59 protein-coding genes and 1 tRNA gene (2 of these 60 cut by a window edge) are annotated in these 56146 nt (G+C 69.2%); 31 read left to right on the forward strand and 29 right to left on the reverse strand.

Annotated features, from left to right (window positions below):
* Positions 1-176 carry the beginning of a GGDEF domain-containing protein gene (locus CLV40_RS21620; RefSeq protein ID WP_104480788.1) on the reverse strand. It extends 1156 nt beyond the left edge of the window, so 176 of the gene's 1332 nt are visible here — the first part of the coding sequence; its start codon is at positions 174-176; the stop codon falls past the left edge of the window.
* A 335-nt stretch (positions 177-511) separates the two neighbouring features.
* Here CLV40_RS21620 and acs point away from each other — a divergent pair, with 335 nt between their 5' ends.
* On the forward strand, positions 512-2491 hold the full coding sequence (gene acs, locus CLV40_RS21625; protein WP_104480789.1) for an acetate--CoA ligase: 1980 nt from the start codon (positions 512-514) through the stop codon (positions 2489-2491).
* 32 nt (positions 2492-2523) lie between these two features.
* Here acs and CLV40_RS21630 read toward each other — a convergent pair whose 3' ends face one another.
* The gene (locus CLV40_RS21630; protein ID WP_104480790.1) at positions 2524-3240 is read right to left on the reverse strand and encodes a lysophospholipid acyltransferase family protein; all 717 of its coding nucleotides are present in this window, start codon (positions 3238-3240) and stop codon (positions 2524-2526) included.
* Between the two features lie 98 nt (positions 3241-3338).
* Between CLV40_RS21630 and CLV40_RS21635 the strand changes: the two genes are divergently transcribed.
* From CLV40_RS21635 to CLV40_RS21650, 4 genes are all read left to right on the forward strand, one after another.
* The gene (locus CLV40_RS21635; protein ID WP_374065183.1) at positions 3339-4082 is read left to right on the forward strand and encodes a VIT1/CCC1 transporter family protein; all 744 of its coding nucleotides are present in this window, start codon (positions 3339-3341) and stop codon (positions 4080-4082) included.
* 79 nt (positions 4083-4161) lie between these two features.
* Positions 4162-5361: a Na+/H+ antiporter NhaA gene (gene nhaA / locus CLV40_RS21640; protein WP_104480791.1), complete on the forward strand. Its 1200-nt coding sequence runs from the start codon at positions 4162-4164 to the stop codon at positions 5359-5361.
* Positions 5362-5426: 65 nt separating this feature from the next.
* Positions 5427-5912, forward strand: coding sequence for a phage holin family protein (locus CLV40_RS21645; protein ID WP_104480792.1), 486 nt, complete (start codon positions 5427-5429; stop codon positions 5910-5912).
* An 8-nt stretch (positions 5913-5920) separates the two neighbouring features.
* Positions 5921-6859 (forward strand): alpha/beta fold hydrolase, encoded by a 939-nt coding sequence (locus CLV40_RS21650; protein ID WP_104480793.1) that lies wholly within the window; start codon positions 5921-5923, stop codon positions 6857-6859.
* A 783-nt stretch (positions 6860-7642) separates the two neighbouring features.
* Here CLV40_RS21650 and dnaN read toward each other — a convergent pair.
* The 4 genes from dnaN to CLV40_RS21670 form a co-directional block, all read right to left on the reverse strand.
* Positions 7643-8740 carry a DNA polymerase III subunit beta gene (gene dnaN / locus CLV40_RS21655; RefSeq protein ID WP_104480794.1) on the reverse strand — a complete coding sequence of 366 codons (1098 nt, stop codon included), beginning with the start codon at positions 8738-8740 and terminating at the stop codon, positions 7643-7645.
* 65 nt (positions 8741-8805) lie between these two features.
* Complete coding sequence (locus CLV40_RS21660; RefSeq protein WP_104480795.1) at positions 8806-10044, reverse strand: MFS transporter; 1239 nt, start codon at positions 10042-10044, stop codon at positions 8806-8808.
* A 400-nt stretch (positions 10045-10444) separates the two neighbouring features.
* Positions 10445-11119 (reverse strand): Crp/Fnr family transcriptional regulator, encoded by a 675-nt coding sequence (locus tag CLV40_RS21665; protein WP_018683904.1) that lies wholly within the window; start codon positions 11117-11119, stop codon positions 10445-10447.
* Between the two features lie 162 nt (positions 11120-11281).
* Positions 11282-11533 carry a hypothetical protein gene (locus CLV40_RS21670; RefSeq protein ID WP_104480796.1) on the reverse strand — a complete coding sequence of 84 codons (252 nt, stop codon included), beginning with the start codon at positions 11531-11533 and terminating at the stop codon, positions 11282-11284.
* 207 nt (positions 11534-11740) lie between these two features.
* Here CLV40_RS21670 and nth point away from each other — a divergent pair, with 207 nt between their 5' ends.
* Genes nth through CLV40_RS21690 form a run of 4 tightly spaced genes read left to right on the forward strand, consistent with a single transcriptional unit; the run spans position 11741 to position 14929 of the window.
* A complete protein-coding gene (gene nth, locus CLV40_RS21675) occupies positions 11741-12457 on the forward strand; it encodes an endonuclease III (RefSeq protein ID WP_104480797.1) in 717 nt (238 codons plus the stop codon).
* The gene (locus tag CLV40_RS21680; RefSeq protein WP_104480798.1) at positions 12454-13059 is read left to right on the forward strand and encodes a TlpA family protein disulfide reductase; all 606 of its coding nucleotides are present in this window, start codon (positions 12454-12456) and stop codon (positions 13057-13059) included. Before nth ends, CLV40_RS21680 begins: the two co-directional genes overlap by 4 nt.
* Positions 13056-13748: an NUDIX hydrolase gene (locus tag CLV40_RS21685; protein WP_104480799.1), complete on the forward strand. Its 693-nt coding sequence runs from the start codon at positions 13056-13058 to the stop codon at positions 13746-13748. Before CLV40_RS21680 ends, CLV40_RS21685 begins: the two co-directional genes overlap by 4 nt.
* Positions 13745-14929: a MarP family serine protease gene (locus CLV40_RS21690; protein ID WP_104480800.1), complete on the forward strand. Its 1185-nt coding sequence runs from the start codon at positions 13745-13747 to the stop codon at positions 14927-14929. The genes CLV40_RS21685 and CLV40_RS21690 overlap by 4 nt, the downstream gene beginning before the upstream one ends.
* Here the strand turns inward: CLV40_RS21690 and CLV40_RS21695 are convergent.
* Complete coding sequence (locus tag CLV40_RS21695; protein WP_245931474.1) at positions 14926-15786, reverse strand: NUDIX hydrolase; 861 nt, start codon at positions 15784-15786, stop codon at positions 14926-14928. The two genes, CLV40_RS21690 and CLV40_RS21695, sit on opposite strands and share 4 nt — an antisense overlap.
* Positions 15787-15839: 53 nt before the next feature.
* On the opposite strand from CLV40_RS21695, the gene CLV40_RS21700 reads away from it, so the two are divergent.
* Positions 15840-16637, forward strand: a complete 798-nt coding sequence (locus CLV40_RS21700) for an MBL fold metallo-hydrolase (protein WP_104480942.1) — start codon at positions 15840-15842, stop codon at positions 16635-16637.
* The gene (locus CLV40_RS21705; RefSeq protein WP_104480802.1) at positions 16634-17518 is read left to right on the forward strand and encodes a Gfo/Idh/MocA family protein; all 885 of its coding nucleotides are present in this window, start codon (positions 16634-16636) and stop codon (positions 17516-17518) included. Before CLV40_RS21700 ends, CLV40_RS21705 begins: the two co-directional genes overlap by 4 nt.
* A 725-nt stretch (positions 17519-18243) precedes the next feature.
* On the opposite strand, the gene CLV40_RS21710 is transcribed toward CLV40_RS21705, so the two are convergent.
* Genes CLV40_RS21710 through sp36 form a run of 4 tightly spaced genes read right to left on the reverse strand, consistent with a single transcriptional unit; the run spans position 18244 to position 20435 of the window.
* A complete protein-coding gene (locus CLV40_RS21710) occupies positions 18244-19194 on the reverse strand; it encodes a hypothetical protein (protein WP_104480803.1) in 951 nt (316 codons plus the stop codon).
* A 26-nt stretch (positions 19195-19220) separates the two neighbouring features.
* On the reverse strand, positions 19221-19814 hold the full coding sequence (locus CLV40_RS21715) for a hypothetical protein (protein WP_104480804.1): 594 nt from the start codon (positions 19812-19814) through the stop codon (positions 19221-19223).
* The gene (locus tag CLV40_RS21720; RefSeq protein WP_104480805.1) at positions 19811-20266 is read right to left on the reverse strand and encodes a RidA family protein; all 456 of its coding nucleotides are present in this window, start codon (positions 20264-20266) and stop codon (positions 19811-19813) included. The genes CLV40_RS21715 and CLV40_RS21720 overlap by 4 nt, the downstream gene beginning before the upstream one ends.
* A 1-nt stretch (position 20267) precedes the next feature.
* Complete coding sequence (gene sp36 / locus CLV40_RS21725; protein ID WP_104480806.1) at positions 20268-20435, reverse strand: Sp36 family protein; 168 nt, start codon at positions 20433-20435, stop codon at positions 20268-20270.
* 178 nt (positions 20436-20613) lie between these two features.
* Between sp36 and CLV40_RS21730 the strand changes: the two genes are divergently transcribed.
* The 3 genes from CLV40_RS21730 (at position 20614) to bagB (ending at position 23046) form a co-directional block, all read left to right on the forward strand.
* Positions 20614-20862 carry a hypothetical protein gene (locus CLV40_RS21730; RefSeq protein WP_104480807.1) on the forward strand — a complete coding sequence of 83 codons (249 nt, stop codon included), beginning with the start codon at positions 20614-20616 and terminating at the stop codon, positions 20860-20862.
* A 64-nt stretch (positions 20863-20926) separates the two neighbouring features.
* Entirely contained in the window at positions 20927-21928 is a 1002-nt protein-coding gene (gene bagA / locus CLV40_RS21735; protein ID WP_104480808.1) for an ATPase BagA, read from the forward strand.
* Positions 21925-23046 (forward strand): ATPase BagB, encoded by a 1122-nt coding sequence (bagB, locus tag CLV40_RS21740; protein ID WP_104480809.1) that lies wholly within the window; start codon positions 21925-21927, stop codon positions 23044-23046. The genes bagA and bagB overlap by 4 nt, the downstream gene beginning before the upstream one ends.
* 165 nt (positions 23047-23211) lie before the next feature.
* On the opposite strand, the gene CLV40_RS21745 is transcribed toward bagB, so the two are convergent.
* A complete protein-coding gene (locus CLV40_RS21745; protein WP_104480810.1) occupies positions 23212-23526 on the reverse strand; it encodes a WhiB family transcriptional regulator in 315 nt (104 codons plus the stop codon).
* 261 nt (positions 23527-23787) lie between these two features.
* Between CLV40_RS21745 and CLV40_RS21750 the strand changes: the two genes are divergently transcribed.
* Positions 23788-26298 (forward strand): penicillin-binding protein, encoded by a 2511-nt coding sequence (locus tag CLV40_RS21750; RefSeq protein WP_181043645.1) that lies wholly within the window; start codon positions 23788-23790, stop codon positions 26296-26298.
* A gap of 80 nt (positions 26299-26378) precedes the next feature.
* Positions 26379-26834: a hypothetical protein gene (locus CLV40_RS21755; RefSeq protein ID WP_146108165.1), complete on the forward strand. Its 456-nt coding sequence runs from the start codon at positions 26379-26381 to the stop codon at positions 26832-26834.
* Here the strand turns inward: CLV40_RS21755 and CLV40_RS21760 are convergent.
* The gene (locus CLV40_RS21760; RefSeq protein ID WP_104480813.1) at positions 26812-27282 is read right to left on the reverse strand and encodes a GatB/YqeY domain-containing protein; all 471 of its coding nucleotides are present in this window, start codon (positions 27280-27282) and stop codon (positions 26812-26814) included. The genes CLV40_RS21755 and CLV40_RS21760 overlap by 23 nt on opposite strands.
* A 115-nt stretch (positions 27283-27397) precedes the next feature.
* Between CLV40_RS21760 and CLV40_RS21765 the strand changes: the two genes are divergently transcribed.
* Both CLV40_RS21765 and CLV40_RS21770 read left to right on the forward strand, forming a co-directional pair.
* Positions 27398-28375: a metallophosphoesterase gene (locus tag CLV40_RS21765; protein WP_245931453.1), complete on the forward strand. Its 978-nt coding sequence runs from the start codon at positions 27398-27400 to the stop codon at positions 28373-28375.
* A 17-nt stretch (positions 28376-28392) separates the two neighbouring features.
* Positions 28393-28466, forward strand: a tRNA-Pro gene (locus CLV40_RS21770).
* Between the two features lie 975 nt (positions 28467-29441).
* Here CLV40_RS21770 and CLV40_RS37365 read toward each other — a convergent pair.
* The gene (locus CLV40_RS37365) at positions 29442-30062 is read right to left on the reverse strand and encodes a hypothetical protein (RefSeq protein ID WP_146108166.1); all 621 of its coding nucleotides are present in this window, start codon (positions 30060-30062) and stop codon (positions 29442-29444) included.
* A gap of 223 nt (positions 30063-30285) precedes the next feature.
* On the opposite strand from CLV40_RS37365, the gene CLV40_RS37370 reads away from it, so the two are divergent.
* Entirely contained in the window at positions 30286-30744 is a 459-nt protein-coding gene (locus tag CLV40_RS37370) for a hypothetical protein (protein WP_146108167.1), read from the forward strand.
* Between the two features lie 6 nt (positions 30745-30750).
* Positions 30751-30912 carry a hypothetical protein gene (locus CLV40_RS38185; RefSeq protein ID WP_181043646.1) on the forward strand — a complete coding sequence of 54 codons (162 nt, stop codon included), beginning with the start codon at positions 30751-30753 and terminating at the stop codon, positions 30910-30912.
* A gap of 153 nt (positions 30913-31065) precedes the next feature.
* On the opposite strand, the gene CLV40_RS21775 is transcribed toward CLV40_RS38185, so the two are convergent.
* The 9 genes from CLV40_RS21775 to CLV40_RS21820 all read right to left on the reverse strand — a co-directional run bounded on the left by CLV40_RS21775 (position 31066) and on the right by CLV40_RS21820 (position 38936).
* A complete protein-coding gene (locus CLV40_RS21775; RefSeq protein ID WP_104480814.1) occupies positions 31066-32244 on the reverse strand; it encodes a site-specific integrase in 1179 nt (392 codons plus the stop codon).
* Positions 32228-32458 carry a helix-turn-helix domain-containing protein gene (locus CLV40_RS21780; RefSeq protein ID WP_245931455.1) on the reverse strand — a complete coding sequence of 77 codons (231 nt, stop codon included), beginning with the start codon at positions 32456-32458 and terminating at the stop codon, positions 32228-32230. Before CLV40_RS21780 ends, CLV40_RS21775 begins: the two co-directional genes overlap by 17 nt.
* A 112-nt stretch (positions 32459-32570) precedes the next feature.
* On the reverse strand, positions 32571-33602 hold the full coding sequence (locus CLV40_RS21785; RefSeq protein WP_245931456.1) for an AAA family ATPase: 1032 nt from the start codon (positions 33600-33602) through the stop codon (positions 32571-32573).
* Positions 33599-34492 (reverse strand): bifunctional DNA primase/polymerase, encoded by an 894-nt coding sequence (locus tag CLV40_RS21790; protein WP_104480816.1) that lies wholly within the window; start codon positions 34490-34492, stop codon positions 33599-33601. Before CLV40_RS21790 ends, CLV40_RS21785 begins: the two co-directional genes overlap by 4 nt.
* Positions 34493-34933: 441 nt before the next feature.
* The gene (locus tag CLV40_RS21800) at positions 34934-37096 is read right to left on the reverse strand and encodes a P-loop NTPase family protein (protein ID WP_104480817.1); all 2163 of its coding nucleotides are present in this window, start codon (positions 37094-37096) and stop codon (positions 34934-34936) included.
* Positions 37093-37899 (reverse strand): ABC transporter permease, encoded by an 807-nt coding sequence (locus tag CLV40_RS21805; RefSeq protein WP_104480818.1) that lies wholly within the window; start codon positions 37897-37899, stop codon positions 37093-37095. Before CLV40_RS21805 ends, CLV40_RS21800 begins: the two co-directional genes overlap by 4 nt.
* A 160-nt stretch (positions 37900-38059) precedes the next feature.
* Positions 38060-38449, reverse strand: coding sequence for an RRQRL motif-containing zinc-binding protein (locus CLV40_RS21810; RefSeq protein WP_219824062.1), 390 nt, complete (start codon positions 38447-38449; stop codon positions 38060-38062).
* Positions 38446-38715 carry a hypothetical protein gene (locus CLV40_RS21815; protein ID WP_104480819.1) on the reverse strand — a complete coding sequence of 90 codons (270 nt, stop codon included), beginning with the start codon at positions 38713-38715 and terminating at the stop codon, positions 38446-38448. Before CLV40_RS21815 ends, CLV40_RS21810 begins: the two co-directional genes overlap by 4 nt.
* The gene (locus tag CLV40_RS21820; protein WP_104480820.1) at positions 38712-38936 is read right to left on the reverse strand and encodes a hypothetical protein; all 225 of its coding nucleotides are present in this window, start codon (positions 38934-38936) and stop codon (positions 38712-38714) included. Before CLV40_RS21820 ends, CLV40_RS21815 begins: the two co-directional genes overlap by 4 nt.
* Positions 38937-39123: 187 nt before the next feature.
* On the opposite strand from CLV40_RS21820, the gene CLV40_RS21825 reads away from it, so the two are divergent.
* Positions 39124-39975, forward strand: a complete 852-nt coding sequence (locus CLV40_RS21825) for a GntR family transcriptional regulator (RefSeq protein WP_104480821.1) — start codon at positions 39124-39126, stop codon at positions 39973-39975.
* A complete protein-coding gene (locus CLV40_RS21830; protein WP_245931457.1) occupies positions 39972-40883 on the forward strand; it encodes an NAD(P)-dependent oxidoreductase in 912 nt (303 codons plus the stop codon). Before CLV40_RS21825 ends, CLV40_RS21830 begins: the two co-directional genes overlap by 4 nt.
* Positions 40884-40894: 11 nt before the next feature.
* Here the strand turns inward: CLV40_RS21830 and CLV40_RS21835 are convergent, their stop codons facing one another.
* Complete coding sequence (locus tag CLV40_RS21835; RefSeq protein ID WP_104480822.1) at positions 40895-42100, reverse strand: helix-turn-helix transcriptional regulator; 1206 nt, start codon at positions 42098-42100, stop codon at positions 40895-40897.
* Between the two features lie 15 nt (positions 42101-42115).
* Entirely contained in the window at positions 42116-42607 is a 492-nt protein-coding gene (locus CLV40_RS21840) for an NUDIX domain-containing protein (RefSeq protein ID WP_245931475.1), read from the reverse strand.
* A gap of 448 nt (positions 42608-43055) precedes the next feature.
* Between CLV40_RS21840 and CLV40_RS37375 the strand changes: the two genes are divergently transcribed.
* The 7 genes from CLV40_RS37375 to CLV40_RS21870 all read left to right on the forward strand — a co-directional run bounded on the left by CLV40_RS37375 (position 43056) and on the right by CLV40_RS21870 (position 49382).
* Positions 43056-43421: a hypothetical protein gene (locus CLV40_RS37375; RefSeq protein ID WP_146108168.1), complete on the forward strand. Its 366-nt coding sequence runs from the start codon at positions 43056-43058 to the stop codon at positions 43419-43421.
* A gap of 447 nt (positions 43422-43868) precedes the next feature.
* Positions 43869-44282: a hypothetical protein gene (locus tag CLV40_RS21845; RefSeq protein WP_104480824.1), complete on the forward strand. Its 414-nt coding sequence runs from the start codon at positions 43869-43871 to the stop codon at positions 44280-44282.
* Positions 44272-44793, forward strand: coding sequence for a helix-turn-helix transcriptional regulator (locus tag CLV40_RS21850; protein ID WP_146108169.1), 522 nt, complete (start codon positions 44272-44274; stop codon positions 44791-44793). The genes CLV40_RS21845 and CLV40_RS21850 overlap by 11 nt, the downstream gene beginning before the upstream one ends.
* A 1059-nt stretch (positions 44794-45852) precedes the next feature.
* Positions 45853-46410, forward strand: coding sequence for an NADPH-dependent FMN reductase (locus CLV40_RS21855; RefSeq protein ID WP_104480826.1), 558 nt, complete (start codon positions 45853-45855; stop codon positions 46408-46410).
* 78 nt (positions 46411-46488) lie between these two features.
* A complete protein-coding gene (locus CLV40_RS21860) occupies positions 46489-48330 on the forward strand; it encodes a S9 family peptidase (protein ID WP_104480827.1) in 1842 nt (613 codons plus the stop codon).
* 63 nt (positions 48331-48393) lie between these two features.
* A complete protein-coding gene (locus CLV40_RS21865; RefSeq protein WP_104480828.1) occupies positions 48394-48609 on the forward strand; it encodes a hypervirulence associated TUDOR domain-containing protein in 216 nt (71 codons plus the stop codon).
* A gap of 125 nt (positions 48610-48734) precedes the next feature.
* Complete coding sequence (locus tag CLV40_RS21870; protein WP_104480829.1) at positions 48735-49382, forward strand: hypothetical protein; 648 nt, start codon at positions 48735-48737, stop codon at positions 49380-49382.
* A gap of 189 nt (positions 49383-49571) precedes the next feature.
* Here CLV40_RS21870 and CLV40_RS21875 read toward each other — a convergent pair whose 3' ends face one another.
* Positions 49572-50258 carry a hypothetical protein gene (locus CLV40_RS21875; protein WP_104480830.1) on the reverse strand — a complete coding sequence of 229 codons (687 nt, stop codon included), beginning with the start codon at positions 50256-50258 and terminating at the stop codon, positions 49572-49574.
* A gap of 420 nt (positions 50259-50678) precedes the next feature.
* Between CLV40_RS21875 and CLV40_RS21880 the strand changes: the two genes are divergently transcribed.
* Positions 50679-51950, forward strand: a complete 1272-nt coding sequence (locus CLV40_RS21880; RefSeq protein WP_245931458.1) for an MFS transporter — start codon at positions 50679-50681, stop codon at positions 51948-51950.
* Here CLV40_RS21880 and CLV40_RS21885 read toward each other — a convergent pair.
* From CLV40_RS21885 to CLV40_RS21895, 3 genes are all read right to left on the reverse strand, one after another.
* The gene (locus CLV40_RS21885) at positions 51867-52418 is read right to left on the reverse strand and encodes a hypothetical protein (RefSeq protein ID WP_146108170.1); all 552 of its coding nucleotides are present in this window, start codon (positions 52416-52418) and stop codon (positions 51867-51869) included. The two genes, CLV40_RS21880 and CLV40_RS21885, sit on opposite strands and share 84 nt — an antisense overlap.
* Before the next feature lie 62 nt (positions 52419-52480).
* Positions 52481-53545, reverse strand: coding sequence for an aspartate-semialdehyde dehydrogenase (locus CLV40_RS21890; RefSeq protein WP_104480832.1), 1065 nt, complete (start codon positions 53543-53545; stop codon positions 52481-52483).
* Complete coding sequence (locus CLV40_RS21895) at positions 53545-54810, reverse strand: aspartate kinase (RefSeq protein ID WP_104480833.1); 1266 nt, start codon at positions 54808-54810, stop codon at positions 53545-53547. The genes CLV40_RS21890 and CLV40_RS21895 overlap by 1 nt, the downstream gene beginning before the upstream one ends.
* A gap of 176 nt (positions 54811-54986) precedes the next feature.
* Between CLV40_RS21895 and CLV40_RS21900 the strand changes: the two genes are divergently transcribed.
* A protein-coding gene (locus CLV40_RS21900; RefSeq protein WP_104480834.1) for a hypothetical protein crosses the window boundary here: on the forward strand, positions 54987-56146 show its 5' portion. 52 nt of this gene lie beyond the right edge of the window; only the first 1160 of its 1212 coding nucleotides appear in the window; its start codon is at positions 54987-54989; its stop codon lies beyond the right edge, outside the window.

Consider the following 56146-nt stretch of genomic DNA (forward strand, 5'->3'; position numbering starts at 1 on the left):
AACAGCCCCAGGACCCACAACGAGTACCCGTCGACCGGCCCCGCGGCCAACGTGCTTACAACCACCCACGCGCAGACGGCGACCTCGGCGGCGATTATCCAGAGGAAGCCCGCCGCGGTGGTGTGACCACGCAGGTCGAGCGCCCTGATCCGACGAGCGACGGCTAGCCCGCGCACATCAACAGCACCTCCCCCGACTATGTCGGACAGCACAGTCCGACCCCGGATCGGTGCGGTGCGGCCAGTGGAGGAAGTACTCTGGCGCACCGGTTTTCACCTTGCCGGGCCCCGTAGACCACGGTACGTCTCCGCAAGACCACTTTCCGCGAAATCGGCCGGGGACAGCCGAACGGAGCAGACTCCGCCCGATCGGCGGAGCCCGAACCGGGGCGTTACTGGTCTATACCTATGCGGTGTCGGACTGTCATGCGCGACCCGCGCGCACTAGATTCCACTCGACACCCGGCCGCGCCCGCCGGAGAAGCCGGTATTCACCCGAGGAGGTCAGTTCCATGACCGAGCAGTCCGGTCAGAGTCCGACGCTGGACAACCTGTCGACGGAGAGCAGGGTGTTCGCCCCGTCCGACGAGTTCAGCGGCGCGGCGAACGTGGGGGCGGCGGCGTACGAGCAGGCTGCGCGGGACCGCGAGGGGTTCTGGGCCGAGCAGGCCGAGCGGCTCACCTGGGACACCAAGTGGTCGCAGGTGCTGGACTGGGACAACGCGCCCTTCGCCAAGTGGTTCGTCGGCGGCAAGCTGAACGTCGCGGTCAACTGCGTCGACCGGCACGTCGAGGCGGGCCTGGGCGACCGCGTGGCCATCCACTGGGTCGGCGAGCCGGGTGACGGCCGCACCATCACCTACGCCGACCTGCACCGCGAGGTGTCCAAGACCGCCAACGCGCTCACCGAGCTGGGGCTGAACGCGGGCGACCGCGTCGCCATCCAGATGCCGATGATCCCCGAGGCCATCTTCTCCATGCTGGCCTGCGCCCGCCTTGGCCTGGTGCACAGCGTCGTCTTCGGCGGCTTCTCCTCCACCGCGCTGCGCTCGCGCATCGACGACGCGCAGGCCCGGCTGCTGATCACCTCCGACGGGCAGTACCGGCGCGGCGCGCCCGCCCCGATGAAGGACAACACCGACGAGGCCACCGCGCACACCCCGTCCATCGAGCACGTGCTGGTGGTGCGCCGCACCGGCGGCGAGGTCGGCTGGACCGAGGGCCGCGACATCTGGTGGCACGACCTGGTGGACCGCCAGGCGGACACGCACGAGGCGCAGGCGTTCGACGCCGAGCACCCGCTGTTCATCCTGTACACCAGCGGCACCACGGGTAACCCGAAGGGCATCCTGCACACCTCCGGCGGGTACCTCACCCAGGCCTCTTACACCCACCACGCCGTCTTCGACCTCAAGCCGGAGACCGACGTCTACTGGTGCACCGCCGACATCGGCTGGATCACCGGCCACACCTACATCGTCTACGGCCCGCTGTCCAACGCCGCGACGCAGGTGGTCTACGAGGGCACCCCGAACACCCCGCACGAGGGCCGCCACTGGGAGATCATCCAGGAGCACGGGGTCTCGATCTACTACACCGCGCCCACGCTGATCCGCACGTTCATGAAGTGGGGCGCGGACATCCCGGCCCGCTACGACCTGTCGAGCCTGCGCGTGCTGGGCAGCGTCGGCGAGCCGATCAACCCCGAGGCGTGGATCTGGTACCGGGAGAACGTCGGCGCGAACCGCACGCCGATCGTGGACACCTGGTGGCAGACCGAGACCGGCGCCATCATGATCAGCCCGCTGCCCGGTGTGACGCACACCAAGCCGGGCTCGGCGCAGCGCCCGCTGCCGGGCATCTCGGCCAAGGTCGTCGACGACAAGGCCGTCGAGGTCCCGCACGGCGGTGGCGGCTACCTGGTGCTCGACGAGCCGTGGCCGTCGATGCTGCGCGGCATCTGGGGCGACGAGGAGCGCTACCGCGACACCTACTGGTCGCGCTTCGCCGAGGAGGGCTTCTACTTCGCCGGTGACGGCGCCAAGTACGACAACGACGGCGACATCTGGCTGCTGGGCCGGGTCGACGACGTGATGAACGTCTCCGGCCACCGGATCTCCACCACCGAGGTGGAGTCGGCGCTGGTGTCGCACCCGACGGTGGCCGAGGCCGCGGTCGTCGGCGCCACCGACGCGACCACCGGCCAGGGCATCGTGGCCTTCGTCATCCTGCGCGGCTCGGCGGCGCCGTCGCCGGACACCGTGAAGACGCTGCGCGACCACGTGGCCAGCGAGATCGGCCCGATCGCGAAGCCCCGGCAGATCCTGATCGTCAACGAGCTGCCCAAGACCCGCAGCGGCAAGATCATGCGGCGGCTGCTGCGCGACGTCGCCGAGAACCGCGACATCGGCGACACCACCACCCTCGCCGACTCCGCGGTCATGGAGCTGATCAGCAGCGGCCTCAAGAGCTCCACCAGTAGCGAGGATTAACGAAGTACCGGTCTTGTGAGGAGCCCCTCGTCCTAGCGGACGGGGGGCTCTTCGCCGCGCAGCTCCGCCAGCAGCTCGGTGATGGCGTGCATGATGCGCTTGGTCGCCTGGTCCATCGCCGCGCGGTCGGTGCCCTCGATGTCGGACAGGTCCACCGGGTCCCCCGCGATGATGTCGACCGTCTTGCGCGGGAACAGCTTCGGGAACTTCGCGGTCGCGGGCAACAACGCGTGCGTACCCCAGTTGACCACCGGGATCACCGGTGCGCCGGTTTCCAGCGCCACGCGCGCGACACCGTTCTTGACCCGCTGCGACGGCCAGTGGTCGACGTCGTCGGAGAAGCCCGCCTCCGGGAAGAACATCACGCACTCACCGCGCTGGACAGCCTCAACCGCGCCGGTGAACGCGTCCCGCGCGCGGGAGGTGTTGCGCTCCACCGGGATGTGACCGCCACCCGCGACCACCTTGCCGATGACCGGCACCTTCCACAGGCTCGCCTTGGCCAGGTACCGGGGGATCCGGCCCGCCGACAGGGCGAACGCGGTGACCGTGACCGGGTCGGCGAACGACAGGTGGTTCGACGCCAGCAGCAAGCCGCCGGTTTTGGGCAGCTTGTCCCGACCGCGGAAGCGCAGGCGGGTGGCCAGCGCCATGAGCGGCCAGATCAGATCGATGGCGAGGCTGAACCAGAAGCCGCGCCCGCGCCTCGGCACCCGGAACATCATCCCGATCGCCCGCAACGTGCCCATCGGCTTACCCGGTCCACTGGAGTCGTTCACGCCGCAATCCTGCTGCACAACTCCCGGTGGTGGTGGTCGGATCCCCGATCACGGCGGAGAATGCCCCGGTGAGCACCGAACGCGACGCCGCAGTGACACCGGAGGGCGCCACCCACGAGGGTGAGCCGCACCACAATGGATTGGCCAACCGGCTGAACTGGCTGCGCGCGGGCGTGCTCGGCGCGAACGACGGGATCATCTCCACCGCGGGCCTGGTGGTCGGTGTCGCGGGCGCGACGGCCGACCGCACGGCGATCCTGGCGGCCGGGGTGGCCGGTCTGGTCGCGGGCGCGCTGTCGATGGCGGGCGGTGAGTACGTGTCGGTCAGCACGCAACGCGACACCGAGCGGGCCGCGCTGCGGCTCGAGGAGCGCGAGCTGCGGGAGATGCCCGAGGCCGAGGAGCGCGAGCTGGCGGAGATCTACGAGGAGAAGGGCCTGTCCCCCGAGCTGGCCGCGCGGGTGGCCCGGGAGCTGACCGAGAAGGACGCCCTGCACGCGCACGCCGACGCGGAGCTGGGGATCGACCCGGACAACCTGACCAGCCCGTGGCAGGCGGCGTGGGCGTCGTTCGTGTCCTTCGCGGTCGGGGCGCTCATCCCGCTGGTCGCCATCGCGTTGCCGCCGGTGGACGTGCGGGTGTGGGCGTGCATCGTGGCCGTTGTGGTCGGTCTTGTGCTGACAGGGGCTATCAGCGCGCGGTTAGGGAACGCGTCCGCGCGGCGGGCCGTGGTCCGCAACGTCGTAGTGGGGACTTTGGCGATGGTGGTCACCTACTTCGTAGGAGTGCTCTTCGGCGTCACGGTGGGTTGAGCTTCCGTGCGTTAGAGTCGTGTAAAGGTGCGCCGGGAAGTCTGGTCGGCAATGGATCCGCCCTACCCTGGAGCAGCCCTTGTCACGCCGTCGCCGCCCGCACGCCCCCAAGACCCTCACGGAGTTCGCCCGCTTCCTGCGCACCGAGACAGTCGGCGGGATGGTCCTGCTGGGCGCCGCCGCCCTCGCCTTGTTGTTGGCGAACTCGCCTGTCTCGGGGGTTTACGAGTCCATCCGCGACACGGTCGTCGGTCCACACTTCCTGCACCTGGACCTCACCGTCGGCGACTGGGCCAAGGACGGTCTGCTGGCGCTCTTCTTCTTCGTCGCGGGACTGGAGCTCAAGCGCGAATTGGTGCTGGGTGAGCTGTCCGAGTTCAAGACGGCGTTGTTGCCCGTAGTGGCCGCGTTGGGCGGGATGGTCGTGCCCGCGGTGCTGGCGTTGGCCGTTGCCTGGGGTGATCCGCGCGCGGACGCCGCGTGGGCGATACCGGTGGCGACGGATATCGCGTTCGCCTTGGGGGTGCTGGCGCTGACCGGGTCGGGGATGCCCAGCGGCGCGCGGGTGTTCCTGTTGAGTTTGGCCGTAGTGGATGACTTGGGCGCGATAGTGCTAATCGCGATCCTCTTCACCGCTTCCATCAACTTCGTCTCCTTCGGCATCGCGATCGTCCTCTTGGGCCTGTACTGGTACCTCCAACGTCGAAGGATCACCACGGCGTGGGTGTACGTCCCGCTCGTAGTGGCCGTGTGGCTCGCAGTGCACTCATCCGGCGTGCACGCCACCCTCGCCGGGGTCGGGCTTGCCTTGCTGACGAGGGTCAAGAAGGACCCGTACGAGCGAGAAGCCCCCGCGCTGCGGCTCGAACACCGCCTCCAACCGTGGTCGGCAGGGGTCGCCGTGCCCGTCTTCGCGTTTTTCGCGGCGGGCGTGCCGGTCGGCGCGGAGGCCCTCAACCGGCTTGTGAGCGATCGAGTGGCCTGGGCTGTCGCCATCGGGCTCGTAGTGGGGAAGCTGGTCGGGATCGCGGGGTCGGCGCTGCTGGCCGTGCGGCTGCGGCTCGGCGCGCTGCCACCCGGGCTGGGCAAGCGGGACCTGGTCGCGGTGGCGCTGCTGGGCGGGGTCGGGTTCACCGTCAGCCTGTTGATCTCCGAGTTGGCGCTGCCCCCCGCCGACGCCGAGGTGGCCAAGGCCGCGGTGCTGCTGGCGTCGGCCGCGGCGGCGCTGCTCGCGGCAGCCGCGCTGATCAGGCGGAGCAAGGCACACCGCGCGGGGTGAGCGGGCGCGACGCGCGAAACGCGGGGTAGAAGCCCACACGGCCTCCGCTGATCGAGCATGGCACGATGACGCAGGTGACCAGCGCGCACGGAAAAGCAGACGGTTCGGGGCTGCCGCAAGTCCCCTCGATCCCCCTGGCTGACGACCGCGCCACCGCGGCGGGGGCCGACCAGTCCATCGGGGCCCTGGTCAAGGACGCCACGACCCACCTGTCCACCCTGGTCCGGGCCGAGGTCGAGCTGGCCAAGTCCGAGGTGGCCAAGGAGGTCAAGAAGGGGATCAAGGGCAGCATCTTCTTCTTCATCTCGCTGTCGGTCCTGCTCTACAGCTCGATCTTCTTCTTCTTCGCCTTGGCCGAGCTGCTCGCCGACGTCGGCTTCAAGCGCTCCGCCGCGTTCGGCATGGTGTTCGGCTTCATGCTGGTCATCGTCACGCTGTTCGCGTTCCTCGGCTGGCGCAAGGTCAAGGCCATCCGGGCACCGGAACGCACGATCACCACGGTCAAGGACACCGCCGCCGCGTTGACCCACCGCGGCGAACCCAAGCCCTGACCCGGGGCATGGCGACGCGGCTGGACCCGTCGAGCGTCCGCATCGACGGGCCGTGGGCGCACCGGGACGTCCACGCCAACGGCATCCGGCTGCACGTGGCCGAGACCGGCGAGGGCCCGCTGGTGCTGCTGCTGCACGGTTTCGCGGGTTTCTGGTGGTCGTGGCGCCACCAGCTCACCGCCCTGGGCGACGCGGGCTTCCGCGCGGTCGCGGTCGACCTGCGCGGCTACGGCGACTCCGACAAACCCCCGCGCGGCTACGACGCGTGGACCCTGTCCGGCGACGTCGCGGGGCTGGTCAAGTCCCTCGGGGAGACCAGCGCCCACCTGGTCGGCCACGACTGGGGCGGCCTCCTGGCCTGGAGCGTCGCGGCACTGCACGCCCGCGTGGTCACGTCGGTGACCGCGGTGTCCGCACCCCACCCCCTGGCCCTGCGCGCCCAGATCGGCCGCACCGCGCTGCGCCGCTCCCCCCGCAACCAGGCGCGCGCCCTGGGCCACCTGTTCCGCGCCCAACTCCCCCTCCTTCCCGAACGCCGCCTGACCCGCGACGACGCGGCGGCGGTGGAGCGGCAGCTGCGGTCGTGGTCGGGCCGGTACTGGCCGGAGCTGCCGGAGGCGGCCGAGCGGTACCGAGCGGCCATGCTGGTCCCCGGCGTCGCGCACAGCGCCCTCGAATACCACCGCTGGGCCCTGCGCTCGCAGGTCCGCAGCGAAGGCCGCCGGTACGCCGAGGCCATGGCCCGCAGGCTGACGACCCCGGTCCTGCAGCTCTACGGCGCGGACGACCCGCTGGTCCTCCCCCGCACCCGACCGTCGTCGACCCCGTGGATCGCAGGCCACACCGAGACCCACACGCTGCCCCAGGTCGGCCACTTCCCGCACGAGGAAGCACCGCAGGCGACGAACGCGCGGGTGACGAGCTTCATCAAGAACCTGCGACCCTGAGGAACTTGTCCACAGGCTGGGTGTGGGGCTTGAACTGGGTGTGACGTGGGTCTTTTGCCTTCCATATCGGGATTTGTCCCCAGGAAGGGATGACCGATCCACTGGCAGTCCCCAGTCTGGAGCGGGGTTGTCCACAAGTTATCCACAGACTGTCGATGCTGGGGACGACCAGCTCGCGGCACGGGTGGTGACGCTCCTGCGGATGCGGGCGGTGGCTGGGGCAGAGCGATGGCTGTGCGGCCGCGCGGCTTGCAGCACCGGTAGGCCGAGCCAGACGGCACTGCGGGTCGGCGTGCCGGCTGCCGAGCCTTGAGCGGGCCGGCCACGGTGCGGTGGAGGACGGTCAGCGGATTGCCGCATTGAGATGGCCTTGCGGCAAGAGATCGGTGGCGGGTGCCGCGACCTTGCCGCGCAATTCCCTGCCGAGGCGTACGCCGCTGGCTCGGGGGCAAGGCAGGGCTCGCGGCGGTTCGACGAATCCCCAGCGAAGCGGGTTCACCAGGTGGGCTGCGAGGTCAGCGGAGTGGGCCAGGCGGGCGAACGTTGTGGTGGATGGGCGGCGCGCTGCGGCAAGGCCGGAGGCTGGGTCGGTGGCAGTGGTTGGGCACGTGATGGGCGGTGGAGGCCAGGGACGTGGTGAGGATTGGGTGACCAAGTGGGCGGGCGAAGAGGCGAGGTTGCGGGCGGGTGAGGGTGCGGTCATGGCCAGGGACCCGGTGGGGACCGGGTGACCGGTGGGCGGGCGGAGAGGTGTGGGTGAGGGTGCGGTCTGGGTGAGATGGGTCAGTGGTTGGGCGGGAGCATGGGCATGACGATGTAGGTGAGGTCGATGTCCTGGGGTTCGACGTGGGTGAGGATGGTCGCGCGCATGCCCGGCTGGATGGCGAGGCGGACCTCCCTGCCGCCGAAGGGGCGTAGGGCGTCCTGCAGGTAGCGGGACAGGTAGGACGGGCTGGTGCGGCCCCCGGTGACGGTGGCCTTGATGGACTCCTCGGCCTCGCCCGTCTGCTGGGCGGTGGCCCGCAGGCGCAGCGTTGTGTCGCCGACCTCGACGCTGATGACGCCGCGGGTGTCCGAGTAGAGGGCGACGCGACGGGTGGCGTCGAGGAGGGTGTCGGCGTGGACCACGACGGTGGTGTCCACTCCGGACAGGTTCAGCTTGTTCTCGCTCAGGAAAGCGCCGTCGAGGATGGCGGTGGTGACGACGGTGTCCGACCAGCGGAGGGTCAGCTGGTTGGCGTCCATGGCCAGGGTGACCTCGCCCGCTCGGGACAGCTGCTTGCCCACCTCGGCCAGCAGGGCCGCCGGGACCATGACGTCCAACTCGGCCTCGGCCGCGCAGGGGACGGTGGCGATGGCCATGCGGTACCGGTCGGTGGCGCGCAGCACCAACCGCTCGTTCTCGGTGCGGATGCGGACGCCGGTGAAGATCGGGAGGGCCTCGTCGCGGGACGCGGTGGTCGCGACGGTGGACAGGGCCGACGACAGGTGTTCGCCGGAGACCTGGACGCCGGTGTGGGCGGGGGTGCCCAGGCCGGGGTGGAGGTCGACGTCGAGCAGCGGGAGCGCGAAGCGCGCGCCTTCGGCCCGGATGGCGAGCATGCTGCCCTCGACCACCAGCCGCACCTGGGGTTGGTCGAGCATCCGCAGTGTCTCGGCCAGGGGCTTGCCCGGCACCAGCACGCGGCCCTCGGTGTGCACGAGCGCGCCGCGGCGCACCCGGGCCGTGCGCTCCCGGTCGCTGGCGCCGACGACCACGCCCGTGGCGTCAGCGGTCAGCAGCACGCCGCTGAGCACCGGGTCGATGAGCCGCCCCGGGACGAGGCGGACGACGTCGGCGGCGGCTGCGGCCAGGTCTGCGGTGGTGACGGTCAGGTCCATGCCGGGAACCGTAGCCTCGGGGACCGACAGGGCGCGGAAAGTTGTCCACAGCCCTGATCGGGTGACTAGACAGCGAGCGCGGGCTCCCGTTCGGTCGCGTCCGAGTAGCGGGTCACCGTTTTTCTACGAGCGTAGACAACCGCCGCGAACGCCAGTCCCATCAGCGTCGCCGCCACGTACGAGGACCACAGCCCGACGTACTTGACCAGCTGCCCGCTGGTCAGCTGCCCCAGCGCGATGCCGACGGTCACCGAGGTGATCACCCAGCCGAACGCCTCCGTCGCGGTCTCCGGCGGCGCCACCACCTCCAGCACCGCCGAGTGCGTGGTCGCCTGCGGGGTGACCAGCAAACCGGCCACCAACGTCACCAGTGCCAGCCACAGCATCGACGTCGGGATCGCCAGCAACCCCACCATCACCGCGAAACCGCCGAGCAGGACCGGCATCCGCAGCTCGATCGGCCGCGGCCACGGGCGCAGCCCGTAGACCACGCCGAAGGCGACCGAGCTGATCGACAGCAGCCCAAGCAGCAGCCCGCCCGCCCCCGGGTCGCCCGCGCGGATCGCCGCGGCGGGGATGGCCACCTCGACGAACCCGATGACCGCGCCGAAGCCCATCGCCGCGATCGCGACCGTGCGCATACCGGGGTGCGCGAGCGGACCGAGCAGCGTGCTCTTGCGCCCTGTGCGCTCCGGCCGCGACTGCCTGATCGTCGCCGTCAGCGCGAACCACACGGCGCCGATGACCAGGCAGGCAGCGCCCACGACCACGCCCGCTCCCGGCCAGGGCAGCCGGATCAGCAGCCCGGACACCGCGGGTCCGGCGATGAAGAACACCTCCAGGCTGATCGCCTCGTAGACCAGCGCGGCGTCGCGCGTCGGCCCGGGCGGGACCAGCCGGGTCCACATGGCACGGGAGGCGGAGCCGACCATCGGCTCGGTGAGCCCGACCGCGAAGCCGAGTACCACCAGCGAGAACGTGGCCGCGTGCCGCTCGACGGCGACGATCGTGAGCGCGACGAAGACGGCGAACAGCGACGCGGTGACCAGCAGCGGCCGCGAGGGCCCGGCGCGGTCCATGATCCGGCTCTGCGCGGCCGACCCGATCGCGACCCCGATCAGCGACCCCGCCGACACCAGGCTCGCGGTGGCGATGGACCCGGTGCGGTTCTGCACGTACAGCAGCAGCGACAGACCCACCATGGCGATCGGCAACCGACCGAGCAGCGACGCCACCACCGGCCCACGGGCACCGGGGGTGGTGAGGGCAGCGCGGTAGTCGGCGGGACGGGTGGAGTGGGACATGCGTACCAGTATGCGGCTTTTCGGTACGGGCGTACCAGTAATTATTCGTGGTTTGCGCCACCAGAAAGTGGGGTATGTATCGATCGGATAACGGTAGTGGAGATTCTCCGTGGACCCGAGCAACGGATCCGGACCGCGGCGAGTCCTTGAGGGTGAAACCACTTGAGCTTGGGGTGGGGACCCGTGCGATGGTTCCCCCATCGCGCCACGAGTTCCCTCCGGCAACGGGTCGGGGCCTGGTCCGGAGGGCGGGGAGCGTGAGCCGTCGGGGGATGGTTCACGCGAAGGCGGGAGGTCGGTGCGCCGCGTCGGGGGCGGCGCCCGGCCTCTCCGCTGCCAAAGACGTGCAAGAGGGGCCCGGTCTACCCAGACCGGGCCCCTCTTGCGTTGTCTTGAGCCTCTAGCGCGCGCGGCGCGCGAGGCGCTCGGGGTCGAGGATCAGCACGCTCTTGCCCTCCAGCCGCAGCCAGCCGCGGTGGGCGAAGTCGGCGAGCGCCTTGTTGACGGTCTCCCGGGAGGCGCCGACGTACTGGGCGATCTCCTCCTGGGTGAGGTCGTGGGTGACCCGCAGCAGCCCGGCCTCCTGGCTGCCGAAGCGCTGCGCGAGCTGAAGCAGCGCCTTGGCGACGCGACCGGGCACGTCGGTGAAGATCAGGTCGGCGAGCATGCCGTTGGTGCGGCGGAGCCTGCGGGCGATGACCCGCAGCAGCTGCTCGGCGATCTCCGGACGGGTGGCGATCCACTGGCGCAGCGCGGGCCGGTCCATGGTGACCGCGCGCACCTCGGTGACCGTGGTCGCGGTCGACGTCCGCGGCCCCGGGTCGAAGATCGACAGCTCGCCGAACATGTCCGAGGGCCCGAAGATGCCCAGCAGGTTCTCCCGGCCGTCCGGTGACTTGCGGCCGAGCTTCACCTTGCCGGACTGGATGATGTACAGCCGGTCGCCGGGCTCGCCCTCGGCGAAGATCACGTGTCCGCGCGGGAACTCGACCGCTTCCAACGTCTGAGCGAGCGCTTCGGCCGCGGCCGGCTCGACCCCTTGGAAGATGCCCGCGCGGGCCAGGGTCTCATCCACCTCGGTCCTCCTGTTTCCACTCGGCGGCGGCGAAGGTCTGCCACCGCCGACAACTACATACAGTGTAGGGCGTGCGGCGATGATCCCTAACCGGCTCGCCGACCCTCCGGTGTGGATCGTCGCGCGGACCGGGCACGCCCCCCAGCCGCATGACCCTATCGCCTAGTCGCGACCCCGGCGACCGCGCAGCTTGGCGGCGCGGCCACCCAGCCTGCGCAGCCGGAACAGCTCCAGCGCGCGGCCGATGCCGTGGCCGTAGAGCGCGCGGACCTCTTCGGGTCGCGCCGACTCCAGGAACTCCTCGACCTCGGTCTCCTGCACCGCCACGTGCCGGAGCCGGGCCTCGACGCGCTCCATGAAGAGCGCGAAGAACATGATCACTAAAGGTACCGCGAACACGAACCAGACAGCCATGGTCGTCGATCCTCGCTTCGTGGCCTCGGCTGGGTCGGACCCGCCTCCGGTCCGGCCTCGCCCCTGTGGTTGATGTCAGCTTGGTTGACGTCTGGGGCACATTTCGGGTTGTCCGACGGCCCGTAGGCTATCGAGGTGCCTCCCACCACCCGACGCCCGCCCCAGGACAGCGGTACCGACCTCGCGTTGACCCGCAGGGTGCGCAGGATGACGCGCGCGCTCGCGGAGGGGTACCCGGACGCGCACTGCGAGCTGGACTTCACCACACCGCTCGAGCTGGCCGTGGCCACGATCCTGTCCGCGCAGTGCACGGACGTACGGGTCAACCTGACGACACCGGCCCTCTTCGCCAAGTACCGCTCGGCGGCCGACTACGCCGGTGCCGACCGCACCGAGCTGGAAGAGATGATCCGGCCGACCGGCTTTTACCGGAACAAGGCGAGTTCCCTCATCGGCCTGGGCGCGGCGCTGGTGGAGCGGCACGGCGGTGAGATCCCCGGCAAGCTGGACGCGCTGGTCAAGCTGCCCGGCATCGGCCGCAAGACCGCCAACGTGATCCTCGGCAACGCCTTCGGCGTGCCCGGCATCACCGTCGACACCCACTTCGGCAGGCTCGTCCGGCGGTGGGGGTGGACAGAAGAAGAAGACCCGGTCAAGGTCGAGCACGCGATCGGCGCCCTGGTCCCGCGCAAGGACTGGACGATGCTGTCGCACTGGGTGATCTTCCACGGTCGCCGGGTGTGCCACGCGCGCAAACCCGCGTGCGGCGCCTGCCTGCTCTACCGCGACTGCCCGTCCTTCGGCGACGGCCCGACCGACCCCGACCAGGCCGCCAAGCTGGTCAAGGGCGCCGAGGCGCCGCACCTGGTCGAGCTGGCGGAGCGGACCCGGGCGGGCTACCGGCCGGGGAAGTCGACCGGGTGAACAGCCGGACCAGGTGGGTGCTGGCCGCGGTCGTCCTGCTGGTCGCCGCGGTCGTCGCGGTGTGGCCACGCGGTGACGGTGACCCAGGCGCGGCGCCCGCACCACCCGAACCGGACCTGACCGGGGCCAGGGCAGCCGCCGCGCTGGCCCCGTGCCCGAGCGGCTCGGGAGGGCCGCAGGAGCTGCGGGACGCGCGTGCCGAGTGCATGGCCGACGGGTCGCAGGTGACCGCGGGCACCGTGTTCGCGGGCAGGCCCGTGCTCGTGAACGTGTGGGCGACCTGGTGCGCGCCGTGCCGCGACGAGCTGCCGCTGCTGGCGGAGTACGCGGCGGGCGCTGACGCGGTCGAGGTCGTGGGGGTCGCGGTGCAGAGCCCGGCCAAGGACAGCCTCGACCTGCTGCGCACCCTGGGCGTGCGCTACCCGAACCTGCTCGACCGCGACGGGCTGGTCCAGCGCGGCCTGCGCGTCCCGGACGCGCTGCCCGCCTCGTACCTGGTCGCCGCCGACGGGAAGGTCACGATGGTCGCCCAGCCGCGGCTGTTCCGGTCGGTCGACGACGTGCGGGCGGCGGTGGACCGCTACCTCGGAGGGGGCCGATGAGCACGCACGGACCGCTGGTTGACCCGGGCACCCTGCCGGACTGGTTGGGCCCGGTGGTCGCCGCGACGAGCGATCTGGACCTGTCCCTGTGGCGGCGGTTCGCCGCTCCCGGCCCCGGGTCGCGCAATGCGGCTGTCTTGATGCTCTTGGGCGAAACGGACGACAACGGCCCGGATCTCCTCTTCCAGTTGCGCGCCAACAACGGCGGTCGACACTCCGGTCAAGTCGCCTTCCCCGGGGGACGAACCGAGGAGTCCGACGACGGACCGGTCTCCACCGCACTACGGGAAGCGGTAGAGGAAACCGGGCTCGATCCGGCCGGGGTGCGCCCGGTAGCGCTCTTGCCCGAACTGCACGTACCCGTGTCCGGTTACAACGTCGTGCCTGTCTTGGCGCACTGGGAGAAGCCGAGCAAGGTGTGGGCGGTGGACGCCGCCGAGTCGCAGGCGGTCGCCCGGATCCCCGTGTCGCACCTGGCCGACCCGGCGAACCGGTTCCGCGTGCGGCACGCGGGCGGTTACGTCGGGCCCGCCTTCGCCGCCCCTGGCATGCTGATCTGGGGGTTCACCGCGGGCCTGTTGACCATGCTGCTCGCCCTGGGCGGCTGGGAGCGTCCTTGGGACGCCGACGACGTGCGCGACCTGGACCTGGCCTGGCGCTTGGTCGAGGATCGGAGGTCCCGGGCGTGAACTGGGTGGATGTGCTCGTCGTCGCGCTCGCCGTGCTGGCCGCGGTGTCCGGCGCGCGGCAGGGCGTGATCACCGCGTTGCCCGCGTTCATCGGGGTCCTGCTCGGCGCGGTCGCGGGCATCAAGATCGCGCCGCTGGTGGTCGAGCAGATCGACTCGACGCCGACCCGGGTCGCGTTCGCGGTGGCGATCTTCGTGCTGCTGGTGGCGCTGGGCGAGACGTTCGGCGTGTGGGTCGGCCGGACGCTGCGGCAGAAGATCTCCTCACCGAAGCTCGCGGGCGTGGACAGCGCGCTGGGCGCGGTCGTGCAGGGCGCGGTGGTGTTCGTGGTGGCCTGGCTGATCGCGCTGCCGCTGACCACCGTCGGCGGGCTGCCGGGGCTGGCCTCGGCGATCAACAACTCGGCGGTGCTCGGCGGGGTCAACGAGGTCATGCCGCAGGCCGCGCGCGGGCTGCCCAACGAACTGCGGCGCCTGTTGGACGTCTCCGGGTTCCCGGCCGCGGTCGACCCGTTCAACCGCACGCCGAACCGCGAGGTCGCCCCGCCCGACCCGGCGCTGCAGGCCAGCGCGGTGGTGCGGCGGGTCGAGCCGAGCGTGCTGAAGGTCAACGCCAAGGCGCCGTCGTGCGAGCGGGCGCTGGAGGGCAGCGGGTTCGTGATCTCCCCGGAGCGGGTGATGACGAACGCGCACGTAGTGGCGGGCACCGACGAGGTAGGCGTAGAGGTCCAGGGCGACTCGCTGCGCGCCCGGGTCGTGCACTACGACCCCGAGACGGACGTGGCGATCCTGGCGGTGCCGGGGCTGGAGGTGGACCCGCTGCCGTTCGCCCCCGGTGACGCGGCGAGCGGCCAGGACGGCATCGTCTTGGGCTACCCGCTCGACGGTCCGTACACCGCGTCCCCCGCGCGCGTGCGCGACCGGATCCCGTTGCGCGGACCGGACATCTACGACGCGTCGACGGTCAACCGGGACGTGTTCACGCTGCGCGCCAAAGTGCTCAGCGGCAACTCCGGCGGTCCACTGATCAACCCGGCGGGTGAGGTCATCGGCGTCGTCTTCGGCGCGGCGGTGGACAACTCGGAGACCGGATTCGCGCTGACGGCGGCGGAGGTCCGCGACGAGGTCGGCCGCGCGCCGTCGCTGTCCCAGCCGGTGTCGACCGGGCGGTGCGCGAGCTAGAGCAGGTCCAGGGCGTCGCCGGGGCGGGCGTCGAGGTGCGCGGCGGCCGTGGGGTAGCGGGGGTCGTCGGGGAGGATCACGCGCAGGGTGGTGCCGGTGCGGACCACCTTGGGGATGATCTTGTCGACGGTCCGCGGCGCGGCCATGGCGGCGGCCACGGAGTCGCGTTCGGACAGTTCGGCCAGGGCCATCCAGGTGGGCGGGAGCAGACCGCGGGCACCGGAACGCCAGTCGTCCAAGGCGTCCGCCGGTCGGCGCCAGGCAACGTCCTCGGCCTCCGTAGTGGCGCCGTCGGCGTGCTGGCCCTCGGGCATGGCGGCGAGGAAGAAGCGGGTGTCGTAGCGGCGCGGCTCCTCGGCGGGGGTGACCCAGTTGGCCCACGGGCGCAGCAGGTCGGCGCGCAGGACCAGGCCGTGGTCGGCGAGGAACCCGGCGAACGAGTACTTCCGCTCGACCAGTTCCTGCCGCGCGTCGTGGAACGGCCGCGTGTCCGCCACGACGCTGTCCCCGTCCGGCCCGGCCAGCAGGACCCCGGACTCCTCGAACGTCTCCCGCACGGCCGCGCACACCAGCGCCCGCGCCAGCGCCTCGTCGCAGCCGAACCGCGCCGCCCACCAGGCCGGGTCCGGACCGTGCCAGGCCACGGAGGCGTCGGCGTCGCGGCGGTCCACGCCGCCGCCGGGGAAGACCGTCATGCCGCCCGCGAACGCCATGCCGACGACCCGGCGCAGCAGGAACACCTCCAGGCCGTCCTGGTCGCGGACCAGCATGACCGTCGCGGCGTCCTTCGGCGTGACCGGCGGGTTCGGGGGCTCGGCGGGCACCAGGTCGGCGGGCAGGACCAGTTCCTCGGGCAGTTCGGGCACGGGATCGACCCTAACCGCCACCGGGGGCCGATAGTGTGCGGGACGTGACGCACCCGGCCTACGCCGTCGTCCGCCAGGTCACCCCGTACGCCGGGGTGTTGTTGGAGGACAACCCCAGCGTGATGACCCTCGACGGCACGAACACCTGGATCCTGCGCGCTCCGGGGTCCGCCGATGCCGTAGTGGTCGATCCCGGCCATGAGGACATCCCGCACTTGGAGCGAATCGTCGCCGCCGCAGGGACCATCGAGGCAATCCTCATCACCCACCACCACGACGACCACGTTGGCGGTGCGCCATGGCTCGCTCGTCACGCCGCTGCGCCGGTCCGCGCGTTCGACCCCGCGTTGTGTGTCGATGGGGCGCCGTTGACCGACCGCGAGGTCGTAGTGGCTGCGGGGTTGGAGATCGAGGTACTGCACACCCCGGGGCACACGGCGGATTCGCTGTGTCTTGCCGTTAACCACGACGAGCCCGCTGTTCTTACCGGCGACACGGTTTTGGGCCGGGGCACCACTGTGATCTCCCCGCCGCCGGATGGCTCTCTTGGCGCTTACCTGAGCTCTCTGCGGACTCTGATCGCCTTCCGCTCCGGTACGCGTGTTCTTCCCGGCCATGGCCCGGATTTGCCTGATCTGCCCGTAGTGGCGCAGGAATACCTCACCCACCGCGAACAGCGTCTCGACCAGATCCGCGCCGCCTTGGCGCACCTCGGTTCGGACGCCACACCGCGCCAAGTGGTCGAACACGTCTACGCGGACGTCGACCCGTCGCTTTGGCCCGCCGCCGAGTGGTCGGTGCGGGCGCAGTTGGAGTACCTCAACCAGGGATTGGGCAGATGAGCGCTGACGTGGTGCGGGTCGGGTTGGTCGGGGCCGGGCCGTGGGCTCGGAACGTGCACGCGCCGGGGCTGCTGGCGCACCCGGGAACCGAGCTGGCGGCGGTGTGGGCCCGACGGCCGGAGGCCGCCGCGGAGTTGGGGGCGCCGGTCGTCGCGGACTTCGACGCCCTGCTCGGCCAGGTCGACGCGGTCGCGTTCGCGGTACCGCCCGCGATCCAGACCGAACTCGCGATCAAGGCGGCCCGCGCGGGCAAGCACGTGCTGCTGGAGAAACCCATCGCGGACACCCTCACCAACGCCGAGCGGCTGGCCGACGCGGTCGCGGAGGCGGGGGTCGCGTCGATCGTCGTGTTCATCCGCCGGTTCGCCCCGGAGGTCGTCGACTGGCTGGCCGACCTGGACGGCACCGACGGCTGGGCGGGCGGCACGGCCCGCTGGCTCTCCGGCGCCCTGCTCGGCGGCGCGTACTCGTCGTCCGCCTGGCGCCACGAAGGCGGCGCGCTGGCCGACATCGGACCGCACGTCTTCGACCTGCTGGACGCCGCACTCGGCCGGATCACCGACGTGGTCGCCGCACACCGCAGCGAACCAGACCTGTGGAACTTCGTCCTCACCCACGAAGACACCCGCACGAGCACCGCAACCCTGTCGATGCGCCTACCCATGCGCCCCACCATCACAGAGGTCTCGGTCTACGGCGAAGCGGGCTACCGCGAACTGACCGGCCGCTCAACCCCCGCCCAAGACTCCTACAAAACCCTCCTAGACGAATTCACCACAATGGTCCACACAGGACAAACCACCCACCGCGCAGACGCCCACCGCGGCCTCCACATCCAGCGAATCCTGAACACCGCAAGCAAGGCCGCCCAGCGGAACTAACACCCGCCGCCACAATCCCGCCGCCTCGTGAAGCCCCACCCCGAGCCCAAGCGCAGCCCCCGCCCTCCTCTTGGGGGACAGCCCTGCTCCAGTCTATCGGGGGTGGGGTGCGGCGGAAGGGGTGGCGATTTCCTGTGGATGATTCCGGCGCATGTGGATGGAGGTCCGCCTAGCAAGATCAATTCGGCGGACTTGGTTCGCCTTGAGCCAGAAGAGCGGGCGACAGGGCCGCGCAGGGCGATGGGCGAACACGCCTTGTCCGCGATCCCATTCGGCCAGGTCCAGGGATGCCCGCCGCCGGAACGAACGCTCCGGAGTCCATCGAGCGGCGGCACGCACCGGGGATCATTCCCAGACCGGCCGCGCTGCATCCGCAACCCGCCACACCAAGATCAAAGCGAGTCGATGGACGGGCCCACTTGCCGGACGTCCTGTTCGTCAGGAGCGAGAGCGCGACGGAAGGCGGCGATTTCCCGTCAACGGTTCCAGCGCATGTGGACAGAGCCCGGCCGAGCAAGATCGACTCGACTGGCTTCGGTTCACCGTGAAGCCGGAACCGGACCGCAGGCGACAGGACCGCGCGACGAGCGCGCTTCGACCTGATCGGCGAAGAAGAACGGGTCCAAGTTGCCAACAACCAGCCAGGAGCGTGGTGGCTCGACGAACCGACCACGCCCCTTGGAGCAGGAGCAACGAGAACCCGCCCGGGCTTCGTGAGCCAGGAGCTAGGAGTGCTTGCTCTCCGGTGGTTGCAGGGGCAGCCCGTTGACCATGGTCGAGCTGTTGGCCTCGTGCCAGTCGAACGGCTGCCCGCCTGCGCCGAGGTCGCCTTGCCAGTCCGGTTGAGTCGGGTCCGTCTGCTCGCGACGGGCCAACTCCTCCTGTAACTGGCGCAGCAGGCCCAACTCCTGGTCGTTCAGCGAGTCGTCAGCCGGAGGCGCGGACGGCGGAATGTCCTCAGAGGCCGGGATCCACTGCTCGGCGATCTTCTTCTTCGACGCCTTCACAGGATTCCCTTTGGGCACCACCGCGGGCGGTGTGCGCGGCACCTGTACCTCCGTGGCGTAGCGCATGGCCGTGTGGTGGTAGTCCGTCGGTTCCGTACCGTCCCGCAGGACCTCGACCGACGCCGTCAGGCCCGCCCGGCGCAGGGACGTCTCCACCCGGTACGCGGTGGCCGCCGCCGAGCCCGTGGGGCCGACGCCGACCAGCACGACCCGGTGCGGGACCGCGCCCGTAGCCGCGCCCGCCGGGGTGAGGCGCCAGACGGCCCACACCGCGCGGATGTCGGGCAGGGCTTCGAGGACTCGGCTGGCCGCTTCGGCTACGCCCTCCTCCGGGCCGATGCCGTCGACCTTGCCCGCGGCGAAGCGGTGGCGGGTGACCAGGTCGGGCTCGGCGACGCGCACCCGGCCGACCACTCCGGGGTCGCTGTAGGTGGCGCCGAACAGCGCGAGCAGCTCCTCCCGCTCGGCCGTGCCGATGCCCACGTGCCCGGCGACCAGGCACCCGGCGATCATCTCCAGCGACCGGTCGATCTCGGCCGAGGCCAGCAGTTCCCTGGCGTCGGCGAGCGCGTCGTCGTCCAGCCTGCCCGCCAGGGCCAGCAGGAGGTCGTGCACCCGGACCGGCAACGCCACCCCCGCCCATCCCTTGCCCGCGGCGACCTGCGTCACGTTCCGTCCCCTCCCACTCGGCGGTGCTAGCTGGAGACCAGTTGGTCCTGGGCGACCAGCGGCTCCGATGCGGCGAACGCGGCCCGGTGGTAGCGCGGCGGCTCCATCGTGCGCGGCAGCACCTCGACCGCGGGCTCGTACGTGCCCAGGGCACGCAGCACCCGCTGCAGCTCCCCGGTCAGGTGGGCCCCGTCGCCCGACGTGGTCACCAGGACCACCCGGGTCGCCGAACCGCCGCCGGAGCGGCTGCGCCGCCAACTCGACCGCGCCTCGACCACCTCGGGGCGGCCCCGCAGGATCGCGCCGAGCACCACCGCGACCGAATCGCCCATGCTCACCCAGTCAGGTGACTCCGCGGAGAAGGTGTAGTCGACTTCGACGATTTCGTCCACCCACGGCAGCGCGTTCAGCCGTTCGGCATCCGCACCGTGCGCCATCAGAGCGTTGACCGCGAGCTTGTACTCCTCAGGTGTAATCGCCACCTTTTCCCGGAGCAGCGTCAGCGGCAGTGAACGGGCCACGGCGTCGAGCGCGTCGGCGGCCAGCCAGTCGCGGAACCGCCACAGCTGGCGGTCGCTCATCCGCCCCGCTAAGCGGAGCAGCAGTTCGTGGGCGCTCATCCGACCTCCACCACCAGTTCGACCTCGACCGGGACCCCGAGCGGCAACTCGGCCACGCCGACCGCGGACCTGGCGTGCCTGCCGACCTCGCCGAAGACCTCGGCGAGCAGGTCGGAGGCGCCGTTGAGCACCGCGGGCTGGCCGGTGAACCCACCGGCGGAGGCCACGAACCCGACCACCTTCACGACCCGGACCACCGAGTCGATGCCGACCAGGGCGTCCACCGCGGCCAGGGCGTTGAGCGCGCAGACCCGGGCCAGCCGCTGGGCCTCCTCGGGGCTGACCTCCGCGCCGACCTTGCCGGTGGCCGCGACCGCGCCGTCGACCAGCGGGATCTGCCCCGCGGTGAAGACCAGCGCGCCCGCGCGCACGGCCGGGACGTAGGACCCGGCGGGCGCCGCGACCGGCGGCAGGTCGATCCCCAGCTCGGCGAGCCGAGCGCGCCAGGACACCTCAGCCGACCTTGGGGCGCTTGAGGTAGGCGACCAGCTGCTCGCCGGTCGGACCGGGCAGCACCGACACCAGCTCCCAGCCGTCCTCGCCCCACTGGTCGAGGATCTGCTTGGTCGCGTGGATCAGCAGCGGCACGGTGGCGTACTCCCACTTGGTGAGCTCGGACAAGGCGGGTCCTTATCATCGGAGGTCGGCCAGGTCAACGACCAGGCTGCACGCGTCGCAACCGGGTAGGCCACACCCTAGCCGCACACCGGTCGAGAGGTCCCGGGCCGGGGCCGTGCGATCCGACCCGGTTCACCGACGAGGGTGCGGGCTGACCGAGAGTGGTCGGTACGGTTGCGCCATGGAGTCGTGGCGGATCATCGCGACCACGCTGCTCGGCGTGAGCGGACTGGTGCTGGTGCTGGTCACCATGGCCAAGGTCCGCGACCGGACCGGGTCGGCCACCTCGGTCGCCGTCTCCGGCGTGGTCGCGCTGACCCTGCTCGGGCTGCTCGGCCTGCTGACCACCACGGTGCTGGCCGCGCCGCTGGTGTGGACCCTGGTGATCGTGGTCGGCGCGGCCGCGTCGGTCATGCTGCTGGTCGGCTGAGCGGGCCCCGAGCGATGCGCCACTCGAACGGCGCCCCGGGTAACCGGGCATTTACGCTGAAACCGTGACCACCCCTGTCGTCGGCTGGACGGAGCAGATCGCCCGGGCCCGGCTCCACGTGGTGACCGGCAAGGGCGGGACCGGCAAGTCCACCGTGGCGGGCGCCCTCGCGCTGGCGCTGGCGACCGGTGGCAGGCGCGTCCTGCTGGTGGAGGTCGAGGGCAGGCAGGGCATCGCCCAGCTCTTCGACCGGCCGCCGCTGCCCTACGCGGAGGAGCGGGTGGCCGCCGCGCCGGGCGGTGGCGAGGTGCGGGCGCTGCACGTCGACGTCGAGGCGGCGCTGCTGGAGTACCTGTCGATGTTCTACAACCTCGGCTTCGCGGGCCGCACGCTGCGCAAGATGGGCGCCATCGAGTTCGCCACCACCCTCGCGCCCGGCCTGCGCGACGTGCTGCTCACCGGGAAGATCAAGGAGTGCGTCACCCGCGCCGAGGACGGCAGGCACGTCTACGACGCGGTGGTCGTCGACGCGCCGCCGACCGGCCGGATCGTGAAGTTCCTCGACGTCACCAAGGCCATGGCCGACCTGGCCAAGGTCGGCCCGATCAAGGGCCAGAGCGACGGCGTGGTCAAGCTGCTGCACTCCGGCGACACCGCCGTGCACCTGGTGACCCTGCTGGAGGAGATGCCGGTGCGCGAGACCATCGAGGCCGTCGAGGAGCTCGACGCCGCCGACCTGCGACCGGGGGCGATCCTGCTGAACCGGGTCCGGCCGCCGCGGCTGCCCGCCCGCTCGGTCACCGCCGCCGCCGACGGCCGGGTCGACGCGGCCCGGATCCGCGACGGCCTCACCTCCGCTGGGTTGGCGCTGTCCGACGCGCAGGTCGACGGCCTGGTCGAGGAGACCGTCGAGCACGCCATCCGGGTGCAGGCCGAGCAGCGGGCGCGCACCCAGCTGGCCGAGGTGGACCTGCCCGCGGTGGAGCTGCCCGAGGTGGTCGACGGCATCGACCTGGGCACCCTCTACGAACTGGCCGAGGCGCTCGTCGACCAGGGGGTCCGATGAGCGCCCTCGAGGTCGACGCGCTGATCGACGACCCCGGTACCCGCGTCGTGGTGTGCTGCGGCTCCGGCGGCGTCGGCAAGACCACCACCGCCGCGGCGATCGCCGTGCGCGCCGCCGAGCGCGGCCGCGACACCGTGGTGCTGACCATCGACCCGGCCCGGCGGCTCGCGCAGGCGCTGGGCCTGGCCGAGCTGGGCAACGTGCCGCGCGAGGTCGCGGTGCCGGGTTTCGCGCCCAAGGGCTCGCTGAGCGCGATGATGCTGGACATGCGGCGCACCTTCGACGACATGGTGCTCGCGCACGCCGGGCCGAAGCGGGCCGAGGAGGTGCTGGCAAACCCGTTCTACCGGACCATCTCCTCGTCGTTCTCCGGCACGCAGGAGTACATGGCGATGGAGAAGCTGGGCCAGCTCGCCGCCGACGGCACCTGGGACCTGATCGTGGTCGACACCCCGCCGTCGCGGTCGGCGCTGGACTTCCTGGACGCGCCGCGGCGGCTGTCCACCGCGCTGGACGGTCGGATGATCAAGCTGCTGACCGGACCGGCCCGCGCGGGCGGTTGGGGGCTGCGCAAGGTGGTCAGCGCCGGGTTCGGGCTGTTCGCCAAGGCCGTGTCGGCGATCGTGGGCGGCCAGATGCTGGCCGACGCGTCGGCGTTCGTGCAGGCCTTCGACGGGATGTTCGGCGGGTTCCGGGAGCGCGCCCAGCGCACGTACGAGCTGCTGCGCTCGGACGGCACGGCGTTCCTGGTGGTCGCCGCGCCCGAGCCGGACGCGCTGCGCGAGGCCAGCTTCTTCGTCGAGCGGCTGGCCGAGGAGTCCGTCCCGCTGGCGGGCCTGGTGGTCAACCGGACGCACCCGGCACTGGCGAAGCTGCCCGCGGCCAAGGCGCTCGGGGCCGCGGACTCGCTGGCGGCCCGCGGCGACGCCCCGCTGGCGGCGGCCGTGCTGCGGCTGCACGCCGACCGGGTGGCGCTGGCCCAGCGCGAGCGCAGGCTGGTCAGCCGGTTCACCAAGGCGCACCCCGGGGTGGCGCTGGCGCACGTGCCCGCGATGGCGGCCGACGTGCACGACCTGGCCGGGCTGCGGGAGATCGGCGACCGGCTGGCCGGGGCCTGACGACCTCCCGCACCGGGCCACCGCGCGCTGGCGACCCGAGCAAGTGACGGAGATCACCCTCGGGTGATCAACGCGTCAGCGGACTACCGCCCGCTCTCGAGTGCCGATCAACCCAGGACCGGGATCACCCTGACGCGGCCGGACCACCGGGCGCGGACGTCGGGATCATCCGACGCGGGCGTCGATGTCGTCGTAGGTGTGCCTGCGGCGGGCGTCGTCGAGCAGTTCGCGCCACGAGGCCACGTCCGGCCTGCGGCGCAGCAACGCCCTGCGCTCCCGTTCGGTCATGCCGCCCCACACGCCGAATTCGATTCGGTTGTCGAGCGCTTCCGCCAGGCATTCCGTGCGCACCGGGCACGCGATGCAGACCATCTTGGCCTTGCGCTGCTCGGCGCCCCGGACGAAGAGCCCGTCCGGGTCCTCGTCTCGGCACGTCGCACGGACACGCCAGTCGACCTGTGGCTGAGCGTCGAGATGCATATCCCCCACCCCTGTCGTCGTCGCGACCCTGTAACCCGGTACCCCCCGGTACCGGTGCCTTGCAGCTCCACCGCGGGACCGCGAGTAGCCGTTCGGCGCTGTCGTGAGACGTTGACGAACTCTAGTGGGTCCCGGTTCCATCGAGAACGCAGGTGGAGGTTCCCGTTACGAAAAGTCAATACGCCAGGTGGTGTCGTCGAAAAGGCACTTCGCGTGACGGCTTCACCGGTGCTCCAACCGGGTCACGCGTAGGCTGGCCCCGTGCGTGTGGGAGACAGCCTGCTGAAACTGCTCGGACTTTGCCTGCTCGCGGGCGTGCTGCTGGCGGGGATGCTGTTCCCGGTCGTCGGCGCGCTGGGGGTCGCGTCGAACCGGGCGAGCGACACGATCGACAGCGTGTCGGCCGACCTGGTGTCCACGCCGCAGCCGCTGATCACCACGATCACCGACAGCGCGGGCAACCCGATCGCCTCGCTCTACGACCAGTACCGGCTCCCGGCGACCGCCGACCAGATCTCCCCCACGATGAAGGCCGCGCTGGTCTCCGTGGAGGACCGCCGCTTCTACGAGCACCACGGCGTCGACTGGAAGGGCACCATCCGCGCCGCGGTCTCCAACCAGACCGGCGGCGAGACCCAGGGCGCGTCCACGCTCACGCAGCAGTACGTGAAGAACTACTTGATCAACGTGGTCAACCGGGACAACAAGGTCGAGCAGAGCAAGGCCCAGGAGCAGACCATCGCGCGCAAGCTGCGCGAGGCGCGGATCGCCATCCAGCTCGAGCAGAAGATGAGCAAGGAGGAGATCCTCACCGGTTACCTCAACGTGATCGAGTTCGCCTACGAGGTCTACGGCATCGGGGCGGCGGCGCACGCGTACTTCGGCACCACACCGGACAAGCTGACCGTCTCGCAGTCCGCGCTGCTGGCGGGCGCGGTGAACAACCCGGTGCTGTACAACCCGTGGCGCAAACCGTCGGAGACGTTGGCCCGGCGCAATTTCGTGATCGACAAGATGGTCGAGAACCAGAAGCTTTCCCCGTCGGCCGCCGCGGAGGCCAAGAAGGAGCCCCTGGGCGTCCTCCCGAAGGTGGACAAGCCCGCCGCGAACTGCGTCGGCGCGGGCCCGGAGTACGGCTTCTACTGCCAGTACGTCTTCGAGTACCTGGAGAAGGTCGGCTTCACCGAGGACCAGCTCAAGACCGGCGGCTACACGATCAAGACCAGCCTGGACGCGCGCGCCACGCAGCTGGCCAAGCAGGCGGCCGAGGCCGAGGTCCCCAAGACCCAGCCGGGCATCGCCAACACCATGGCGGTCGTCCAGCCGGGCAAGGAGCGCCACCAGGTGCTGGCCCTGGTCGCCAACCGCGACTACGGCCTGGACCCCGCCCAGGGCCAGACCACCTACGGCCTGCCGAGCCGGGTGGCCAACAAGTTCGGCGCGGGCTCCATCTTCAAGATCTTCACCACCGCCGCCTACCTGGAGAAGGGCGGCGGCATCATGAACGTCATCGACACGCCCACCTCCTACGAGTCCCAGGTCTTCACCGGCGGCGGGAAGAGCTGCAAGCGCACGGACAAGCCGAACGACGGCGACAACCGCAAGTACTGCCTGAACAACGCGGGCAAGGGCTACCCGCCGAACATGACCGTGCAGGACGCGCTGGGCACGTCCCCGAACACCGGGTTCGTGATCCTGGAAGAGCGCGTCGGCATGGGCGCGGTCGTGGACATGGCCAGCAGGCTCGGCCTGCGCGAGACCATGGCGGCCAACAGCTACGGCGTCACCCCCGACCCCAACTCGGCCGACGACCGCAACCGGATGCCGCAGAGCGACTTCTTCAAGCCGACCCAGGGCAACCCCGCGGGTCGCGCGTCCTTCACCCTGGGCCCGGGCCCGGTGAGCACGCTGGAGCTGGCGAACGTGGGCGCCACGATCATGAGCGGCGGCGTGTGGTGCCCGCCGACGCCGATCGTCGAGGTGCTCGACCGCGAGGGCAAGAAGATCGACGTCAACGAGGCCCCCTGCGAGCAGGCCGTCGCCGAGCCGCTGGCGAACACGCTGGCCACCGGGATGTCGAAGGACGACACCATGGCGAACGGCACCTCGCGCGCCGCCGCCCAGTCGGTCGGCTGGAACCGCCCGATGGCGGGCAAGACCGGCACCACGCAGGAGTTCAAGTCGGCGGGCTTCGTCGGCGCCACCCCGCAGTACGCGGCGGCCGTGCTGACCTTCAACGACAGCCCCAAACCGCAGGGCCTCTGCGACACCGACCCACCGCGCCTCTGCGGCACCGGCGGCAACATCTTCGGCGGCAAGGTCCCGGCCCGGACCTGGTTCGCGATGATGTCGAAGTACATGGAGGGCATGCCGGTGGCCCCCCTGCCCCCGACCGATCCCCGCTACCTCGACGGCGGCGACGGGTCCAAGGTGCCGGACGTGACCAACAAGAGCCAGCAGGAGGCCACGGACATCCTCCAGGGCGCCGGCTACAAGGTCGTGGCCCAGAGCCGCAACGACGCCCGCAAGAAGGGCACCGTGGTCGCCCAGTCCCCGCGCGGCGGGGCCATCCAGGGCGAGACGATCACGATCTTCGTGAGCACGGGGTACGTCCCGCCGCCCAAGACGAGCGACGTCCCGCCGACGGGCGACCCGGGCTTCCCCGATCCGGGCTTCCCCGGCGGCCCGGGCAACGGCGGCGGCCAACCCAGCATCCCCGGCAGGCCCGGCAGACCACCGATCACGATCGTCCCGCCCGCAGCGGGCGGCTGACCCCAACGATCAGGTAGCGCCCGGGTTCCGATCCCACGGAACCCGGGCGCTGTCGGTTCGCGCTCTGCTCGGATGACGTGGTGACCACGACACACGAGCGGTTATCGAGGAGTTGGGGCGGCAGTCCGGTGCCGGGCTGCCTCATGCTGCTGTTCCTGTTCGTCGTACTGCCGCTCTACTTCTTCTTCAGGTCCATCTCGCCGGGACACCCGACCGAAGTAGCCGAGGACGACGCCTGGGAGGGGATCCGGGCAACGGAGGAAAGGCTGCGCGCCTTGCCGGTCACCGCAGACGACACCGCGATCGCGGCGGCGGTCGAGGCAGACGGGCAGCTCCGCGGGATCACCCGGGACGCGGCGAAGGTCACCGCGACCGCGACCTACCAGGGGAGCGGGCCCGCGTTCATCTTCGTCACCCAGGTGATGGTGTGCGCCGACTTCACCCTTACCGTCGACAACGGCCGGTGGGCGGTGTCGTCCGCCGAGAGCCCGGACTGCGCGGCCGTGCCGATATCTACGACGTCAACCTCTTCTTGACGACGGCGGCGACCCGGCCACCCTCGGCGCGGCCCGCGACCTTGGCGTTGGCGGCCTTCATGACCTGGCCCATCTGGCGCGGACCCGGGGCCTCGCCGAGCTGCTCGGTGACCTCGGCGACGGCGGCGTCGACCAGGGCGGTCAGTTCGTCGTCGGCGAGCTGCTGGGGCAGGTACTCGTTGAGGACCGCGGCCTCGTCGAGCTCCAACTGGGACTGCTCGGCCCGACCGGCGCCCGCGAACGCCTCGGCGGCCTCCTTGCGCTTCTTCACCTCGCGGGCCAGCAGCTTGAGCACCTCGTCGTCGGTGAGCTGCCGGGCCGAGTCACCCGCGACCTCCTCGTTGGCGACGGCGGTCAGCGCCATGCGCAGCGTCGCGGTGCGGGTCTTCTCCCGGTTCTTCATCGCGGAGGTCAGGTCCGCCTGGAGGCGGTTCTTGAGGTCGGCCATGTCTGAAGAGGCTACTGGGGCCGCCAACCGGATATCCGCCAAGGTCAGGCGGGTGGACGGGGTAACCCGTCCGACGGTTGCGGGCCGGGGCGGGCCAACCCGTACCCTCGGGAGTGTGAGTGACGCAGTGAGCACCCTCGGCCGCAAAGCCCTCCGGGCCGCCATCGGCACCGCCGCGCTGGGCGCGGCGACCCTCGCCTACGCGGCGGGCTACGAGCGGACGAGGTGGACGCTGCGCCAAGCCACGCTGCCGGTGCTCGCCGAAGGCGCCCGCCCCCTGCGCGTGCTGCACATCTCGGACCTGCACATGCTGCCCGGCCAGAAGTCGAAGCAGCGGTGGGTGGCCGCGCTCGACGAGCTGAACCCCGACCTGGTCGTCAACACCGGCGACAACCTGGCCCACCGCCAGGCCGTCCCCGCCGTGGTGCGCGCTCTGGGCCCCCTGCTCAACCGCCCCGGTGTCTTCGTCTTCGGCAGCAACGACTACTACGCGCCCAAACCGAAGAACCCCGCGCGCTACCTGTTCCCGTCGAACAAGCGGATCCACGGCATCCCGCTGCCCTGGAAGGACCTGCGCGCGGCGATGCTGGAGCGGGGCTGGATCGACCTCACCCACACCCGCAAGCTCTTCACCGTCGACGGCCGCACCATCGCCGCGGCCGGAGTGGACGACCCCCACCTCCGCCGCGACCGCTACGACGAGATCGCGGGCAAACCCGACCGCCAAGCCACCCTGAGACTGGGCGTCACCCACTCCCCCGAACCCCGAGTCCTGGACCGGTTCGCCGAGGACGGCTACGACCTGGTCATGGCGGGCCACACCCACGGCGGCCAACTCCGCATCCCGGGCTACGGCGCGATCGTCACCAACTGCGACCTGGACCGCAGCCGAGCCCGCGGCTCGTCACGGTGGGGATCGGAGACGTGGCTGCACGTGTCCGCGGGACTGGGCACCTCGCCGTACGCCCCGGTCCGCTTCGCGTGCCCGCCCGAGGCCAGCCTGCTGACCCTCGTACCCCGCACGACCAGCACAGACCCGGCCCTGGACGGCTCAAGGGGAGCCCGGTTCGGAGCCGGTGCACGCGTCAGGTAAGCTTCTCTCGTTCCCACCGGGGTGTGGCGCAGCTTGGTAGCGCGCTTCGTTCGGGACGAAGAGGTCGCAGGTTCAAATCCTGTCACCCCGACGCAGGTCAGGCCCTGTCCACTTAGGTGCGGACAGGGCCTGATCTCGTTTCTGCTTGACTAACTGCTTGTCTACGCTCCCCTGCTTGTCGAGCGGGTGGCTCACGGGATCCACAGACCGCTCGGCGAGCGCACTAGGGTGGGCGCCAGGCGGTGGCCCGGCTCCGGCAGGGTCAGGACACCTGCTCGATGTGCCGAGGCCCCCGCGGTCGTGTTTCCAGACGCGGCCCCCGCCGAACTCCTCGGCGAGGATGCGCAGGCCGGTGTAGCACTGCACGTGCCGCGTTCCCACCAGTCGATGCGCTCAGCCAGCCGTAGGACCTCGCCAGCCTTGCCGACTTCCACCTCCAAACTAACGGCATGAATCGCGACGTCGGTCGACCCCGAACGCCGTCCCACGCCGCGTTGCACTCCCCCCGCCACTGCCGCCACCCGGGCTGCTACAGCGCTTGTTTCACCCGCCCATGAGGTCACCTGCCCGCACCTGCCACAGGGGCTACGGACAGCAGAGCGCCCCTGCATCGCGAGGCCATCACGGGTTTCACTGGCGGAGCTATCCCGAAAACCTCCGGCACGTGAGCAACTACTGCTTCGACACCCTCCATCTGTCCATCGGCGAGAAGGACATGGGCCGAATTCCAGGACGCAACACCTTGCGCCAGGGTTTTCCAGAGAACTCTGAAACCAGCATCGTCCGACCAGCCGCAATCTCCGCCAGTTTGCTGTATCGAGCTGGCGAACTCTGCCAGATTCGCCAGGCATCGATAATGCGCTGCCGGATGCCAGCGACATGGAGTACCTCGTCTTTTGCCAGGAACCGTGAGGGCACGACAAGTAGCTGTACCAGTCGGGGGTGATGTCTGGACAGCGGTCTCCGTGGGCGCTGTGTTGGGTAGCCCACCGATCAACAGCGAAGCGCTTCTACGAGGTTGAGCAGCGTAGACGATGCAGAGTCTTCTGCCGCATCGACGGGTAGACTATCTTGACTCGTAGTATATAGTGGCACATTGCCCGAAGTTGTACATCATTCGCGCAGTTAGTGCTCCACTCACAACCGGGGCGACAAATGGTATTGCACGCGAAATTCCTTGCTTGCTCGCCTCTTCATTGACTTTACTAACGAACAAGGTGGAGAGGCCCTTTAAATTGTGTTTGACTGTCTCAAGAAGGGGCGCTTCCAGCTTCGTAGTAAGTAGTTTGACGAGCAATTCTGACGATAGCGTCAACCCTACGCCCAGCCCCGCACGAACAAGAGGCGCTCCTGCGGCTGACAGATCTCTGCCAGACTTGGTGGCCCAAAGCTCAGTGATTCTGAGGATATCGTCCAGCGGGTCCAATTTAACCCCCAGGTGATATCCAATTCCCCAGGCAGTGTGGGCCATTTTTCGATATGTAAACACAAGCGAAGGCAAAGTCAGCGCAAGTGAAACGCCAGGAACGGCACTGCTCGCCATAGATACTGAAACAGCTTGCAATCCCTGCGCCCACCTCCACCGGATCTGCGAGACGTGGCTTTCTGCACTTTCTTTGACCTTTTCAGCGTCTCCAATGACCGCAGTAAACACTCTCTCGAAAACAGTTTCTTCCTTGTGATTCATTGGCTCAACCACTTCTTGGCTGTTACGTGGGCGATGCCAGGCAGTTCTACCATGTGTTGACCCATCGCGACAAGGATCACACAGACTCCTAAGTTAGAATTAGGGTTGAGTGCGTGGGAAGTTCCCACTCGATGGCACACTATCCGCCACAAGCCCCATTCCACCTTCTAAGCTACGAAAAATGGCGCTGGCCCGAAGATGCAAGGAGGTCTAAAGTAGTTTCGTGCCAGACGAGAATGACCCCGATCAGCACGAGGTGCAGAAGCTCGTCCATGACGAAATATCGAGCCGTATCGAAAGACAGGACCTCGATGGGACGCAAGTCGATAACAAGGCTACCGTCTTGATAGGCGTCTCGGCTGCAGCTGCACAATACCTTGCCACAAAAAATTCAAGCATTCTTTTCGCAAGCATTGCCTTCGGCATGTACGGGTTGGCATTCGTCTCTGCCGTGATGGTCATATCTATCAGACGGTATAGAGATCTACGACCCGCTGCGTTGATCGAGCTACTCGACGCCTCGAAAGAGGATGTTTTACATCGCTTGATTGCTATTCGGATTGAGATATATCAGCACAATTCTCTACGCTATCGACACAAAGCCATCTATTGGAGAATAAGCATTGCAGCCCTGACCACTGGCCTGATTACGTCAACTTCAGCAATCGCTCTCGGAAGGTAAGGTTAGATGAGCACAGACGCCGGCAAAGAATCTGATAGCGAACCGCAAAAAGGTTCCAAAGAAAGCCCCGATGCCAACATTGACGAGAAGGTCCAGAAATATCTCGCCAAGTGGTCAGATCGACGGTTTATCGATCAGCGAGAGAAGAATCCCCAGAACAGGCCCTAAAGACTTCGCGACCAGGTCACATGTGGTCGATTGACGCTCGCCCATGTGCATGCGCAATATGAGATCGGCGACTCCGTTGCTTAAGTCGAGCCATGTTCAGGCCCTGCCCGGTAAGCGGCAGGACCTGAACATGGCCGCACAAAGCTAACTTAATCAGCTCGGAAAGATTCGATCCATCGCTGTTGCGCCGTCCTCCACCACCGGGTTGAGCTGATGCCGGTAGACGGTCTCCGTTACCGCAGTGCTGCTGTGCCCCACCAAGCGTGAAATCTGCTCAAGGGTCAACCCACCATCCGACAGCAGCGACACGAAGCTGTGGCGTAGCTCCCGGGGCGTCCACTCGTTCGGGTTGAGGCCAGCCGCCTTGGCGAGCCTGCGGAACCCGCGCCGCACGTTAGCGGCGTCGAGCATGGTCCCGGTCTCGGAAGCGAACACCAGGCCGTTCTCCTGCCAGAGGTCACCGGCATCCTCCCGGACCTGTTGCAGCCGCACTTCCTGTGCCTCGAAGGCCGCCAAGCACCGGTCACCGATCCCTAGCGAGCGTCGGGACTTCCTGGTCTTGGTGTCACCGCCTGCCCGCACCGACCGCCACACATTGACGTGGGCTTTCGGCTTGTCGGCTTCGCTGGCGGCCCGGTTGGCAAGCTCTTCCTTGCTGACGCGAACCAGGTTCTTCCACGGCAGCGGACGCACTTCCTCCGTCCGGCAACCGCTCAGCAGGGACACGACGACGTAGGCCCCGATCGTCGAGTTGTCGCTTTCCGCCGTCAGTAGCAGCGCCTCAGCCTGCGCGTAGTTCAGCGACTTCGACGGTCGACCTGTCTTCCCAGTCGGACACTCGCACAGCATCACGACGTTGCGCTTCACCTTGTCGCGGGCCTGAGCGCGGTTGATCGCTCGGAGAAGGATGGACCGGATGTCCCGGAGTGTCCGAGTGCTCAGCTTCGTGGCCAGCCCGGCCAGCCACACGTCCACCTCGTCGGCGCTAAGTTCGCGGAGCTTTCGCGCGCCGATCAGTGGCGTGACGTGCAGATCTGCCAGGATGCGCAGCTTTTCGTGGGTGGCCTCTCCCCTGCCGGGCAGGCCGTAGGTCAGCCAGTCGTTGACCGCTTGGCCAACCGTGTACCCGTGCTGCGCGATGGCGAGACCGTCGTCGAAATCCCGGATGATTTCCTTGAGCTTGTTCTTGGCTTCCGTCTTGGTCTTGCCACTGGCGGTCTTGACCAGGCGTTTCCCGGCGGGCGTGTACCCGATGGTCAGGGAGGCAATCCACCGCTGACGCCGTTCATCCCAGTGAAGGCCACCGTCGCCGCGGCTACGCCGCTTGGTCATGGCACTCCTCAGCTTCCTTGATGAGCAATTGGACGTAGTCGTTGAGCGCGGCGGCAGGAATGCGGCGCGACTTGCCTTGGGTAACCGTCCGGAGACGTCCGGAGCGGATCTGTTCGTACAGGGCGGTTCTGCCGATGGAGAGCAGCCGCATCGCGTCGGCGACGGTGTAGAGGTGCCTAAGTGGAACGACAGTGGGAGTGAACTCCGCGGTCACGGTCAAGCCCCTTGAGATGGTGGTGGCCGGTGGGCTGACGTCGCATGGCGATCCCTTCCAGGGCAGGGGGTGACTGCGCGATTTCGCAGGTGTCACCCGGGGTTTCTGCTGATCAGGGGAGTGGCAGTGACACGGGTGACAGGGGTGACACAGCGGGGGCAGTGAGGGCGTCACCGGCCAGCGGGACGAAGTACCGGCCCGTGCTGTCTTTGGTGAGCTGGTTGTCCTCGACCATCCGCCCGCAGGTGCGCTTAGCGTTGTCGTTGGTGATGCCAGCACCTGCGGCGATGACCTTCGGGGTGCTGCCAGGGTTGTTCCGCAGGAACCGGAGGATGGCGGCCCGGGTGTCGCTGACCATGTGGTCCACTGCGGGGCCGTCGAGCATGTTCCAAGCCCCGTGTTCGGCATCGAAGGACAGGGCGTACTCGGCTTCCTCGACGTCGCGGCCGGTGACGTGCAACTGGCCGTCTGCGGCGTTCCGGCCCCGTTGGAGCACGAGCACCGCGTCCGCGGCTCCGGCGATGCCGTTGGTGCCGGAGACGGTCTGTAGGAAGTCCTCGGAGGCCGCTTTGCGCACGTGGGTGACCACCAGGACGGCGACGGCGTACTTGTCGGCGATGTACTTGATCCGGCCGATGGCGGCATAGTCCGCCGCGTACTGGCTGCCCGTGGTGTTCTCCCCACCACGCACCTTGGCCAACACGTCGATGACGACCAGGCGGGCGTCCGGGTTCCGGTCGAGCCACCCGCAGATGGCGCGGTCTCCCCCGTCCGCCAGTGGCGGGCACTCGGTGGCGAGGGTGAGCATCTGCGGCCCGGGAAGGCCAGCGAGCATCTTCCGCATCCGCGACTGCAACCGCCGGGCGGTGTCCTCCAGCGCGAGGTACAGCACCGGCCCGGACTCGCTGACGATGGAGCCGAACGCGGGCTGTCCACCCGCGATCGAGAGTCCCAACCCCAGCGACAGCCACGACTTGCCCACCTTCGGCGGCCCCGCGATCAGGTTGACTCCCTCGCAGATGACTCCCGGAACAGCCCACTTGGGCTCTGGGAAGTCAGCCGCCAAGAGCTGATCGGCGGTCCAGGCGGTGCGCAACATCAGCCCGTCTTCCTCGGGACGTAGTGGTCGCACGACGGCGTTCACGCGGCCACCTGCCGGGGGCGACGGGCACCGGCACGCAGTCCGGAGGTGATCGTGCTGTTGGCCGTGTGTGCGCTGTAGGCGTGAACGGCCAGGTGCCCGGACGCGGCCTGCAACAACGTCGCGCGCACGTCCTCCTCCGTGAGACCACCACCGGCCACGAGCTGGCCCAGCGCGCACGCGGCGATGTAGAGCGTCTGGTTGCGCTCACCGCCGGATGCACTCTCGACGCGGGCCACTTCCGCCGCGATAGCGGCGTCCAGGTAGCGGGAGCGGCGGTCGCGGCCGTGCAGCGTGATGGGTGCAGCCGGGGCGGTGGGCAGCGGCTTGGGGCGTAGCCGGTCGACCAGCCAGCCGGGCAATGGGATGACCGGCGCGTCATGCTCGACGACGTAAGGGCGTCCGTCCACCTCGGACCCCGGGCCAGCTACGCAGCCGCCACCGGCCCGGGTGTCGATGTGCCAGCCGAGTCCCTGACCACGGTCGCCAGCGGTGTTGCGGAAAGTCTCGCCGGTCGGTGCAGCGAAGTACAGGTGCAGGCCACCGGACGGGGTCGAGACGGTGAACGTGTCCAGCGGGAGCGGGGCGCTTGCCTGTTCGGCAAGGACGGCCAAGACGTCGAGCCCGCAGTGGACCCCGGGCAGGTTCCAGGCTTCCGGGGCGGTCTCCCCTGGCTTGGCGGTGTCCAGGTCGACGACGACCAGGTGGGCGGGGCCGGTGGCGATGCCGACGTTGTAGGCGCCCGTCGACCAGCACCGGGCGATGCGCTCGGGGTCGGTGGTGGCGCGGCGCTCCCAGTCGCGAACCGCGGGGCGCTTGCCGCCGGGGGTCATGGGGAAGACGGGCCAACCGCGGCCAGCCAGAGCCAGAGCGGCGGTGTGCATGGCGTTCATGTCGTGCGCTCCTGTGTGGATGATCGGGGGTGACTACCGGCGGCGATCACGGCGGACACGCGTCCAGGCGTTGTGGACTCGGCGGCCCACGCGGAGCCGGTATCCGCTGCCGCTGCACAAGCGGCAGGGGCGGAACGCGCGGATGAGCGGGGCGCGGTGGCGACCGGCGCCCTTGCAGCGGCGGCAGCGTTTGAAGGGCCAGATCGCGCACGTTGCGGCGTAACCAAGCGTGAACAGCGAGGCCAGGGTCAACGGATTGATCAGGAGTGCGGCGAGGGTGCTCACAGGAGGTCTCCTGGCTGATTTTGGGTGCGCGAGACCTGCGCCTCTAGGCGCTAGGACGCTGATCAGGGGTGTTGCAGTCGTCTAGAGGGGGCTCTAGGTCTAGAGGGGTCGGGATCTAGACCTAGAGCCGCGGTCGCGGGGCCATGACGGCGACCTCTAGCTACTCTTGGTAATTGCGTCGGCGATCCACTCGCGGTTGATGCCCATACGGTTCGCGCCCTTGCCGGTGGTCGGGTCGGTGCCCCACACCTGCTTGGTGGCGATGCCGTAGGGCTTGAGCGCTCCGGCTAGCTGGGTGGCCTTGGCCGAACCGGTGGCCAACTCTGCCCAAGCCCCGTAGGTCGACGGCCGGAGTTCGGCGAGACGGTCCACGATGGATTCCGACCACGCCTTATCCGCGTCACCGATGGCGGCCAGGACGTCATGCAACAGGGTCGTGTCGCCGCGGTCTTCAACCTCGACGTCGAGCCCCGCCGCGTAGCCGGTGAGCAAGCCAGCGGCAACGCGGATGGCGCGGGCGCGAGTGACGATCTTCTCGGCGGCAGGTGCGTCGATGTAGACGCCGCGCACGGTGCGCGGCTCATCGCCGTCACCCTTGAGGATTCCGATCCCCTTGTCGCTGAACGAGAATGCGGTGGCGCGGACACCGTTCTTGTACGACGACGTGCCCAAGACCATGTCGTTGGGAACCTGACCGGCCACCTTGAGGCAGAACCGGAGGACGGCGTTGTCGCTGATCTGCGTCGGGATGGACTTGGAGTCCGGGCGCTGGGTGGCCAGTAGCAGGGCGATCCCTGTTGCCGGGCCACGTTTGACCAGGTCAGTGCAGATTTCCTCGATCTCCGCACCGTAGTCGGGGTGCTCGAACCACACCTGACACTCGTCAGCACCGACCACGATCGGGTGCAGCCGCAAGGATTTCTTGCTGGCAAGCTCACTGGTCACTTTGGACTCAGGGCACAAGTCCTTGGGGAGTTCCCGGATGACCTTGGTTCGGCGCCGCATCTCTTCTCGCAGCGCACGGAGCGAGGTTAGGGCGTACTCGATGTCCTCCGGGTCGTCGCCGGCCCGGTACCGGTGGCTGACGGGTGCCAACGGCGACAAGTCGCCGGTGCCCTTGAGGTCGTACACGTGCAGTTCGGAGCGCGGGTCAAGGCAAGCGATCAGCAGCAACTCTCGCAGCGTGAACGTCTTGCCCATGCGCGGGACCGCGCCAATGATCCCGGCGATGAACATCAAGGTGATGTCGACCCACCGGCCGCGCTGGTCGGTGCCGAACGGCTGGGGCTTGAACAGGTCGATCGGCTCACCGCGGCGCAGCGGCCATGCGGGCTGCTTCGCCTTGCTCATGTCCTGGTCACCGACCCAGAGCACCAGGCGCCCGGGGTGGACCGCGGCGTTCCCCTCCGGCCACACGCACCCAAGCGGACGCCCCAATCCGGACGCCAATCGGTCCCGACGCTCGATGACGTCGCCCGCGGTGACGCCCGGCGGCAGGTCGACCTCTGCCCGCCAACCAGGCCCGTCACGGCTGATCGGCGCCGTGAACCCGATCGCGCGGCTGTTCTTGGCCATCGCCTGGTTGATCCCGGCGATGCCCAACACGGACAGGGCGCGTTCGACCACGTCAGAGGTGAGTTTCTGGACGTGGGCAGCGGTGACTGCCCGGCTGGCCACCGGCCGGTCAACCGGGGTGCCCAGCTTGCCCAGGATGCCCATCGCGATGCACCCGCAAGCCCAGATGACCCACTCAGGGGTGACCGTCGGCAAGATGAACAGCAAGACCGTCCCCACCGACGCGCCCAAGAGCAGCAGGAGTGTCCGCATCCGGACTCGTGCGTCGCGCTGCTGGGAGAGCTTGAGGTAGTGCTCGGCGTTGCCCTTCTCGGACATCTGCCGCCGGATCGAGCGCCCTTCGGCGTCGGAAACCCACCGACCGGTTGCGACTGCCAAGAGCAACGCGCCCGCAGGCGAACGGACTGCGAGTTTGAGCGCGTAGAGCGGCGACCGGAAGGCGTGGTATCCCGCACTGTGGGCGTAGTGCTTGGCGGTCCACTTCGCCGTGGCCTTGGCCTCTGCGAGGGTGCGCAGGTAGCTGGGGATGATCGGCAGCCGTTCGGCACCGCGGATGCGCTCGATCCATGACGTGGCCGGACCGTCGTCCACCTTGTCGACCAGCATCGGCGGCGAGTCGTCGACTGCCTCAGCCTCGACGACCTCACTTCCCGGGGCGGGCTCGGTAGTCGGTTCAGGTGAGGCCGAGGTGGTCCGGGCGAACGGGAGAACCACACCATCGGCGGTCGGCTCTGGCGTGGTCATCGGCCCTCCTCGTCTCGCATCAGGTGTGTCAACGCAGCAGCGCATCCGAGGACGACCACGGGCAGGCAGGACACGGGGGTGGTGATCTGCCATGGGGCTGAGGTCATCCCGGCAGCGGTCATCAAGTGGTACGCGACCTGACCGCAGGCACCCAGCACGAGCGCGCCGATCGCCGAGTTCCGGGCGAACTTGCGAGCCCGATCGGACCTGGATGCGGACAGCCACACCCGGAGGGCGAAGGCGGCGTACGCCTCAACACCGAGCGGCAGGGTGATCGCCGAATCGATCGTGAACTCATCGGCGATGCCGGGCAGCAGGGCGATCTCACCGAACCCGGTGAGCTTGCCCAGCCCCACCCAACCGCCCCAGATGGCGACGAACGCGCCTGCGGCGATCAGCAACAGCGCCCAAGAGTGCGCGCGCCATCCGACCTCCGAACGCTCGGAGCGCGTCGGAGCGTCTGGCGTCGGCTCCGGGTCTGCGGGGGCGCTGACCTTGGTAGAAGAGGTGCCCGCGCCGCTCTCCTCGATGACTTCGGAAGTGATCTCCGGCCCCGGGTTCACGGCGTCGGTCTCGGTGGGCGCGGCGATCTCATTCGCGTCCTCCGGGCCGTCGTCGACGACCGGGTTGGCGGGGTCGAACCCGGACGCCTTGACCGTGTCGAGCACGGCGGACGCCTTCGGCGCACCCACCTTGAATGTTTTGATGACCCGGTTGCGTGACGGCCACTCCCCCAAGTCCGCGGCAAGGTCGCGGACCTGGTCGGCGAGGACATCCAGCGGGGTCGGGTAGGCGCTGGTCATCGGTACTCCCCCGTCGTCGAGCGGCGGGAGCGGGGAAGGCTCGCCATGCAGGTGGATAGCATCGAGTCCCCACTGCCCTCGTGGTTGTTGGGTGCTCCGGACCGGCGGGCGTTCTTGGCGGAGTGGCCGCCGGTCCGGATGTTGAGCAGGCAGGCGGTCATCACGCGGCCTCACCGCCGCTCGTGCGGTCGCAGTCCCAGCAGCGACGCCCGTTGAACTTCGGCAGCCGGTAGGACGCGGTCCGTCCGCACTCCGTGCAGGTGCGCAGCACCTGATTGGCCTTCCACAACGAGTAGAGCTGCGCCGTGGTCGCGCCCGGGGACGGCTTGGCGGTGTCGAGCCGGTACAGCGCGGCCCAGGACTTGCCGCGGCGCCACTTGAGCTGCGCCACCCAGTCCTGACCACCGGGGCAGAGCCCGGCGTCCCGAAGTTGCCGCCTGGTCACGAGCCCTGCCGGAGCACTGCGGTAGCCGAACGTCGGCACGCCGTCGTCCATGCGGCCCGGCCAGCTCTGGCCGTTCCACGGCAAGGTGACCACCTGGGCGGTCATCGGGAGCCCCCCGGCCCCAGCTCGCCACGGGGACGGCGTTGGACCGGCTTGCGCGCGGGCTTGTCGTCCGTCCTCTCCGCCGTCGCGGTGACCGGGCCGGACTCGGCAACGCGCGCCTCGACGTAGACGCGAACACCGAACCCGCCGCGGTTGGGGTACTGGCGGCCGTTGCTGGCGGTCTCGATCCCGGCCGCGTTGAGGACGGCCAGGAGGCAGCCGATGTCCTCCGGCTCGCCGAGTAGCCGCAGACCCACGGTCCCGCTCACGCGGCCTCACCTCGCGGAACGACTGTGCGCACCGGCAGCGAGCGCACCTGCGCGCCCATCATCCGGTTCATCTCGCGGCGCGCCCGCCGCGTGTCGATCTCGTGCATGGCGAACGGGGAGGTCGGCCGGTGGATCGGCTCCACGGTCGCGTCCATCTCCGCCAGCAACGCGTCAACGATCGGCCCCGTGAGGCCGTCGGGGTAGTGACTGGGGTGAGTCACTTCGTACCTCGCTCTGGTCTCGCACCCTCCGACGTGGTGACCAGCGAAAGCTAACAGTTGTTTGGTCAGCGGGTCAACTGTTAGATGACAAATTCAGGTCAGATCGCTTTGACCAGGGGAGACGTGGCGAGATGCTGTTAGGCAACTGGTACGCTCACCTGACCAGCAACGCACGTTTGGAGCCCTCATGGCAGGCGAACCCCCTCGCCTCTCCCGTTCCGAGTCCCTGCACCAGCAACTCGCCCGCAACATCCGCAACGACATCGAGTCAGGGCGCCTGCGAGACGGGCAGCCCTTGCCGTCCACCCGGGATCTGGCGAAGCAGTGGCAGGTCAGCGTCTTCACGATCAACGAAGCGATGAAGCTGCTCATCGATGAAGGGCTGGTCGACAGCAGGCCGCGGGCCGGTCGGATCGTCACGGCCCCGGATCAGGCCAAGCGTGTCGAGGTGCGGACCAGCCGCCCCAAGGTGCTGCTGATCGGCGGCTACGCGGGCAGTGGGAAGACCGAACTTGGCCGCATTCTGGCCCGGGAAACCGGGTGGCCGATCCTGGACAAGGACACCCTGACCAGGCCCGTTGTCGAGGCCGCGCTTGAGTTCATCGGCTGCTCACCGAACGACCGGGAGTCGGAGAAGTACCTCACGGCCATCCGCCCGCGCGAGTACGAGGCCCTGCGCAGCGCCGTGATGGAGAACGTCCAGTGCGGCAACAGCGCGATCGTGACCGCTCCGTTCATCCGGGAACTGCGTGACCAAGCCTGGATCGACCGGACCCAAGCCACCTTCACCGCCGCAGACGCCGACGTCACCGTTGTGTGGGTCCACTGCGACATCGACACGATGCTGACCTACGTCCGCCACCGCGGTGCCGCCCGAGACGCCTCCAAACTCGACAACTGGACGACCTACGCCGCGTCCATCGACATCGACTTCCGCCCCCCGATCGACCACATCGTCATCGACAACAGCGCCACCGGCGCTCCCCTCCAGACGCAGGCCCGCGAACTCATCGCCACGATCCTGGGAGCTGACACGTGACCCCACCCGTACGCGTCCTCGTGAGTTGCGAGGAAGACGACCAGGTCGGTCACGACCTCCTCTCCCAGACCCCCGGCCTGGAAGTCATCCCCTACGACCCCAACTCCCCCGACCTGGACTCCCACCAGGCGTCGGCCCACGTCCTCATCCCGCCCTACCGCAGCAGCCACCGCCCCATCCGCCTACTGCCACTACTCCCCAACCTCCGCATGGTGCAACTCCTGTCAGCTGGCACCGACGAATGGGCACCCCACGTCCCTTACGGCATCACCCTGTCCAACGCCCACGGCGCCCACGCAGGCCCGGTCTCCGAGTGGATTCTCTCCGCCATCCTGACCCAGTACCGCCAATGGCCCGCCCTGGTCAGATTCCAAGACCAAGCCATCTGGGCACATCGCAAGTTCCACGCAGACACCCTCGCCGGAACACGCGTCCTCATCATCGGCGCAGGCAGCATCGGCATGGCCACCGCCCGCCGCCTCAAAGCCTTCGAGGCCGTCCCCACCCTCGTCGCCCGAACAGCCCGGGACGGCGTCCACGCCACCACCGACCTACCCGCCCTGATCCCGGGCCACCAGATCGTCGTGCTCACGGCACCCCTGACAGAGGCCACGCGTGGCCTGGTGAACGCAGAGTTCCTGGCCACCATGAACACCGGCGCCCTGCTGGTCAACGCCGCGCGCGGCCAAATCGTCGATACGACGGCCCTCGTACACGAACTCCAGCAAGAACGCCTAACAGCCGCCCTAGACGTCGTGGACCCCGAACCGCTTCCATCTGGTCATCCACTGTGGTCGTGCCCCGGAGTCCTAATTAGCCCTCACTCAGCCCGAACAGTACCTAGAACAAATGAGCTTTGCTACTCCGCCGCAAACCGACAAATCTGCGACAGGGCACTATCCGGCTGATTTCCTTGCACCTAGGCAACGCCGTAGTGAGCCGCAAGACCAGCAAATTGGCTGCCCTGTCGCCGGGTGGCGTCGTCGACCAGCTTTCGCATGACCGAACGCCCGAGAGGCTGACGTCTGGCCCAATCCGGAGATAGTTCACGAGCCTGGCCCAGGTAGCCGAGCGCAAGCCGCGGCTTCTTCAGCTTGACTGCGGCGCTGGCTAGATGGAGGCGGTGCCCCGATTCCCAGAATCGGGGCACAACGCCTTGGGCATCCGGAAGTCGCCGTGCGAGACTGAGACCTCGCTCGGGATCACCGTGTCGGATGGTGTGATCGACGCGTTGGAGTGCGGCTACGCGTGGGCCAAAGATCGCGACTTCGCTGGCTGAATCAACGCCAGCCCGTATGGCCGCGGCGGCAGCGACTGCCAAGAGATCTTCGGCGCGCTGTGCGCTACCTGACCGGTGTGCGGCGTTGGCGGCATTGAACAGCAGATTGCCGAACACACCAGCCCGCGTCGGGTCTCGGTCAAGCATCCTGGGTTCGATCCGCTCTGCCGCGACTACCGCGACGCGTTCCGCTTCGGCAGTACGGCCTTGACGAATCAGAGTCCAGACCAGGTACCGTGTCGATACCGCCGTGTCGACCTCCGGCGTATCGGATTGACGTGCGACATCGATCGCCTTCTCCGCAGCCGTCCAAGCCAGATCGTCCAATCCCAGCCGGCCAGCGATCCCGGCCCCCAGGCGGTACCCGACGGAGATCAGCCGACACGCTGTTGCCTTTTCGGCTCCGGAGGACGCGTGTATCAGCCGCCGAGCGTCGGTAAGCAGCGCAGGCAGCCTCTGTAGAAGCTCATCGTGCCTGCCATCGACGTAGGCGCGCCATGCCTTGTGCGCCTCAACGGCAAGCGCACGAGCACACACAACCTCATCTGTCTCGGTGAACTCGGTCAAGCCTGGCACGTCACCGGTCGGGGTGATCGCCCGGCGCAGACTGGTTATGTCCGCATCGGAGCCATTCAGCGTGGCCAACCGCCCTTGCAAAGCGTCAGAACTGACGCCGAGTGCCGCGGCTAGCTTGTCAATGGTGCCCGGGCGGGTCGTCTGCCGCTCGCCGCGTTCGATGCGGCCAACCGTGTCCACACTTACGTCGGCCGCGACGGACAACGCTTCCTGCGAGAGATCGTTCGCCTTGCGAAGACGGGACAGGTTGGTCGCCAACGCGTCAGACACAGCCGCCTCCCAGACCTAGAGCTGATACTCCGAGAGTACTGGTTGTCCAGCGTCGCAAAGCACCGTCCGACCTCGCTCGACAGCCGACTGCGCCGCGACGATGCGCCGATGCAGGGCAGGCGTGACCAGCTTGGACGCTTCGTCGACTGTGTACAGCCCGATGGAGCGAATCTCGGGGTCGACGACAGGCATGCGCCGGACCTCATCCTCGGTCACGAGACCGCCATCGAACACGAACGCCAGACCCTCGGGCATGACGCCTTGCGTAGGGATGTGGTCGACCACCAGCAGCGCACCTTGACGGCGAACGATGCCGACCTCCTCCTGAGCTTCCCGGCCTGCGGTCGCCCACGGCGCCTCCTCGGCGTCTGCCGTACCACCGGGGATCTCCCAATCATCCTTGTACGTCGGCTCGACCAGCAGCACCCGTCCCTGCTGGTCGTGAAACAGCACTCCAGCAGCCACTCTTTTCAAGGGCAGGGACCGGGCGTACTCGTCGTACGGCATGAGTTCCACAAGCTTGGAGGCTACCTGTCGCGGCCGTGACGCCTGTTCCCTGCTTCCGAGGCAGGGAACAGGCGGTCGTCTCGACTGAAACCCGGCTCGCAAGCTGTGTTCTCCCAGGTCAGCGCGGCCGATGCTGTGAAGACACCCCCGACAGACACGCTGCCAATGGCGGAGACAACATGGACTCGATAGTCACGAAGACCGCGTTGTGCTTTGGCCCTGCGATCGTCCTGATTCTCGCACTGGAGTTAATCGGAAGAGGTCTGGTTGCGCGAGCGAGGAAAAGCTTCCATGCCGCCGTCGAACGAGAGCGGGAGAGAGCCCGGGCCGAAGCACCTACGCAATTCATCCACCACGTCTCACTTCCGGTGAACTGCACACCACTCAAACCTCTCCCCCTACCCCCGTCTCGGCACCGAATAGTTCTGCGCGACCACCAGGGAAGCCGATGACAACCTCTGCGGCTATCACCAAAGAGCAAGCCATAGCTCGCTATCCAGCACTCGCCGCTCTTGCGGAAATTACGGAAGCTGGATGGACCTTTCGACCGATCTTCAATGAAGACAGTGAATTCTACGCCCTCGCCGGAACGCGGCACGTGCGACAGTACACCGACGCGTTGTGGATCTTCGATGAAAACAGCTTTCTAGCACTTCGCATCCTGGAAGACGAGATCGACTGCGGCCCGGTCTGGAAGTACGACAAAGGCAGTATTGCCGACGCCGTGTCAGCGTTATTGACTCTGCCCGAACCGGGTGAGCGTCTGGCGCCAAGCCTGGTGTTGCGGTCAAGCGGGCTGTGGACTCCAGGGTGATCGAAATCCTCAAGCGGTACAAACGGTAGTGTTCCTGAGGCAACCACCGTTCGGCAAGTTTGAGAAAATGAGACTCCGGCGGGCATGGGTCACCACAGCCCACCGGCATGTCGCCGGTCGTTAAACCGCAGGGCTATCGCGCTGCAAGCGATGGTCAGGTTCATGCGGCAAGGAAACCGAAGGCTCCGGCCTTCTGGGCGTGTTGACTTCACCTGCACACGGATGAATTCAGACACGAGGGGCGCCTCCGCTCTGTTGCCCTCCTGCGACCGGCGACCCACAAGCATGTTCAGAAGTTGACTCCAGCGTCGCACACAAAATGGGCTCGGACTCGCTCTCTGATCCCGTCTGCGGCATGTGCACGATCGCAGGCCAGTATGACCGGCCGGTCGCCATCCCCTCAATTGGCGATCGGCCGGTCTTCGTTTCGATCGAAGGTAGTGCCTAGTGCCTTTCTCTGATGAGTTCCACACGAAGGTGATCGCCGCGTGGCACGCACGCAAGTGGATCGAGTGCGATAGCGGACCTGGCCACTTTCAATTCCTGTACCCGCGTTCGTTCGGCGTGCTGTTGAGCGGGGAGCATCGCGTGTGGTTGGCCGATATCGGAGTTGAGACGTTGGACTGCGTCATTCGGCAGGGCCGGGGCGGTCGATTGACCGCTGAACTCAACCTCGCCGGGGTGACCAACGGGTGCGACTTGCACCGCAGAAGACAGATCACCAACCTGACCGTACGGAAGTACTCCCCGATGCGACTGTCATGGTACGAGCGGGAAGCGCGGGAGATCGACAGGGTTTCGCTTTCCCAGTGCGTCATGTTCGGCACCTGCCGAGAGGCGGTCTCGGTCGATGCCGAATGAGGCGCCGCGCCGGCCGATAGAGAACGCCGGGTTGGCGAAGGCACTAGGTTCGCTGTTGCGCACACGGCGCGAAGATCTCGGCTGGTCGCGGGGCACCTTGGTCGAGAAGATAGCCGACATGTTCCCGCGCACCGATGAGCTCCACGGGCAGACAATCGCAACATACGAACTGGGCATCCGGCGCATCACTTTGGATCGTTTCGTAGTAATATGCACTGCACTCGATCTTGATTCTGTCGAGACGTTGGCGCGCGGCTTGAGGCTTGCAGACTTCTTTTCATCGGATTCTTCTATCGCAATTTCCCTTGCAGCACTGGCCGCGTCAACCGACAAGAAGCTCCGCCCACTTTCTCAGTGGGCCACTGTGCAGTTGATTTCCAGCCCGGAAACCCAAATGGTAGAGCTGACGGTCGAGATGATTGAGAGCTTTGCGAAGATCTGCGCGGTCGATATCGAGAAACTCCGCTCTTTGCTGGATGCCGCGATGAAGAGCTACGCCAAGCGGCAGTGATGCCGCAGCCCTGACCGGAAACTGGTCACGCGGCGACGTCGCATGACCTCTCAGTCGGCAGTTGAACCGTCAGCTCCGCGGCGAAGCAAGGTCGCGCCCGCAGTGAACATCTGTTCGATCCGCAGTCGGCCGCGCGGCCCGAGATGTCACCCCTGTCACCCCTGTCACCTCCGATCGCGCGATGCCTTCTGCGTGCCAGACTGCGTGACAACGCAGGCGGTTCGGAGCGGACGAATACGAACGACGGCGAACAGTGACTTGGCGCTGACCTGCACAGACAGGCGGTCAGGCGGGACACGACATGGCTTCGGGACGAAGAGGTCGCAGGTTCAAATCCTGTCACCCCGACGGTCGACTTGGGCGGCTCTTATCCACGGAAAGCGTGGATGGGAGTCGCCCTTTGTCGTATCTGGGGGGCGACCCCCAGACCCCCACGGTGCGGTGGGCGCGTAACGCGCGGAGCTTGCGTAGCGCGTGTAGCGACTGGGCGGGGTGGACAGATGGCCGGGGCGGGGCGGCTTGGTGGGTGGGAAGCCAGCGGGAGCGGAGCAGCTGGCGGGGTGAGGTGCCCTGGCGGGGCGGAGTGGCTTGGCTGGGTGGACAGATGGCGGGGCGGGGAGGCTTGGCGGGGTGGGAAGCCAGCGGGAGCGGAGTGGCTTGGTGGGGTGAGTTGCCCTGGCGACTGAGGGAAGCGGCTCGGCAGGGGAAGCGGCTTTGCGGTTGGGGAAAGCGGCTTGGTGGTGGAGGACTGGCTTGGTGGCGAAGGACTGGCTTGGTGGGTTGTTGCCGGTAGGACGTTGGGGATGGCTGTTGGGTGAGTTGGTTGTTCGTGGATGAGTGCGGTTGTTTTGTTGTGGGGCTTGGGGATGGCGGTGGGGCAAGTGGGTTGAGTGGGGGCTGTAGGTGGTTGATGGGTGCGGGTGGGTAGGGGGAGGATTTCTGGTTCCTGGATGACGTGGAAGTCGTGAGTGTGGGGTGAGGGGGACCACCTGGTGGGAGCTGGACCTCCAGCGCGGTCGAGGTCGTACCGTCGGGGGGAAGCGGTGGAAGGATGGTCTGGTGACGGTCTCTGTTGTGGGTATCGGCGGGTCGCTGCGGGCGGATTCGCAGTCTGAGCGTGCGTTGCGGGTTGTGCTTGAGGGGGCGGCCGAGGCGGGGGCCAAGACGACGTCGCTGTCCGGCAACGACCTTGTCCTGCCGTTCTACGACCCGGCCGTTACCGACCGGACGGACGCGGCTCGGCGGCTGATCGACGAGCTGCGGGAGGCCGACGGGGTCATCCTCGTCTCCCCCGGCTACCACGGCACCGTGTCGGGCCTGGTCAAGAACGCCCTGGACTACGTCGAGGACCTGCGCACCGACGAGCGGGTCTACCTCGAGGGCCGCGCCGTCGGCTGCGTCGGCACCGCTGCCGGCTGGCAGGCCGCCGTGAACACGCTCACCGCGTTGCGGTCTGTGACCCACGCGTTGCGGGGGTGGCCTACGCCGTTGGGGTCGGCGATCAACAGCCTGGAGGCCAAGTTCGACGAGTCCGGGGAGTGCTCCGTCCCCGGCGTCACCACCACCCTGCGCACCATCGGCATCCAGGTGGTCGAGTTCGCCATCGTCCGTTCGTGACCCGCTGAGCCGAGCGGGTGCACGCGCCCCCTCGATCAGCGCACGACGCGGCCCGGCGGGCCTGGCAGGATCGGCGGGGTGACCACTCACCCTGTCGCCGAAGTCCCGGATCGCCTGTTCGCCGACGACGAGGCCGAGGCGCGCTGGCGGGCGCGCTTCCACGCCGCGCGGGTCTCGCTGCCCGACTGGGCCCTGGAGGCACCCGACCGCACCGTCTACGTCTCCAACGCCAGCGGCGTCTGGGAGGTCTACGCCTGGGACCGCGCCACCGACACCCACCGGCAGGTCACCGACCGCCCCAACGGCACCCTGCACGCCACCGTCACCCCCGACGGCGAGCGGATCCTGTGGTTCAACGACACCGACGGCGACGAGTTCGGCGACTGGATGGCCGAACCCTTCGCCGGGCGGCCGGTCCACTCCGAGCCGGAACCCGCCGTGCCCGGCGCCAAGCGCGGGTACCCGGCGGGCCTGGCGTACGGGGACGCCATCCGGGTGGCGGGCGTCGCCGACGACGACGGCACCACCATCTACCTCGCCCGCGGCGAGGCCGACGCCGAGGTGATCTACCAGAACGAGCACGACGGCGGCGTGGCCGCGCTCTCCCACGACGAGACCCTGCTGGCCATCGCGCACTCCGAGCACGGCGACAACCGCCACCCGGCGCTGCGCGTGCTGGCGGTGGCCGACGGGTCGACCGTGGCCGAGAAGTGGGACGGCAAGGGCAAGGGGCTCACCGGCATCGCGTTCAGCCCGGTCGCGGGCGACCAGCGGCTGCTGGTGCTGCACGAGCGCCGGGGCCGCGAGGAACTGCTGATCTGGGACGTCGCCGCGGACACCGAGCGGGAGATCACCCTCGACCTGCCGGGCGAAGTCGAGGCCGACTGGTACACCGACGGCACCGCGCTGCTCGTCGCGCACACCCACGAGGCCCGCAACACCCTGCACCGCTACGACATCGCCACCGCCGAACTCTCCACTTTGAACACTCCACCCGGGACGATCGGGTCGGCGCACACGCGCCCCGACGGCACCGTGGAGTACTCGTGGTCCAACGCCGCCGAGCCGTCCGCCGTGCGCGCGCTGTTCGACGACGGCACCGACCGCGTCCTGCTCACCCCGCCGGGCGACCGCGCCCCGTCCAGCGCCCCGCTGGTCGACGCCTTCGTCGAGACCGCGCACGGCCGGGTGCACGCCTTGGTCGCCCGGCCCGTCGGCGCCCCGGACGGCCCGCTACCCACCGTGTTCAGCCTGCACGGCGGCCCGCACGCCGCCGACGAGGACCGCTTCTCCGCGTACCGCGCGCTGTGGGTCGACGCCGGGTTCGCCGTCGTGCACGTCAACTACCGCGGCTCCACCGGCTACGGCTCGGCCTGGCGCGACGCGATCGAGGGCCGACCCGGCCTGACGGAGCTCGACGACGTGCGCGCGGTGCACACCTGGGCCGTCGAGTCCGGCCTGGCCGACCCGGCGCGCTGCGTGGTCAACGGCGCGTCCTGGGGCGGCTACCTGACCCTGCTCGCCCTCGGCACCCAGCCCGACCTGTGGGCGGCGGGCGTGGCGGGTGTGCCGGTCGCCGACTACCTCGCCGCGTACGAGGACGAGATGGAGCCGCTGCGCGCCTTCGACCGCGCCCTCTTCGGCGGCTCCCCCGCCGAGGTCGGCGACCGGTACGCGGAGTGCTCGCCGATCACCTACGTCGACCAGGTGCGCGCGCCCGTGCTGGTGCTGGCGGGCGAGAACGACCCGCGCTGCCCGATCCGGCAGATCGACAACTACCTCGACCGGCTGGCGGCCCGCGAGCAGCACTACGAGGTCTACCGCTACGACGCGGGCCACGGCTCGCTGGTCGTCGCGGAGACGATCAAGCAGTCGCTGCTGGAAGTGCACTTCGCCCTGCGGGTGCTCGGGCTCCGCTGACCGCGCCTGTTCTCCCGCCGGGTGGGTACCCGGCGGGAGAACGGGACAGGAGAGGAAGACGTGATGCCGAAGTTCCGCAAGGGCACTCGGGTGATGTGGAAGTGGGGCACGCACTGGGCCGAGGCGGTGGTGGTCTCGTCGCACGACGAGCCGGTGCGGCGCATGCTGAAGGGTTCGCTGATCACGCGCAACGGCACTGCGGACAATCCCGCGTACGTACTTGAGCAAGACAACGGCACGCACGTGCTCAAGCTGCACAGCGAGCTGTCGAAGGCCTGACCGAAAGGCGCATATCCGCAGGTCAGTGCCACTACGACAATCGGGCGACAGCACCTCTCGATCGAACATATGTGTCATACCCCCGGGGTAAAATTCAGGGGTACACGATCGAGGGGAGAGCCCGCATGAGCGTCGAGTCGATCATGGAATCGGGGACCGTGACGGCCACCGCGTCGTCCTTCGTGGAGTACGCGGCCGGGGGGCGCAGGCGGCGCACGGAGATCGTGACCGCCGCGCACGAGCGGGAGGACGAACCCGAGCACTACGGGCGCGTGTTCTACGTGCCGATCCTGCGCGCGATCCGGGCCGCGGCGCGCTCGGACGACCCGGCCGCGGTGCTCGCCGAGGCCACGGCGGCGGCCGAGCTGAACGGCCAGCCGCGCGCGTTCGCCGAGGTGTCCGACGGCTTCCTGGCCTGGTGGCGCGGCGCCCGCCGGACAGCGGTGCACTGCCGGTCCACGGTCGTGCGCGTCGGCGAGCTGAACGTCGCGGTCGCGCCGCACCTGGCCGTGCGCGACCGCGCGGGCGAGACGCACACGGTCCTGTTCCACCTAAAGGAAGCCCCGTTGACCCGCGACGCCGCCAACGCGGCGCTGCGCCTGATGGCCGTGTGCGCGGGCGACCTGCTCCCCGGCGCGCACCCCCTGGTCGTCGACCTCCGGCGGGCGCGGGAATACCGGCTCCCGCGCAACACGAACACCACCACGCTGGACGCCTGGCTGACCGCGGAGGCTTCCGCCTACACCACGCACTGGCACACGACCGCGCCGTGATGCACTATCTCCCGCAAGAATTCCACCACTAGCCGATCGTTCCCACCGAACCCGATCCGAACATGAGCAGGGCCGGTAATCCGATCCGGGGCGAGGATCGGATTACCGGCCCTTTGTGGCCGTTATTGGCACACGGGCACTACGCGGGAATTGCCATCAGCACAGGTACTGCTCACAGGTACTGCGAAATCACTTGCCGCCACCGAGCAGGCCACCGACGAGCGGCAGGCCACCCAGCAGACCACCGAGCAGGTTGCCGCCCGGCAGGCCGCTCAGCAGGCCGCCGAGGCCACCGAGGCCACCGGTCGCGCCACCGGCCGCACCGGTCACACCACCGGTCGCGCCGCCCAGGCTGCCCAGCAGACCGCCGACGACCGGCAGGCCACCGAGGACGCTGGTCAGGCCACCCAGGCCGCCCAGCGGGGAACCGCCGCCGGCCAGCCCGCCCAGCAGACCGGTCAACAGGTTGGACACGGCCTGCAGCAGGCCGCTCAGCGGGTTGCCGCCACCGAGCAGGCCGCCGACGACCGGCAGGCCACCGGCCGCGCCACCGGTCACGCCGCCGAGCAGACTGCTGATGTCGGGAATCGGCAGGCCACCCAGACCCGGCAGGGCCTGCTGCACCTGGGCGAGCTTCGCGTCGGCCTCAGCAGCCCTCGGGTCGGCTGTCTGCTGCAACGTGGTGCGCAAATCGTTGATCGCGGTGCGTACGCCCGCGAGGTCCTGGGTGTCGACAGCCTGCTTCAACTGGCTGTCGACGGTTGCGATCCGCTCGACGGGGTCCGTCGCAGTTTCCGCCTGTGCCATTCCGGCACCACCGAGCGCGAGAAGGCTACCCGCGACGGACGCGGCGACGAAACGAGCGATCTTGTTCATCGGGTTTCTCCTTGTCGGTTGTCCATGTAGGTGGACGACCAACTCAGTACCGGGGAAATATGGTCAATTCCATTCGGCCCGGCTGCGGTGACCGAATCCGAAATCGCTGCGTTAGCGGTTTAAATGGGCCGCGACGAACGCGAGAGTGACTCCGGTGACGCTGGTGTCACGGCACGTGACCGACCCCGAGAAGCCGCGCGCGGTATGCCCCGACCGATGAGCGGATGTCCCACGACCGGGCGGCAAAGCCCGGGCTCGGCCGGTCGGGTGATAGCCCGGCCCGCAAACGTCCCATGTCCCACCAGCGCCGGGATGCGGGCGCCGCCCGTTCCGGTCCTCCGTGGACGGGTGGCGGCACCCGGGTCCGTTTCCTGGAGCGAGTCCAGGAACACATGGGATAATGGGTTGACCAGGACGCCGGTGTCGGGTCCCATCAACGGCATGCAGCAGTACCGCCGGATGCTCGGCCTCCCCGGCGTGCGGACGCTGGTGATCCTGATGTTCTTCGCCCGCATCCCGCTCTCGGCCGCGAGCATCGTGCTCACCCTGCACGTGGCCGTCGGCCTCGGTCGCGGCTACGGCGACGCGGGCCTGGTCGGCATGGCCGCCACCATCGGCATCGCGGTGGGCGCGCCGCTGATGGGCATGGCCTTCGACCGCTACGGGCTGCGCCCGATCGTGCTGGCCGCGACCGTGGTCGAGACGGCCTTCTGGACCACCGCGCCGCACCTGCCGTACCCGGTGCTGCTGCCGGTGGCCTTCGTCGGCGGCCTGCTCGCGCTGCCGGTCATGTCGATCGGCAGGCAGGCGGTGGCCGCCCTGGTCCCCGAGCCGATGCGGCGCTCGGCGTACTCGCTGGACTCGATCTCGGTGGAGCTCAGCTTCATGATCGGCCCCGCCGTGGCGGTGCTGCTGACCACCCGGTTCTCGACCACCACGGCCGCGACCGCGCTCGGCTGCGGGGTGGCGGCGGTGGGGTTGGCGCTGGCCGCGGTGAACCCCAAGGTGCGGGCCGAGCACGAGGAGCAGCAGGGCGGGCCCCGGCTGTCCCGGCGGCAGTGGCTGACCCCGGAGCTGATCCGGGTGTTCGCCGTCGGCGGCAGCGCGGTGTTCGTCCTGGCGGGCATCGACGTGACCATGGTGGCCGCGCTGCGGGCCCACGGTGAACTCGACTGGGCCGGACTGCTGATCGCGGTCATCTGCACCGCGTCCGCCGTGGGTGGGCTGGTGCACGGTGTGGTGAAGCGGTCGCTGCCGCAGGTCGTGCTGATGGCGTTGCTGGGCGCGCTGACCATCCCGGTAGGACTGTTCGTCGGCCAGTGGTGGGTGCTGGCGCTGGCCCTGATCCCCTGCTGCGTCATGTGCGCCCCCACGATCGCGGCCACCGGGGAGGAGGTCGCGCGCCTCGCACCACCCGCCGCCCGGGGCGAGGCGACCGGGCTCCAGAGTTCCGCCCTGACCCTGGGTGGCGCGGCGGGCGCGCCGGTGGTCGGGTTCGTGGTCGACCACTCGTCCCCCGGCTGGGGGTTCGCCATGGCGGGCGCGGGCGGGCTGCTGATCGCCCTCGTCGCCACCGTCCTCGGCGCCGTCGTGGCGCGGCCGCGCGGGTCAGTCGAGGCAGCGGACGGAGACCAGCAGGCGCAGGTTGTCGACGCCCGCCTCCGGGACACCGCGGACGTCGAGCAGGGCTAGCTCAACCTGCTGCGGGGCGGTCCGCGCCACCAGGCACTCCGGCCTGCCGCCGCGCGTCACCCCGTCGCGGTCGACCCACATCGGGTTGTCGAGCGGGTACTCCGCGGAGGTCGCGAACCCGCCGCGCGCGAACCGGAAGACACCGCGCTCCGCGTCCACCCGCACGGCTGTCCCCCGCACCGGCGTCGGTTCCGGCAGGCGCGCGGGCACGGCCTCGGCGACCCGGTTCATCGCGATGACGGTCAGGCCCAGCGCGGCCGCCGCCAACCACGGGCGGCGGCGGTCGTGCCGGGTGTGCTCGGCTTCGCACAACCCGCAACGCCGCACCGCCCCGACTCGCGCGACCCCTAGTTGGAGTCCCACGAGGACAAGCAACAACCCGACTACGACCGCGACAAGCCCACCCGACACGTCCGCCCCCCGTCCGCTGCCGACCCGCGCGGCCGACCCGGTCAGAGGATTCCGCACGACGACGACGGCCGGTGCCGAATGGGATCACCCACCCGGCACCGGCCGTCGGTCGACGCGGTCTAGAGGGTCTTGGCCAGGGACTCCGCGATCTCGTACGTGTTGAGGGCGGCGCCCTTGCGGAGGTTGTCGCCGCACACGAAGAAGTCGAGGGTGTTCGGGAAGTCCAGGGCCTGGCGGACGCGGCCGACGTAGGTCGGGTCGCCGCCGACGACGTCGGCGGGGGTCGGGAACTCGCCCGCCTCGGGGTTGTCCACCAGCACGATCGAGGGCTGGGCCGCGAGGATCTCGTGCGCCTGCGCGACGGTCACCGGGTTGGCGAAGGTCGCGTGCACGGCCAGCGAGTGGGTGGTGACCACGGGGACGCGGACGCAGGTGGCCGAGACCTTCAGGTCCGGGATGCCGAGGATCTTGCGGGACTCGTTGCGGACCTTGAGCTCCTCGCTGTTCCACCCGTCGGCCTTGAGCGAGCCCGCCCACGGCACCACGTTGAGCGCCAGCGGCGCCGGGAACGGCGAGTCCTCCTGGGACAGCCCGGCGGCGGCCAGCGCCTCCCGGACGTCACCCGCGCGGACACCGACCTCCTTGCCCGCCACCGCCGCGTACTCGGCCTGGAGCCGGTCGATGCCTTCCTGACCGGCACCCGAGGCCGCCTGGTACGAGGACACCACCAACTCGCGCAGCTCGAACTCCCGGTGCAGCGCGCCGATGGCGGCCATCATCGACAGCGTCGTGCAGTTCGGGTTGGCGATGATGCCGCGTGGGCGGTCGGCCGCCTTGTCGTCGTTGACCTCCGGCACCACCAGGGGCACCTGGTCGTCCATTCGGAACGCACCGGAGTTGTCGACCGCGACGGCACCGCGCTCGGCGGCGATCGGCGCCCACTGGGCCGACACCTCGTCCGGCACGTCGAACATCGCCACGTCGACGCCGTCGAAGACCTCCGGCGCCAGCGCGAGGACGGTCAGCTCCTCCCCGCGCACCGTGATCTTCTTGCCCGCTGAGCGGGGGGAGGCGATGAGCCGCACCTCGCCCCACGGCCACTCGGTGCGGCCGTTGAAGATGTCGACCATGACGGTGCCCACCGCGCCGGTGGCGCCGACCAGGGCAAGAACAGGTCCGGGCATCAGAGACCACTCCCCGCGTAGACGACGGCCGCTTCCTCGCCGCCGAGTTCGAATGCCTCGTGGATGGCGCGCACGGCCTCGTCGAGCTGCGTGTCGCGGATCAGCACCGAGATGCGGATCTCCGAGGTGTTGATGATCTCGATGTTGACCCCGGCCTTGGCCAGCGCCTCGCAGAAGGTCGCGGTCACGCCGGGGTGCGAGCGCATGCCCGCACCCACCAGCGACACCTTGCCCACGTGGTCGTCGTAGAGGACGTGGGTGAAGCCCAGCTCCTCGCGGAGCTTCTCCAGCGCCGCGACCGCGGTGGGGCCGTTGCTCTTGGACAGGGTGAAGGTGATGTCGGTCTTGCCCGACACCGTGCTGGACACGTTCTGCAGCACCATGTCGATGTCGATCTCGGTGTCGGCCACCGTGCGGAAGATCCGCGCGGCGACACCCGCGGTGTCGGGCACGCCGACCACGGTCACCTTGGCCTCGGACCGGTCGTGCGCGACGCCGGTGATCATCGCCTGTTCCACGGTCAAGTCCTCCATTGACCCGGAGACGATCGTCCCCGGCTTCGTGCTGTACGACGAACGGACATGGATCGGCACGCCGTAGCGGCGCGCGTACTCGACGCAGCGGAGCATGAGCACCTTGGCCCCGCTCGCGGCCATCTCGAGCATCTCCTCGTAGGTGACCCGGTCGAGCTTCTTGGCGTCCGGGACGATCCGCGGGTCGGCGCTGTAGACGCCGTCGACGTCGGTGTAGATCTCGCAGACGTCGGCGCCGAGCGCGGCGGCCAGCGCGACGGCGGTGGTGTCCGAGCCGCCGCGGCCGAGCGTGGTGATGTCCTTGGTGTCCTGGCTGACGCCCTGGAACCCGGCCACCAGCACGATGTGCCCGAGGTCGAGCGCCTCCTGGACCCGGCTCGGGGTCACGTCGATGATCCGCGCCTTGCCGTGCGCGGAGGTGGTGATGACCCCCGCCTGCGAGCCGGAGAACGACCGCGCCTCGGCACCCAGCGCGCTGATCGCCATGGCCACCAGGGAGTTGGAGATCCGCTCACCCGCGGTGAGCAGCATGTCCATCTCGCGCTGCGGTGGTACCGGGTTGACCTGTTTGGCGAGGTCCAGCAGCTCGTCGGTGGTGTCCCCCATCGCGGAGCAGACCACCACCACGTCGTTCCCCGCCTTGCGCGTCGCGACGATGCGCTCGGCGACGCGTTTGATCCGTTCGGCGGTTTCGAGCGAGGATCCGCCGTACTTCTGGACGACGAGCGCCACTGGGTGCAACCTCCTCAGGCCGGATGCGCGTCCGGTCACGGTCCGGCCGACGCCGCATCGCCGCAGAGCGTACCTGCGCCACCGCGGTGCCCCCGCCGCTCTTGTGGCACCCGCCACTGCGCCACCCGACTAGGGTTGTGCGCCGAGCCAACCAACCAGTCGGGGGAGGACCGCCGGTGTCCGCCACGGACGTCACCAGTGCTGCGGCCGGGACCGCGGACGACGACGCGGAGTCCGCGCCGACCGGGGCGCGGGTCCGCTGGTCCCCCGCGCAGGCGCTGCGGTTGCTGACCCCCGCGCTGGTCTTCCTCGGGGTCCGGGAGATCGGGCTGCTCGGGCTGAGTTGGATGTCGGAGAAGAAAGGTGCCTCGGCGAGCGAGGCACTGCGCTCGTGGGACGGGCAGTGGTTCCTGTCCATCGCGGCGAACGGCTACGCGGGTGTGCCGGACCACCTCGTCGACGCGTTCGGCAGGCGCAGCCCCGAGACGCCGCTGGCCTTCTTCCCCGGGTACCCGACGCTGGTCGGCTGGGTCAACGACCTCGGCTTCGACCTGGTGCCCGCGGCGCTGGCGGTCACCATCGTGTTCGGCGTGGTGTGCGCCTACGGCCTGACCCGGCTCGGCGAGCTGGTGCCGGGTGGCGGCAGGCGCACCGGGCTGGCGCTGGTGGCGCTGTTCGCCGCGTCGCCGATGTCGATCGTGCTGTCGATGGCCTACTCGGAGGCGATGTTCTGCGCCTTCGCGATCTGGGCGCTGGTGTTCGTGCTGGAGCGGCAGTGGCTGGAGGCCGGGCTGGCCTGCGCGGTCGCGGGCCTGGTGCGGCCGACCGCCGCCGCGCTGATCCTCGCCGTCGGCCTGGCCGCGGTCGTGGCGGTCGTGCGGCGCCAGGACGGCTGGCGGCCGTGGGTGGGCGGGCTGGTGGCACCGCTCGGCCTGCTGGGCTACCTGGCCTGGGTCGGGTTCCAGACCGGCGAGTGGAACGGCTGGTTCGCGCTGCAGGAGCGCGGCTGGGACTCCGGCTTCGACGGCGGCAAGGCGACGGTCAAGTTCAGCGTCGACGTGCTCGGCGACGGTCGGTCGGTGCTGGAGGTGGCCACGGTCGCGCTGATCGTGGTGGCGCTGGTGCTGGTCGCGGTGGCGGTCCGGCAGCGGATGCCGTGGCCGGTGCTGGTCTACACGGTCGGCGTGCTGGTCATGGACCTGTGCTCGAACGGGCTGATGAACTCCAAGGTCCGGCTCATGGTGCCCGCGTTCGCGCTGCTCGTGCCGATCGCGATCGGCCTGGCCAAGCGGAAGACGTCGACCGCGGTGACCGCGCTGGCCGCCGTCGCGGTGAC

Source organism: Actinokineospora auranticolor (genome assembly GCF_002934265.1).
Taxonomy (GTDB): domain Bacteria; phylum Actinomycetota; class Actinomycetes; order Mycobacteriales; family Pseudonocardiaceae; genus Actinokineospora; species Actinokineospora auranticolor.

Coding starts and splice junctions, on each gene's coding strand:
- CLV40_RS21630 (WP_104480790.1), bottom strand. CDS start 3,240: ATGGGCACGTTGCGGGCGATCGGGATGATGTTCCGGGTGCCGAGGCGC.
- CLV40_RS21825 (WP_104480821.1), top strand. CDS start 39,124: ATGGCAGGCGAACCCCCTCGCCTCTCCCGTTCCGAGTCCCTGCACCAG.
- CLV40_RS21705 (WP_104480802.1), top strand. CDS start 16,634: ATGAGCGCTGACGTGGTGCGGGTCGGGTTGGTCGGGGCCGGGCCGTGG.
- CLV40_RS21745 (WP_104480810.1), bottom strand. CDS start 23,526: ATGCATCTCGACGCTCAGCCACAGGTCGACTGGCGTGTCCGTGCGACG.
- CLV40_RS21715 (WP_104480804.1), bottom strand. CDS start 19,814: ATGAGCGCCCACGAACTGCTGCTCCGCTTAGCGGGGCGGATGAGCGAC.
- CLV40_RS21790 (WP_104480816.1), bottom strand. CDS start 34,492: ATGAACGCCATGCACACCGCCGCTCTGGCTCTGGCTGGCCGCGGTTGG.
- CLV40_RS21875 (WP_104480830.1), bottom strand. CDS start 50,258: ATGAACAAGATCGCTCGTTTCGTCGCCGCGTCCGTCGCGGGTAGCCTT.
- CLV40_RS21650 (WP_104480793.1), top strand. CDS start 5,921: ATGGCGACGCGGCTGGACCCGTCGAGCGTCCGCATCGACGGGCCGTGG.
- CLV40_RS21685 (WP_104480799.1), top strand. CDS start 13,056: ATGAGCACGCACGGACCGCTGGTTGACCCGGGCACCCTGCCGGACTGG.
- acs (WP_104480789.1), top strand. CDS start 512: ATGACCGAGCAGTCCGGTCAGAGTCCGACGCTGGACAACCTGTCGACG.
- CLV40_RS37375 (WP_146108168.1), top strand. CDS start 43,056: ATGACAACCTCTGCGGCTATCACCAAAGAGCAAGCCATAGCTCGCTAT.
- CLV40_RS21805 (WP_104480818.1), bottom strand. CDS start 37,899: ATGACCAGCGCCTACCCGACCCCGCTGGATGTCCTCGCCGACCAGGTC.
- CLV40_RS21850 (WP_146108169.1), top strand. CDS start 44,272: ATGCCGAATGAGGCGCCGCGCCGGCCGATAGAGAACGCCGGGTTGGCG.
- CLV40_RS38185 (WP_181043646.1), top strand. CDS start 30,751: ATGAGCACAGACGCCGGCAAAGAATCTGATAGCGAACCGCAAAAAGGT.
- bagB (WP_104480809.1), top strand. CDS start 21,925: ATGAGCGCCCTCGAGGTCGACGCGCTGATCGACGACCCCGGTACCCGC.
- CLV40_RS21810 (WP_219824062.1), bottom strand. CDS start 38,449: ATGACCGCCCAGGTGGTCACCTTGCCGTGGAACGGCCAGAGCTGGCCG.
- CLV40_RS21730 (WP_104480807.1), top strand. CDS start 20,614: ATGGAGTCGTGGCGGATCATCGCGACCACGCTGCTCGGCGTGAGCGGA.
- CLV40_RS21865 (WP_104480828.1), top strand. CDS start 48,394: ATGCCGAAGTTCCGCAAGGGCACTCGGGTGATGTGGAAGTGGGGCACG.
- nth (WP_104480797.1), top strand. CDS start 11,741: ATGACGCGCGCGCTCGCGGAGGGGTACCCGGACGCGCACTGCGAGCTG.
- CLV40_RS21840 (WP_245931475.1), bottom strand. CDS start 42,607: ATGCCGTACGACGAGTACGCCCGGTCCCTGCCCTTGAAAAGAGTGGCT.
- CLV40_RS21645 (WP_104480792.1), top strand. CDS start 5,427: ATGACGCAGGTGACCAGCGCGCACGGAAAAGCAGACGGTTCGGGGCTG.
- CLV40_RS21670 (WP_104480796.1), bottom strand. CDS start 11,533: ATGGCTGTCTGGTTCGTGTTCGCGGTACCTTTAGTGATCATGTTCTTC.
- CLV40_RS21660 (WP_104480795.1), bottom strand. CDS start 10,044: ATGTCCCACTCCACCCGTCCCGCCGACTACCGCGCTGCCCTCACCACC.
- CLV40_RS21890 (WP_104480832.1), bottom strand. CDS start 53,545: ATGCCCGGACCTGTTCTTGCCCTGGTCGGCGCCACCGGCGCGGTGGGC.
- CLV40_RS21760 (WP_104480813.1), bottom strand. CDS start 27,282: ATGGCCGACCTCAAGAACCGCCTCCAGGCGGACCTGACCTCCGCGATG.
- dnaN (WP_104480794.1), bottom strand. CDS start 8,740: ATGGACCTGACCGTCACCACCGCAGACCTGGCCGCAGCCGCCGCCGAC.
- CLV40_RS21775 (WP_104480814.1), bottom strand. CDS start 32,244: ATGACCAAGCGGCGTAGCCGCGGCGACGGTGGCCTTCACTGGGATGAA.
- CLV40_RS21800 (WP_104480817.1), bottom strand. CDS start 37,096: ATGACCACGCCAGAGCCGACCGCCGATGGTGTGGTTCTCCCGTTCGCC.
- CLV40_RS21870 (WP_104480829.1), top strand. CDS start 48,735: ATGAGCGTCGAGTCGATCATGGAATCGGGGACCGTGACGGCCACCGCG.
- CLV40_RS37365 (WP_146108166.1), bottom strand. CDS start 30,062: ATGAATCACAAGGAAGAAACTGTTTTCGAGAGAGTGTTTACTGCGGTC.